At 32.1% G+C, this 57,671-nt stretch carries 37 protein-coding genes (1 of these 37 running past the window's edge); 17 read left to right on the plus strand and 20 right to left on the minus strand.

Annotated elements, in window-relative coordinates:
* Positions 1–442: 442 nt before the first annotated feature.
* From Q0998_RS16315 to Q0998_RS16325, 3 genes are read right to left on the minus strand one after another with little or no spacing between them, the layout of a single operon-like run.
* Entirely contained in the window at positions 443–1,237 is a 795-nt protein-coding gene (locus tag Q0998_RS16315; protein WP_299671765.1) for a pentapeptide repeat-containing protein, read from the minus strand.
* 59 nt (positions 1,238–1,296) lie between these two features.
* On the minus strand, positions 1,297–2,619 hold the full coding sequence (locus Q0998_RS16320) for a HAMP domain-containing sensor histidine kinase (RefSeq protein ID WP_299671767.1): 1,323 nt from the start codon (positions 2,617–2,619) through the stop codon (positions 1,297–1,299).
* Positions 2,620–3,990, minus strand: coding sequence for a sigma-54 dependent transcriptional regulator (locus tag Q0998_RS16325; protein WP_299671769.1), 1,371 nt, complete (start codon positions 3,988–3,990; stop codon positions 2,620–2,622).
* Between the two features lie 161 nt (positions 3,991–4,151).
* Between Q0998_RS16325 and Q0998_RS16330 the strand changes: the two genes are divergently transcribed.
* The 6 genes from Q0998_RS16330 to Q0998_RS16355 all read left to right on the plus strand — a co-directional run bounded on the left by Q0998_RS16330 (position 4,152) and on the right by Q0998_RS16355 (position 14,346).
* A complete protein-coding gene (locus Q0998_RS16330) occupies positions 4,152–5,405 on the plus strand; it encodes an HlyD family efflux transporter periplasmic adaptor subunit (RefSeq protein ID WP_299671771.1) in 1,254 nt (417 codons plus the stop codon).
* 55 nt (positions 5,406–5,460) lie between these two features.
* A complete protein-coding gene (locus Q0998_RS16335) occupies positions 5,461–6,171 on the plus strand; it encodes an ABC transporter ATP-binding protein (RefSeq protein ID WP_299671773.1) in 711 nt (236 codons plus the stop codon).
* A gap of 98 nt (positions 6,172–6,269) precedes the next feature.
* Positions 6,270–8,684 (plus strand): ABC transporter permease, encoded by a 2,415-nt coding sequence (locus Q0998_RS16340; protein WP_299671775.1) that lies wholly within the window; start codon positions 6,270–6,272, stop codon positions 8,682–8,684.
* A 2-nt stretch (positions 8,685–8,686) separates the two neighbouring features.
* Positions 8,687–11,083 (plus strand): ABC transporter permease, encoded by a 2,397-nt coding sequence (locus tag Q0998_RS16345; RefSeq protein WP_299671777.1) that lies wholly within the window; start codon positions 8,687–8,689, stop codon positions 11,081–11,083.
* A gap of 2 nt (positions 11,084–11,085) precedes the next feature.
* Complete coding sequence (locus Q0998_RS16350) at positions 11,086–13,497, plus strand: ABC transporter permease (RefSeq protein WP_299671779.1); 2,412 nt, start codon at positions 11,086–11,088, stop codon at positions 13,495–13,497.
* Positions 13,498–13,602: 105 nt separating this feature from the next.
* Complete coding sequence (locus Q0998_RS16355; protein ID WP_299671781.1) at positions 13,603–14,346, plus strand: head GIN domain-containing protein; 744 nt, start codon at positions 13,603–13,605, stop codon at positions 14,344–14,346.
* Between the two features lie 237 nt (positions 14,347–14,583).
* Here the strand turns inward: Q0998_RS16355 and Q0998_RS16360 are convergent, their stop codons facing one another.
* Positions 14,584–15,387, minus strand: a complete 804-nt coding sequence (locus Q0998_RS16360; protein WP_299671782.1) for a helix-turn-helix domain-containing protein — start codon at positions 15,385–15,387, stop codon at positions 14,584–14,586.
* Positions 15,388–15,728: 341 nt separating this feature from the next.
* Here Q0998_RS16360 and Q0998_RS16365 point away from each other — a divergent pair, with 341 nt between their 5' ends.
* Genes Q0998_RS16365 through Q0998_RS16375 form a run of 3 tightly spaced genes read left to right on the plus strand, consistent with a single transcriptional unit; the run spans position 15,729 to position 18,626 of the window.
* On the plus strand, positions 15,729–16,958 hold the full coding sequence (locus tag Q0998_RS16365; RefSeq protein WP_299671784.1) for a hypothetical protein: 1,230 nt from the start codon (positions 15,729–15,731) through the stop codon (positions 16,956–16,958).
* A gap of 1 nt (position 16,959) precedes the next feature.
* Positions 16,960–17,958: a histidine kinase gene (locus Q0998_RS16370; RefSeq protein ID WP_299671786.1), complete on the plus strand. Its 999-nt coding sequence runs from the start codon at positions 16,960–16,962 to the stop codon at positions 17,956–17,958.
* Positions 17,955–18,626 (plus strand): LytTR family DNA-binding domain-containing protein, encoded by a 672-nt coding sequence (locus Q0998_RS16375; protein ID WP_299671788.1) that lies wholly within the window; start codon positions 17,955–17,957, stop codon positions 18,624–18,626. Before Q0998_RS16370 ends, Q0998_RS16375 begins: the two co-directional genes overlap by 4 nt.
* Positions 18,627–18,728: 102 nt before the next feature.
* Here the strand turns inward: Q0998_RS16375 and purL are convergent, their stop codons facing one another.
* The 3 genes from purL to Q0998_RS16390 form a co-directional block, all read right to left on the minus strand.
* Entirely contained in the window at positions 18,729–22,463 is a 3,735-nt protein-coding gene (gene purL / locus Q0998_RS16380) for a phosphoribosylformylglycinamidine synthase (protein WP_299671789.1), read from the minus strand.
* 156 nt (positions 22,464–22,619) lie between these two features.
* On the minus strand, positions 22,620–24,797 hold the full coding sequence (locus Q0998_RS16385) for an endonuclease (RefSeq protein WP_299671791.1): 2,178 nt from the start codon (positions 24,795–24,797) through the stop codon (positions 22,620–22,622).
* 8 nt (positions 24,798–24,805) lie between these two features.
* Positions 24,806–26,023 carry a methyltransferase domain-containing protein gene (locus Q0998_RS16390; RefSeq protein ID WP_299671793.1) on the minus strand — a complete coding sequence of 406 codons (1,218 nt, stop codon included), beginning with the start codon at positions 26,021–26,023 and terminating at the stop codon, positions 24,806–24,808.
* Positions 26,024–27,003: 980 nt separating this feature from the next.
* Between Q0998_RS16390 and Q0998_RS16395 the strand changes: the two genes are divergently transcribed.
* Positions 27,004–27,804 (plus strand): hypothetical protein, encoded by an 801-nt coding sequence (locus Q0998_RS16395; RefSeq protein WP_299671795.1) that lies wholly within the window; start codon positions 27,004–27,006, stop codon positions 27,802–27,804.
* 109 nt (positions 27,805–27,913) lie between these two features.
* On the opposite strand, the gene Q0998_RS16400 is transcribed toward Q0998_RS16395, so the two are convergent.
* Entirely contained in the window at positions 27,914–29,959 is a 2,046-nt protein-coding gene (locus Q0998_RS16400) for a hypothetical protein (RefSeq protein ID WP_299671797.1), read from the minus strand.
* Positions 29,960–30,337: 378 nt separating this feature from the next.
* Between Q0998_RS16400 and Q0998_RS16405 the strand changes: the two genes are divergently transcribed.
* The 6 genes from Q0998_RS16405 (at position 30,338) to Q0998_RS16430 (ending at position 41,010) form a co-directional block, all read left to right on the plus strand.
* On the plus strand, positions 30,338–32,338 hold the full coding sequence (locus tag Q0998_RS16405; RefSeq protein WP_299671799.1) for a sensor histidine kinase: 2,001 nt from the start codon (positions 30,338–30,340) through the stop codon (positions 32,336–32,338).
* On the plus strand, positions 32,335–32,961 hold the full coding sequence (locus Q0998_RS16410; RefSeq protein ID WP_299671801.1) for a response regulator transcription factor: 627 nt from the start codon (positions 32,335–32,337) through the stop codon (positions 32,959–32,961). Before Q0998_RS16405 ends, Q0998_RS16410 begins: the two co-directional genes overlap by 4 nt.
* A gap of 45 nt (positions 32,962–33,006) precedes the next feature.
* Positions 33,007–33,231, plus strand: a complete 225-nt coding sequence (locus tag Q0998_RS16415; protein WP_299671803.1) for a LuxR C-terminal-related transcriptional regulator — start codon at positions 33,007–33,009, stop codon at positions 33,229–33,231.
* Between the two features lie 68 nt (positions 33,232–33,299).
* Complete coding sequence (locus tag Q0998_RS16420; protein WP_299671805.1) at positions 33,300–38,084, plus strand: choice-of-anchor Q domain-containing protein; 4,785 nt, start codon at positions 33,300–33,302, stop codon at positions 38,082–38,084.
* 29 nt (positions 38,085–38,113) lie between these two features.
* The gene (locus Q0998_RS16425) at positions 38,114–38,302 is read left to right on the plus strand and encodes a hypothetical protein (RefSeq protein WP_299671841.1); all 189 of its coding nucleotides are present in this window, start codon (positions 38,114–38,116) and stop codon (positions 38,300–38,302) included.
* 152 nt (positions 38,303–38,454) lie between these two features.
* Entirely contained in the window at positions 38,455–41,010 is a 2,556-nt protein-coding gene (locus tag Q0998_RS16430; protein WP_299671807.1) for a DUF559 domain-containing protein, read from the plus strand.
* 13 nt (positions 41,011–41,023) lie between these two features.
* On the opposite strand, the gene Q0998_RS16435 is transcribed toward Q0998_RS16430, so the two are convergent.
* From Q0998_RS16435 to Q0998_RS16465, 7 genes are all read right to left on the minus strand, one after another.
* Positions 41,024–41,815: an anti-sigma factor gene (locus Q0998_RS16435; RefSeq protein ID WP_299671809.1), complete on the minus strand. Its 792-nt coding sequence runs from the start codon at positions 41,813–41,815 to the stop codon at positions 41,024–41,026.
* Positions 41,816–41,818: 3 nt separating this feature from the next.
* Entirely contained in the window at positions 41,819–42,352 is a 534-nt protein-coding gene (locus tag Q0998_RS16440) for a sigma-70 family RNA polymerase sigma factor (RefSeq protein ID WP_299671811.1), read from the minus strand.
* Between the two features lie 70 nt (positions 42,353–42,422).
* The gene (locus Q0998_RS16445) at positions 42,423–43,502 is read right to left on the minus strand and encodes a 3'-5' exonuclease (RefSeq protein WP_299671812.1); all 1,080 of its coding nucleotides are present in this window, start codon (positions 43,500–43,502) and stop codon (positions 42,423–42,425) included.
* A 26-nt stretch (positions 43,503–43,528) separates the two neighbouring features.
* Complete coding sequence (locus tag Q0998_RS16450) at positions 43,529–44,197, minus strand: YggS family pyridoxal phosphate-dependent enzyme (protein WP_299671814.1); 669 nt, start codon at positions 44,195–44,197, stop codon at positions 43,529–43,531.
* Between the two features lie 132 nt (positions 44,198–44,329).
* Positions 44,330–45,283 (minus strand): D-2-hydroxyacid dehydrogenase, encoded by a 954-nt coding sequence (locus Q0998_RS16455; RefSeq protein WP_299671816.1) that lies wholly within the window; start codon positions 45,281–45,283, stop codon positions 44,330–44,332.
* Between the two features lie 168 nt (positions 45,284–45,451).
* Positions 45,452–46,519, minus strand: a complete 1,068-nt coding sequence (gene serC, locus Q0998_RS16460; RefSeq protein ID WP_299671818.1) for a 3-phosphoserine/phosphohydroxythreonine transaminase — start codon at positions 46,517–46,519, stop codon at positions 45,452–45,454.
* Positions 46,520–46,647: 128 nt separating this feature from the next.
* Positions 46,648–47,709, minus strand: coding sequence for an acyl-CoA reductase (locus Q0998_RS16465; RefSeq protein WP_299671820.1), 1,062 nt, complete (start codon positions 47,707–47,709; stop codon positions 46,648–46,650).
* A gap of 69 nt (positions 47,710–47,778) precedes the next feature.
* On the opposite strand from Q0998_RS16465, the gene Q0998_RS16470 reads away from it, so the two are divergent.
* Positions 47,779–48,129, plus strand: coding sequence for a 4Fe-4S dicluster domain-containing protein (locus tag Q0998_RS16470; RefSeq protein ID WP_299671821.1), 351 nt, complete (start codon positions 47,779–47,781; stop codon positions 48,127–48,129).
* Positions 48,130–48,210: 81 nt separating this feature from the next.
* On the opposite strand, the gene Q0998_RS16475 is transcribed toward Q0998_RS16470, so the two are convergent.
* The 5 genes from Q0998_RS16475 to Q0998_RS16495 all read right to left on the minus strand — a co-directional run.
* Positions 48,211–49,509, minus strand: coding sequence for a T9SS type A sorting domain-containing protein (locus Q0998_RS16475; RefSeq protein WP_299671823.1), 1,299 nt, complete (start codon positions 49,507–49,509; stop codon positions 48,211–48,213).
* Between the two features lie 9 nt (positions 49,510–49,518).
* On the minus strand, positions 49,519–50,715 hold the full coding sequence (locus Q0998_RS16480) for a T9SS type A sorting domain-containing protein (RefSeq protein WP_299671825.1): 1,197 nt from the start codon (positions 50,713–50,715) through the stop codon (positions 49,519–49,521).
* A gap of 9 nt (positions 50,716–50,724) precedes the next feature.
* On the minus strand, positions 50,725–52,305 hold the full coding sequence (lnt, locus tag Q0998_RS16485; RefSeq protein WP_299671827.1) for an apolipoprotein N-acyltransferase: 1,581 nt from the start codon (positions 52,303–52,305) through the stop codon (positions 50,725–50,727).
* A gap of 93 nt (positions 52,306–52,398) precedes the next feature.
* Positions 52,399–55,683: a reprolysin-like metallopeptidase gene (locus Q0998_RS16490; RefSeq protein WP_299671829.1), complete on the minus strand. Its 3,285-nt coding sequence runs from the start codon at positions 55,681–55,683 to the stop codon at positions 52,399–52,401.
* Positions 55,684–55,944: 261 nt separating this feature from the next.
* Positions 55,945–57,671 carry the 3' portion of a hypothetical protein gene (locus Q0998_RS16495; RefSeq protein WP_299671831.1) on the minus strand. The gene runs 337 nt beyond the window's last position, so 1,727 of the gene's 2,064 nt are visible here — the last part of the coding sequence; its start codon lies beyond the right edge, outside the window; its stop codon occupies positions 55,945–55,947.

Here is a 57,671-nt window from a genome sequence, read left to right on the forward strand (position 1 = left end):
CTTTCTCCTTTTTATTAATATCTATCTAATATAAATACTTTAATCCATATCCTTTTGCAAACATAGGATGACAAACTTAATTGACATCACGCTGTACCCATAATAAATTTACATCATTCCAAAATCTGGATCATTTTTTAGGATTCCGAACTTACATTTTGGAATGTAGCTATATCAAAATGTACAAAAGGTTTATGGAATAAAATCTAAAATGAATTCAATAAAAAAGGTTAGCGAAATGGCCAACCTTTTAATTTATAAATCAACTTAGAGGTGATTTCTGGGAGGACTCTAATCTAATGGAAACGATTAAAATGTAACTAGCTTCTTTAAAGAATAAAGAAGCTAGCTGTAATCTGGTCTTGGTTAGCCCCTAATCTAACCGTTTTCCATTATGGTGCAATTTACTGCAAAGGTTTTAATTGCATATAGGTATTAATACCTAATTTTTGTCAATTAAGTGCTTACTAAAGCTTTTTCCGTTGATTTTGGTGTATTTCGAATCAATTTCATAGCCAACTTCCATGTTTGAAATGTTAAAATCGCCAGATACTTTCATATACTTTATGTTTAAATCTTCTTCAAATTTTGCATTTTCAAAAGAAACACCATCATAAAAATTGGTATATTTAAAGGTAGCAGCATCTTTGAATATGGCATTAGAAAAACTTACATTTCTACTAAATTTTGCATATTTAAACGTAGCGATTTCATCAAAAACTGCTTTTGAAAAATTAATATCTTTATCAAACTTTGCATATTTAAACGTGCTATCATCATTAAAGGTAGTTCCAGAAAAATCTGCATTTCTTTTGAATCTAGAGTATTTAAACATGGCTTTGCGTTCGAAATTACAATTTTTAAAGATGGCTATATCATCAAAACTTGCGGTAAATGTATAACCAGAATCTTCATCTGGAATGTATGCCAAAACATCATTCTTAAAAGTACAATTGATAAATGAGACTTTAACATCAATCATTTTCTTAACTTCGTTAGAAGAATTTCCAGAACTCCAGTTAAACCAACTGTTTTTTTTCTTTCTTGGCAACTTTTCTAAGGCTTCGTCCATATAGGTAAAGTCTAAAACGCCAACGATGGTTGCATTTTTGTAAGAAATAGATTTTCCTTCTTTGATATCTTTCATAATATCAGATGCTTCCACTTTTTGTTGAGCAAAATTAATGGTTGCTGATAAAAAAAGACAAAAGCTTAAAAGTGTAATTTTATTTTTCATTTTTTTGAGTTTTAAAGTGTTTTATTAAATGACCACTCAAAAATTAAAATGTGACAGTTTTATAAAAGAAAAGTAATTGTAAAAGAGGTTTTACCTTTTTTTGAATTGAAATTGATAACACCTTTATGCGCTTCCATAATACTTTTGGTAAGCGTTAAACCAATACCAGAACCATTTTTTCTTGTTGTAAAATAAGGGACAAAAATGTTTTCTTTAATTTCATCTGAAATACCCATTCCGTTATCAGTAATTTCTAAATGCAAGCGATTGTTCTCTTTTACAACAGAAATTTGTATGGTAGGATTTTTTACACCTTCTAATGCATACATACAATTAGAAATTAAGTTGATGAGAATTTGCTCTATTTGTTGCTTGTCTGCAAGAATGGCATGTGATGTATCATTCTTAAAAATTAAATGAATGCTTTTGTCAATAAAGTCTTGTTTAAATAAACTTAAAGTAGTTTGAATTGTTTTTGTTAACTCGATTTCTTTTTTATTTGGCATTGGTAATTCTGCCAGTTTTCGATAACTATCTACAAAAGAAGTTAAATGTTGCGAGCGTCTTTTAATAATACGTAAACCTTGCGAAAGTTCTTCAATCGTATCTTCATCTGTATGTTCTTCTTGTAATAATGAACTTAAATTCTCTGCCAAACTACTAATTGGTGTAATGGTATTGATAATTTCATGAGACATTACATTCATCAATTTATACCAAGCTTCTTTTTCTTTCTTTTCTATTAATTGTTGAATGGTCTCTAAAGAAACAACCAAATATTCGGAATCATTTGTTTGGGTAACGGCTGTTTTTAGGAAAAAATTTTCTTTCTGCTCATTAATTTTTAAGGATATTGTATTTCTAATTTCTTTCCAATCGATTATAAAATTAGAGAGTTCTCCTATTTTAGTTTGTAACAGATTCCAGTTATAAAACTTCGGAATTTTTAAAAAATTCACAAATGCTTTATTAATCTGAAATACAGAAATTTCTCCAGTAGCATCTTTCTTCAAAATTAAAATTCCAATTCCTAAACTTTCAATAATATTGGTAAAAATTAATTGTTCAGATGATTTTAAAAGGCTTTGTTTTCTATGTTTTTCTAGTAATAGCGCCGTTTTATTATGTAGCGGATTCTTTCTTTTTTCAGCTGAAATGGTATTTGAATAATCATCAAATAATAAGCAATCAATCGATTTTTCAATGTCTGTAAACCCTTTTTTAATGTATTCAGTAAAAAGAAAAAATTGAAATAAGAGGAACAACGAAAATCCGATGGTATTTACAATAAAGCCTTTTTTAAAGCTGTAAATAATAACAACACCATTTACAATCAATAATAACAAACGAATGATAACTTGAATATACTGTGATTTTCCCATTTAGATTTGATGTTTCTCTAATCTTCTATACAAAGCGGCTCTTGTTAAACCTAAATCTTTGGCAGCTTTAGAAATATTACCTTGATGTTTTTGAATTGCTTGCTGAATGAGTAGTTTTTCAGTTTCCTCTAAGTTCAAACTCTCTGTTAAATTTATAGCTATTTTTTTTGTGGAAAAATGCAAATCTGAAATTTCTATAACGGTATTATCTGTAATAATTACCGCGCGTTCTACAATATGCTCTATTTCTCTAATGTTTCCTGGCCAATGATAATTTTCCATGGCTTTTAAGGCTTCAGCGGTAAAATTGGTGATTTTCTTTCGATATTTTTGAGTTAGTTTTTCTAAAAAATGAGTGGCTAATAGTTTTACATCATCTGTTCTGTTGCGAAGTGGTGGCAAATTCAGTTCAATGGTGTTAATTCTAAATAATAAATCTTGTCTAAAAGTTTGTTCCTCTACCATTTGATGAATCGGCGCGTTTGTAGCGCAGATAATTCGTGCATCTATTTCTCTTTCTTTTCCTTCGCCTAAACGCGTTACTTTTCTGTTCTGAATAACCGTTAACAATTTAGACTGCAAATGCAAGGGTAAATTTCCAATTTCATCTAAAAAAATAGTACCACCTTTGGCCAATTCAAATCTTCCCAATGTGTCTTTGTGTGCATCTGTAAATGCTCCTTTAACATAGCCAAACAATTCACTTTCAAACAAGTTTTCGTTTAAAGAACCTAAATCTACATGTATAAAAGGATGATTTTTTCGAGTCGATTGCAAATGAATTTCTTTGGCAAACACAAATTTTCCAGTTCCGTTTTCTCCTAAAATTAAAACATTTGCATCCGTTGGAGCAACTTTTCTCACCAAGTTCATGGCAGATTGCATCGCAGAAGAGTTTCCAATAATATGTTCTGTTTTCTGATGAAATTCTTTGTCTTGGTGTTCTTGTATGGTTTCTAGTTGCGTATTTTTTCGTTTCGAACGTGCCAATTCTACGCCCGCATTTACTGCTGCATACAGCTTTTCGGTTGTCCAAGGTTTTAAAATAAAATCGGTTGCTCCCTTTTTTATGGCATCAACAGCTAAATTGACACTCCCAAAAGCAGTCATTAAAAGAATGGTTGTTTCTGGACTAATTTCTTTAATGTTTTTCAGCCAATACAAACCTTCTTTTCCGTCTTCGAAACCAATTCTGTAATTCATATCTAACAAAACCACATCAATGGTGTTTTTTGTGATATGAGAATTGATATTCTTCGGATTATTCTCCGTAATAATTTTAGAAAAATATTTTTTCAAGCTAATTCTTGCCGAAAATAAAATATCATCATCATCATCTACAATTAAAATGGTCGCTTCCTTTTTTCTCATCCTACATAATTAGTCATTTGTTTGAATATGAACAAGAATATGTTCATTTTTGAACACTTTAAATAATTACTTATTTTTTAAATGACTGAATGTAAGTGTTTTAATTTTTATTTCTTGATGGCATATTTGTGGCATAAACATATTCAAACTAACAGTAAATTATGGACAAGCAAATTAAACCTAAAAATAAAAAAACTCAAAAAATGTTACTATGGGGAATTCCAGCAGTTTTTTTATTGGTGATTATTTTAATGAATGCCACTAGAAAAAAACAAGTCAACTTACAAAAAGATAGCATTAGTATTCGTGAAGTTATAAAAGGCGATTTTGAAGATGTTATTTTATTTAACAGCACAGTAGAGCCTAAAACATCTGTTTTGGTCAATGTAATACAAGGTGGGGCTGTTTCTGAAATTTTTGTGGAAAGTGGACAAACCATCAAAAAAGGAACACCACTTTTAAAAGTCTACAACCCCAATGCAGAATTGAATTATTTGACACAAGAAACTGCAATGGTAGAGCAAATTAACAATTTAAGAAACTTGCGTGTAAACATAAAAAATCAGCAATTAAGTTTAGATCAGCAGTTGTTAAGTATCAATAATGATTTTAGAAATGCCAAAAGACAGTACAAATTAGATTCTACTTTATATAAAAAAGAAGTGATTGCAAATAACGATTATCAAAAAACACAACAAGAATTTAAATTCCAGAAAGAGAGAAGTGGAGTGATTAAAGAAAGTGTTTTTAACGAGAAAAAAAGTAGAGATAATCAATTATCAAGAATAAATACTTCTTTATCGAATATGGAAAAGAGTTTACAATTGTTATATAAAAACAAAGAAAACTTTGTAGTAAAAGCGCCAGTAGATGGTTTATTATCTTCTTTTAATCCTATTTTGGGTGAAAGCTATACACAAGGTCAACCTATTGGAAAAATGGATGTTTTAGATGGTTATAAACTGGTTGCAAATGTAGATGAATATTATATTTCTAAACTAAAACAAGGTATTTCTGGAACCGTTTCCGTAAACGCTAAAAATTATAAAGTACAAGTTTCTAAGATTTTTTCAGAAATTGTTGGCGGACAATTTAAATTAGAACTCAATTTTAAACAAGATTCACTTTCTAATGATGTAAAAAGAGGCATGTCTTTAAAAACGAAAGTGTTTTTATCAGGTAAAACAGAAGCGATCTTATTATCTAAAGGTTTGTTTTATCAAAGTACCAATGGTGCTTGGGTTTTTGTCTTAAATGAGGAAAATAAAGCCGTAAAAAGAAGTATTAAAATTGGTAGAGAAAATCCTTTTTATTACGAAGTTTTAGAAGGATTAAAAGTAGGAGACAAGGTGATTACTTCAAGTTATGATGATTATAAAAATGTAGAGGAGATTAATGTTCAGTCTAGAATCTAGACCTCTAGAATCTAGACTCCAGAAAAAAAATAAACAACAATTTAAAATATACAAAATGATTAAAATAACAGAATTAGTAAAAATTTACAGAACAGAAGAAGTAGAAACAACAGCTTTAAACAAATTAAGTTTAGAAGTTAAAAAAGGTGAATTTGTGTCCATTATGGGCGCATCTGGTTGTGGGAAATCGACCTTATTAAACATCATTGGTTTGTTAGACGCACCAAATGACGGAAGTTATCTTTTTGACGGAACTGAAGTAGCCACTTTTAACGAAAAACAACGTGCAGGTTTGCGAAAAGCAAATATCGGATTTGTGTTTCAGAATTTTAATTTGATTGATGAATTAACGGTTTATGAAAATGTAGAGTTGCCATTGATTTATAACAACGTTAAAGCATCAGAAAGAAAACAACGAGTTACCGAGATTTTAGATCGCATTGGAATTGCACACAGAGCAAAACATTTTCCGTTGCAATTGTCTGGTGGTCAGCAACAAAGAGTTGCCGTTGCAAGAGCTTTGGTTACCAATCCTAAATTAATCTTAGCAGATGAGCCTACTGGAAATTTAGATAGTAAAAGTGGAAATGATGTGATGGAATTATTGACAGAATTACACGCAACAGGAGCCACAATTATAATGGTAACACACTCGTCTTATGACGCGCAATTTTCTTCGAGAATTGTAACTTTAAAAGACGGAGAAATCATATCAGAAAAAACCAACGAGCATAAAGTGGATGTTTTAGTTGAAAAAAACTCCTAAAAACGAGGTTTTTATAGCAATTGAATTTGTCATTCCTGTGAACCCTGCCTTCGGCAGGTAGGAACGGGAATCTAAATCCATCAAAAAAAAGTAAAATTATGTTACAAATATGGTTTAAAATATTTTTTAGAAATAGCAAGAAAAATTGGCTAAATGCGTTGATAAATATTAGCGGATTAACATTGGGTTTGGCTGGTTTATTGATTATTTTATTATATCTAAATGAAGAAAACAGTTACAATCAATGGAACCCGAATAAAGATGATGTTTATAGAGTAAATATAAAACAACCAAAGTCTGGAGATGTTTGGACTTCGGTAAATGCTGGAATGTATTTAACGTATCCGAAAGAAATTCCAGAAGTTACGGAAGCTGTAATGGTGGGTTTACATTATAGGAGTAGGGTTTTGCAATTTAAAGATGCATTTGAATTTACTGATAAATTAATTTTTACAGAGCCACAATTTTTTGACTTTTTTCCTTTCAAAATTTTAGAAGGTTCCCCAGAAAAATTTGCAGAAACAAGAACGAATATTGCATTATCAAAAGCGTATGCAGAGCGTCTTTTTAAAGGTGAAAAAGCCGTAGGAAACTTGGTTAAAATTAATGGTAAAGATTACGCAGTAACTTGTGTGTATGAAATGCCTAAAAACGCGCATCATGAGCCAGAATTGCTAATGCAATTTTCTGAAGCTTTTGAAGTGAATTGGGGAAACCATAACAACGAGTTATTTTGTAGAATTACAGAAGGTTCAGATTTGGCGATTGTACAGCCAAAAATGAATCAAATTATTAGAAATGCCTATAAACCCTATGCTGGTGAAGCTGGTGTAACCATAGAAGAATTTGACGAACGTTATGGAATACCAACAGTACTTTTAGATAAATTAGACACTATTTACTTACACAGTTCTGCAAAAAGAGCAGGGCCAAGTGGCACAGGAAATTATCAATTATTGATGGTTTTACTAGGCTTATCAATTTTATTAATTGTGATTTCTTGTGTGAATTTCATCAACTTATCTGTGGCATCTGCAATTCAAAGAGCAAAAGAAGTTGGTGTAAAAAAAACCTTAGGTTTATCAAAAAAGCAATTGCTTTTTCAATATGTATTTGAAATTGTTTTACAGGGAATTATTTCATTCGTTTTAGCACTAGTAATTGTTGAATTGGCATTGCCATTTTTTAATCAATTTGTTGGAAAAGAAATTTCAATTTTACATACAAACTCCTTAATAACGTTATTTTTTGTAGCTATTTTAATATCGATTTTTGTTGGAAGTATTCCTGCAATTTACCTTTCAAATTTTAAAGCGATAGAAGTTTTAAAAGGAAGTGTTTCTAAAAGTAAAAAAGGAAATTTGGCAAGAAATATCATGTTGGGGCTTCAATTTTTAATATCTGGATTTTTTATTATCAGTATGTTAATTGTTGGAAATCAGATGAATTTTATGATGCAAAAAGAGCTGGGTTTCGATAAAGAACAAGTTCTTTCTGTAGAAGTATTTAGTATTGAAAGTGAATATAAAAAGTTCTTATTAACACAACAAGTTTTAACTCAAAGTAAAAATATAACAGCTGTTACCGCAAGTATGTTTGTACCAGGAGATGGTTTTGTAAATGGTACATCTTTAAATCATAAAAAGAATGATATCGGTTTTAACGCTGCCTCTAATTTAGTAGATTATAACTACATTGATTTTGCCAAAATTGAAATTCTAAAAGGACGAGATTTTTCTAAAGACATTGCATCAGATTCTATAAATAAGCTAATTATAAATGAAACAGCGGCTAAAATGTTGGGCATCGCTAAAAACCCAATTGGTGAAATTGTAGATGTAGGTTGGTCTGATAATGATACTAATTTTGAAGTAATTGGCGTAATTCAAGATTATCATTTTGAAGGCTTTGATACCAAAATTGCACCCATGTTTTTAGGATTGTGGAATACTTTCGAATTCGCAAAAACATGGATGCCGGCCATTCAGTTTAAAATAAAAGGAACTAATATTGACCAAACGATAGCAGAAATAGAAACTTTTTGGAAACAAAATGTAGATGCTAAATACCCTTTTTCCTATCAATTTTTAGATAAGAATTTTGCGAAAACGTATGATAAATACCAGAAACAGCAAACGCTATTTTTAATCTTATCGATTTTGGTAATTTTAATTTCTCTTTTGGGCTTATTTGCTCTGGCAACATTAACCATTCAGCAACGTTTAAAAGAAGTTGCAATTCGCAAAACTCTAGGAGCATCTGTAAAAGAAATCATGTTTCAGTTACTAAGAAACTTCTTAAAAGTTGTGGTGGTTTCTTCAGTAATACTTGTTCCTATTGCTTACTTCTTTATGGAAAACTGGTTAGAAAATTTTGTGTATAGAATAGATATGCCAATATTTCCTTATGTGTTAACTCCAATGATTTTAATCCTTTTAGTTTTTGTAGTTGTTGGATTAAAAGCTTTTAACGCAACAAAAATAGATTTGATAAAATATTTAAAATTCGAATAATTATGTTAAAAACTTGGTTTAAAATATTCTTTAGAAATAGTAAGAAAAATTGGTTAAATATTATCATCAATGTAAGTGGTTTGTCTTTAGGACTGGTTGGTTTAATATTGGTATTACTTTATTTTAACGAAGAAAATTCTTATGACCAATGGAATCCTTACAAAGATGAAGTATATAAAGTAGGTCATGCATTTTCTGACGGACAATTGTTTGATGATAGCACACATCCAGAAGGCTCTAAATCTGCAGAGATTATTCCAGAAATTACAGATTATTTAAGAATGCCATCTTGGTATGGTAGTGATTTATTAAAATTTGATACTAAGTCAGTTTACACAAAGAAAATAGTATCAAGTTCTCCCAACTTTTTTGAGTTTTTTCCACACAAAATTATAGAAGGGAATTCAAAAAACATATTGGCTTCTAAAAGTGCAATTGTAATTTCTGATCACATTAGAAAACAGCTTTTTGGGAAGAATACAGCATTAGGGAAATCGATAAAAATTGGGTTGAAAGATTATATCGTCTCTGGTGTCTTTAACTTACAAGAATCTTCTACGCTTGCGCCCCAAGTAATTATGAATAGAAGAATTAATAATAGTTTAAAAAATAATTGGGGTGCATTTTCTAATCATACTTACTACAAAATAAAGAAAGGTGTTAATATCAAAGAAATCGAAAATAAAATACAACAAGTTTTTGTTGATAATTACTATAAGAAAGAAGCATCAGAAAATGGAGTAACGGTTGAAGCATTTATTGATAACCAAGGATCTGTTCCTTTTCTAGAAAAACTAAATGGATTTAGATTGCATTCTAAAGGAGATACAGGTCCGTTGGAAGGGAAGGGGAATTATCTTTTTTTGATGATAATGTTAACATTATCTATTTTGATTATTGTTATTTCTAGTATTAATTTCATCAATTTATCGATTGCTTCTGGAAGTCAAAGAGCAAAAGAAGTGGGTGTTAAGAAAGTATTAGGAATCACCGCTAAAAGATTAAAACTCCAATTTGTATTAGAAATTGTTGTTCAATGTGCAATCTCATTATTATTAGCGCTCTTAATTTCGGAATTGATACTGCCTTTTTTTAATGATTATTTGAATACCAGCTTGAGTTTGAGAAATATAAAATTAGTATTTCAAATCTCTTTACTAACACTTTTTATTGCGCTTTTCATTGGCGTTTTATTTGCATTGTACATGTCTAACTTTAAAATAATTCAAGTTTTAAAAGGAAATTTCTCTAGAAATAAAAGTATGGTATTTCTTAGAAATCTAATGTTAGGTGTACAATTTGTTATTTCTGGTTTTTTTATCATCGGAGGCTTGGTTGTTTCGTATCAAGTACAATATATGAATTCTAAAGAATTAGGCTTTAACGGAGATCAAGTTTTGGTGGTAGATTTTGCGAATGATGCAAATAAATGGAAGCGATATCAATTGGTGAAAAATTTTTTTGAAAAAGATCCTAATATTTTAAAAATATCTACAAGTCTAGAAACTCCAGGAACTGATGAAGATTTTTCTAATGATATAATTTACAAAGAGAATCGAGTAGATACCAAATTTATACCAGTAGATTATGGACATTTCGAAATGTTATCGCTTCAAATGAAATTAGGAAGAACTTTTTCTAAACAATTTTCATCTGACTCAATTACAGGAATTATTCTGAATGAAACCGCTGTAAGTAGGTTGAATTTAGAAGAGCCATTAGATAAATCGATACAAGTTTTTGGTAAAAAGTTTAAAGTAATCGGTGTTGTAAAAGATTACCACATAAATGGATTTGATAAAAAAATAAAGCCCATCTTTTACCTACACTTTAATGCAATAAATTGGTTAAAATTCAATCTAAGAACAGCTCAATTTAAATTGAAACCAGAAAATATGGAAAAAACAATTGCTAAAATAGAACGCTTTTGGAACACAGAAATAGAGGTTGGTTTTCCATTTTCATATCATTTTGTAGATAAACAGTTTCAAAAAACCTATGAAAAATACAAACAGCAACAAACACTATCTACCATATTAACTATTGTTGTAATTATTGTTGCACTACTTGGGTTATTTGCACTGGCAACTCTAACAATACAGCAACGGTTAAAAGAAGTTGCCATTCGTAAAACTTTGGGTGCATCTGTAAAAGAAATCATACATCAGCTTGTAAAAAGTTTTATAAAAATTGTCTTAGTTGCATCTTTATTTTTAATACCTATTGCATACTATTTATTACAAAATTGGTTAGACAATTTTATCTACAGAATAAAAATGCCATGGCTTCCTTATTTAATAGCACCCATTATATTGATGTTTTTAGTGCTTATTGTTGTGGGCTTAAAAGCCTATAACGCAACAAAAATAGATTTGATAAAATATTTAAAATTCGAATAATTATGTTAAAAACGTGGTTTAAAATATTTTATAGAAATAGTAAGAAAAATTGGTTAAATATCGTGGTTAATATTGCAGGTTTAACGCTTGGTTTTGCGGGGCTTCTATTGGTTCTATTATATTTGAATGATGAACAAAGTTACAATCTAGAAAACCCAAATGTGAATGAAATCTATAGAGTTATTCATAAAATGACTGATGGTATTTGGGATAACAGCACAGATCCTGAAGGAGCAAAGTATACAGAAGAGATCCCAGAAGTAACTAATTTTTATTTAAGCAATGGTTGGTTAGAAAGTTCCGTGATTAAATTTAATGGAAAAGAGCTATATGCTGAAGATATATTGGAAGGAAGTGCTGATTTTTTTATCTTTTTTCCGTTTCAAATTATAGAAGGAAGTGCTCAAACCTTTCAAGAGGCAAGAAACCATTTAGCAATATCAGAAAAACAAGCAAAGATTTTATTTGGTAAAGAGCCTGCAATTGGTAAAACACTTGAATTTTATAACAGAACATTTATAATTACCACTGTTTATAAAATAATTGGAAAGCATTATTTTATGCCAAGTATGGTGATTCAATTCAAAAAAGTACCAGATGGACATTGGGGTAATTTTTCTAATAACTTATTTGTAAAAACACATAAAGAATCAATTTTAGACAATCTAAATAAAAAAGCAAATGATGTTTGGTATAAAAATGCTACAGTGCCGCAAGCAAAAAAAGAAGGTGTTTCTACTGAAGAATTTTTTAAAAAATATGGAACAACTGTTATTTTTGAACCTTTAAAAGACATCCGTTTAAAAACAATCGCAGAACAAGCAGGTCCCGAGGGAAAAGGAAATTACCAATTGATTATGGTCATGTTATCACTATCAATTTTATTAATAATTATTTCTTGTGTTAATTTTATCAATTTATCAATTGCTTCTGCAACACAAAGAGCAAAAGAAGTTGGCGTAAAAAAAACATTGGGACTTTCTAAAGGTTCGCTAACAAAACAGTTTACTTTAGAAATTGTGCTCCAAGTATGTATTGCTTTTTTACTAGCATTACTATTAGTTGAACTTGTTTTACCTTCATTTAATAATTTTATGGATAAAGAAATTTCTATTCTTAATTTAAAATTATTAATAAAAGTTGCTGTGATAGCATGTATAATAGCGCTTGTGGTTGGTTTTATTCCCGCTATTTATGTCTCTAAATTTAAAGCTGTAGAAGTTCTAAAAGGAAATATTTCAAGAAGTAAAAAAGGTGTTTTTGCAAGAAATATAATGTTGGGGCTTCAATTTCTAATTTCTGGATTTTTTTTAATAGGCTCTATAATTATTTACCATCAAGTAGATTATATGATGCATAAAGATCTTGGCTTTAATGGAAGTCAAGTTGTGATTGTACCCATCAATACCTATAAAAATAGATACAAAAAATACGAATTGGCCAAAAAAGAATTGATAAAGCATCCAAATATAGATGTGGTAACCAGTAACTCTTTCATCATTGGTGGCGGAAGTTCCATGTCAACAAATGTTGAGTATAAAGAACTTACGCAACAAACATTCGTAGATGCGGTAGATTTTGATTATTTACAAACAATGGATATTAAATTGCTGAAAGGAAGGTTTTTTCAAGAAAGTATAGCATCAGACACCATAAATAATGTTATTATAAACGAAACTTTAGCAAAAATATTTAATATTTATGATGATCCTATTGGAAAACAAATAACTCCTGGGTATTATGGCAAAGATAAAGTTCCTATACAATTAAATGTTATTGGTATGATAAAAGATTATCATGCGTATGGTTTAGATAGTAAAATTGTACCTACAATAACCACTCACTGGAACACATATTCTTTTTTAAAAAATAATTTTTGGTGGATGCAGTTTAAAATTAAGCCAAAAAAACCTCAAGAAACATTAAACTTTATTGAAAATTATTGGAAAGAAAATATTGAACAAGGCTATCCTTTTAGATCACAATTTTTAGACAAACGATTTGCAAGAACTTATAAAAAATATCAAAAACAACAAACCCTATTTTTTATTTTAACTTCTATTGTAATCATTATTTCTCTGTTGGGTTTATTTGCTTTGGCAACCTTAACCATTCAACAACGCTTAAAAGAAGTGGCTATTCGTAAAACATTGGGCGCATCTGTTAAAGAAATTATGTTTCAGTTAATGAAAATTTTTTTAAAGATTACGTTCATAGCCTCTGTAATTTTAATGCCGATTGCATATTACTTTATGGAAAACTGGCTAGAAAATTTTGTATATCGAATAGACATGCCAATGATTCCTTTTCTCTTAACACCTATAATATTAAGTATTTTAGTCTTTATTGTAGTGGGTTTAAAAGCGTATAATGCTACAAAAATAGATTTGATTAAATATTTAAAATTTGAGTAAGTTATTCAAAATAGTCACAAATCAAACATCATCGAGTCTTTTCTATAGCAATAGAAAAATTGAAACGAAGTCTAACAAATAAAACCGAACGCTAAAATAGAAATTATGAAATATAAAATAGGTATTTTTTTTACAGCTTTGCTATTTATAATAAATAGTTTAAACGCACAAAAAACCATAAAGTTTGAAGAAAATTTTAACAAAATTATTGTAAGTCCGCATATAGAAACGGTCTTTAAAAAAGGAACAACACCGAGTATTGTGATCGAAGAGATATCTGTTCCTAAAGAAAAGTTTTTATACGAAATAGAAAACGGAACATTGCAAGTCTACTTAGAAGGAGCAAAAACCTACACCAAAAATAAAAAAGTAGTAATCAGAAATCAAGAAAGAAAAGTCCCATTGTATAAAAATCGAGTGGTAAAATTAACGATTACGTATACAGATGTCGATACATTTTCTTTAAGAGGAGAAGAGAAAATTACCTTTCAAACCCCATTAATTCAAGAAAATTGCACCTTGCGTATGTACGGAAAACCTGAAGTGCTTATCAATACTATTAAAGTAGATCGTTTCAATGTTTCGATCTATGGTGATAGTTTTTTAAATATTGAAAAAGGCACGATTCAAAAGCAAAAAATAACCGCTTATGGTGCCAGTAAGATAATGGCATCTGATGTTATTTCAAAAGAAACAAAGCTAACCGCTTATGGCAATGGAACCTTTCAATTAAATGTATCTGAAAGAATAAAAGTATCCTCTTATGGTGAAGCAACTGTTTTGTACAAAGGAACTGCCAAATTGAAAAAAGGAATTGTTATTGGTGATGCTACGATAAAAAGAATGTAATATTTCTATAGAAATTTTGGCTTAAAGAACTCAGAAGGGAAATACTTTTTGTGTTTATTTTTTATAAAAAATAATTTTCAACTTTACTAATAATTTATGTAAGACTGAAAATGTAAAAAGACCAAATAATTAAATTTGGTCTTTTTAAACTTCATAGCAAATATTATAATCAATAAAATTATAATATTATAAAGATACTGTAGTCTTAAATGAAAAGGTTGTAAAAAACGTAAAACTTTATTCTGTTAAGTATTCTTCTAATAATGGGTAATCTTGTTTAAAAAATGATTTAAGATCTTGATTCATAAACAATTTAAAATCTTTTGAAAAATGAGAAGAATCATAATAATTATATTTATAAATTAAATCTTTTAACTCAATTTCATCAGAGAAGTATTTTTTCATTAAATTCTGAAAACGAAATTGTCTTATATACCTTCCTGGAGTTAGACCTACTATTTTTTTAAACTGTATTTCTAATGTTTTTTGAGAAATTGAAATTTCATCCATAATGTTTAAGACACTCAATAAACCCTCTTTTTCTCTAATTAAGCAAATTGCATGATCAATTTGTTTTGTGTTTTTATCAATATGCAGTGGTGCATTCAAAAAAAATGAATTTAAATTACAAATTAATTCTTTAGGACCTTTAGAGTTTTCAAAAATTGGTAAAAGCTTATTATAAAAAGTATTATTAATTTTTTTTAACGGTGCATGTGTATTTAATAATTCAGAAACATCAATATTCAATAACTTATGAAGGGCTGTAGGATGCAAATTAGCACCAATTGAATTTGTCTTAGAATGGGTTGAAAAATTGTAAGATCTAAAGTATTGACCAGTAATAATAAGACCTTTTAGACATGTTTCATGATCATCAACTACAACATTTTGCGAGCCAGATCCAATATAAAATAGATGTGTTAATCCAATAGGTAAAACGACAGATTTGAATGGGATGTCTTTTTCGTCAAAAGAAAGATAGAAGTATTCTTCAATTAAATCAGGAATTTTATTAGAGTCAAAACGTTTATGATTCATAGTTAACCAAAAGTAACTATGATATGATTGAAATAAATGTAAAAAAACGTAAATAATTATTTTTATCAAGAATTAGTAACCATTGTGGAGTTTGATTTTATTTCCAAAAACCCCAAAGGGTTTCAAACTCTTTGGGGGTATTCTACATTAACAAAAACAGAATAGCCCAACTGTCATAAAAAAGATGTCGCTAAAAACTTAAATCTAAAATATCCTATTAGAAATACAAAAGCATGAATTTTCAAGTTCATAGATTAATTACGGTACTTGATAGATAATAATTTTAAAACATATTAATATATTCAATATTTGTAGCATTATTCATCTTTAAAAAAAAAATTATGAAATACTGTATAGCGCTATTGGCTTTATTTTTTTGGATAAATGTTGGTTATTCTCAATCAAATAGTGAATACCTCTTTTCTTCAGAAATAGAAGCACTTTACAAGAAAGATACTACTGCGAAAAATTATCAACATTATGCTATAAATTTCACAAACATAGGAGACTATAAAAATACATTGCGATTAGAGGAAGAGTTTATTTTAAATTATAAAGGGTTAAATCATAAACAGGGAGTTCTCCATCCCAATTTTAAAAATTATAAACCTGTATCCGCAATAAAAGAAATTATAAAAGAAGCTGGAAAACATCAAATTGTAATTATTAATGAAGCTCATTATAGTGCTCAAAATAGAGTTTTTTCTCAATTGGTTTTAGAAAAATTGAAAGCAAAAGGGTTTAAAACTTTGTTTGTGGAAACTATTAAGCCTCCGAATAATAAAAAATTTGATGCTCTTTTAAATACTAGAAAATATCCGCTCCTCACAACAGGATACTACTTAAGAGACCCTCAATATGGTAATATGATTCGGAAAGCACTTCAGTTAAACTATAAGGTTTTGCCTTATGAATCTATACCGAACGATTCCATAAAAGATCCGATGAAAAGATGGTCTGCACGTGAAAAAGGACAAGCAAAGAATATTTTAAACTATTTAGAAAAACACCCTAAATCTAAAATAGTTATTCATTGTGGTTATGGTCATTTAGCAGAGAAAATGCACGAAGGTAATTTGGGAATGATGGGCGCAGTTTTAAAACAGCAATCAGGTTTAAACCCGTTTACAATAAAACAAACCACATGGTTAGAAACATTCTCTGAAAAAACGAAGAATCCTTATAGGAAACTTATTGATAAAAACCCTCCAACAGACATCAGTGTTTTTAAAAACACAGTAGGAGACTATTTTTCTCCAGACAAAGAAAATTACGATATTCAAGTGTATTTTCCGAAAACAAAATATATAAATGGACGGCCAGATTGGTTATTAATGATAAAAAACAGAAAAATAGTTAACATTCCTTATTCTAAAATTCAATTAGATTTTCCTTATTTAGTTTTTGCATATCATGCTAATGAAGGATTTGAAAATACAGTTGCAGCAGATATTGTAGAAATTAAAAATAAAGATGATAAAAAATCATTAGTTTTAGAGAATGGAAATTACCAATTAATTATAAAAAATCAACAAGGAAAGGTGCAAATACTATCAATAAATGTAGAGTAATATGACTATTAAGTTTGAAGATATTGTCAAAAAAGAAGTGTATCTACATCTTTTTTTTTGGTGCTTATATATTACATTTCCACTATTGAATTATGCTGGAGATTCATATGCCGTTTTACAATGGAAAACATCCAATAGCAATATTTTACTGACTATCGTTTTCGCCTATGTTTGTTATTATTACTTCTTTCCGTTAAAGAGTAAATTCAAAATAATTAGTATTACAATATTTACAATTGTAATGACAGTTTTAGGAACAATAGTATCTAAATTCTTGATCCTAAAAATGATTCATCAAATAGATACTTATTCTTTTTTGACACATAATTTAGCAACGTTAGGAGATTATTTTTTTATAGGAATATTGTTTTTGAGTTTCTATTATATTAAAAAGAATTACCAATTAGACCAAGAAAAAAAGATTGCAGAAATTAATAGTTTAAAAGTGCAAATAAATCCGCATTTCTTATTAAACACACTTAATAGTATCTATGCATTCAGTTTAGAGGGAAATAAAAAAGCACCAGAATTGATTTTGAAATTGTCAGATAATTTTAAATATGTCTTACATGAAGGGCAGAAGAATACCGTTTCTATCGCTGATGACTTATCACATATTAAAGATTTTATTGAAATAAATAGATTGCGTTGGGGAGAAAAAATTAATATTATTTTTACAAATAAAATTGAGAATAATCAACTACAAATTGCACCATTGCTATTAATTACATTTATTGAAAATGCGGTAAAATATACAAGTAAATTAAAAGGAAATTATCATAAAATTGAAATCGAATATATGGTGAAGAATAATAGGCTTATTTTTTCATGTAACAATTCATTTGATAAAAATTACAAGCTTACAACTGAGTGGGAGGAAAGCGGAGTTGGACTATCAAATATCCAAAAAAGACTCGATTTAATGTATAAGAATCAATACAACTTGCAGATTGGTAACACTCACGCAATTTTTAATGTCCATTTAAAATTAGAGTTATGATGAACTGTATTGTTTTAGAAGATGAAAAAAATGCTCAAAAAGTACTAGAATTGTATTTCAGAAAAACAAAATTCATTCATTGCCTTGGTTTTTTTGAATCGGGTTTAGATATTCCTATTTCTAAGCTTAAAAAAGCAGATGTTATTTTTCTAGACATAGAATTGCCTGAGTTAAATGGATTAGATTTTTTAAAAACGCTAGAAAATCCACCTAAAGTTATTGTCACCACTGCGTATCCAAATTTTGCAGTAGCTGCCTTTGAATTGGCGGTTGTAGATTATTTGGTAAAACCATTTTCTTATGAGCGTTTTATAAAATCTGTAAATCGAGTTCGAGAACAATTATCAGAAATGAATGATGAATTTATTTTTGTAAATGCGAATAAAACAATGCATAAATTAAAAGTAGATGAAATTTTATATATCAAATCTGAATTAGATTATGTGGCTATTGTAACCGATAAAGAAAAGCTATTAATTTTAGACAGTTTAAATACGTGGGAAGAAAAGATGAAATGTTATAATTTTATAAGAATTCACCGATCTTATCTTGTTAATAGCAAACAAATCCATAAAATAAGTAGTACTAAAGTTACCATCAGTAAAACGGAGATTCCAATCGGAATTACTTACAAAACAAAACTTGGAGAGAAGTTTCCTCTAAAATAAATGTATTTTAAAAACCGTTAGGTTCTATTGATTTTTATAAAGTTTATCCCTCAAAGGGTTAAAAAACCCTTTGAGGGATTGTTGTAATTAATGTTAAATGTGTTACTTTTTAGCTTTTATCCATTTTTTAGCATTCACAAAAGCTTCCAACCAAGGTGAAACTTCGTCTTTTCTTCCTTTAGGATAATTTGCCCAATTCCATTGAAATGTAGAACGCTCAATATGTGGCATGGTTACCAAATGTCTTCCTGTTTTGTCACTCAACATAGCTGTATTAAAATCAGATCCATTCGGATTGTTAGGATAGCCTTCATACCCGTATTTTGCAACAATATTGTAGTTTTCTTCTTTTTCTGGTAAACTAAATTTACCTTCTCCATGAGAAATCCAAACTCCTAATTCAGTTCCCGCTAATGAAGAAAGCATTACAGAATTATTCTTTTGAATTTTTACAGAAGTAAAAGAACTTTCGTGTTTTTTAGAATCGTTATGGACTAATTTTCCATGCACTTTATGCTCTGGATGTATCAAATCTAGCTCCATCCACAATTGTGCTCCGTTGCAAATTCCAACAGATAAGGTATCTTCTCTTTTAAAGAAGTTCTTTAACGCAGTATTTGCTTTTTCATTGTATTTAAAAGCACCAGCCCAACCTTTTGCAGAACCTAACACATCAGAATTAGAAAAACCACCAACCGCACCAATAAATTGAATGTCTTCTAAAGTTTCACGACCAGCAATTAAATCAGTCATGTGCACATCTTTTACATCAAAACCAGCCAAATACATTGCATTTGCCATTTCACGCTCAGAATTGGAACCTTTTTCACGGATGATGGCTGCTTTTGGTCTGTTTTTGTCACTTCGAGCGGAGTCGAGAAGTCCATCAAAACCTTTAGGGAAAGTATACTGTAAAGGTTGCTTTTTATAATTATCAAAACGATCTTTTGCCAAACCATTAGCAGTTTGTTTATCATCTAAAAGGAAAGAAGTTTTATACCAAACATCTCTCATTTCTACAACATCAAAAGAAAAATTGTCTTCATTATTTTTAATAGTTACCATTCCTGAATTGTTGGTAGTTCCTATGTTGAAAGCAACAATTCCTTTTTCTTTTAAAATTTCTTCTACAGAGGCATCTGCTTGAAAAACGATTCCTGCATTTTCTGAAAACAATACTTTTATGGAATCTTCTTCGTTTAATGCTGATATATCAAAATCGGCTCCTAAATTGATGTCTGCAAAACACATTTCTAATAAAGTCGTAATCAATCCACCAGAGGCAACATCGTGCCCAGCAACAATTTTATCGTCTTTTATTAATTTCTGAATGGTATTAAAAGTAGTTTTTACATATTTTGAATTGGTAACATCTGGTGCTTCATTACCAATAGCATTTAAAGTCTGATTGAAAGAACTTCCTCCTAATTTATATTCGTCTTGAGAAATATTAATATAATAGATATTTGTACCTTCCGAAAGTTCGGAAAATTGTAAAACAGGTTCTACAACATTGCTGATTTCATTACAATTTCCTGCAGCAGAAATAATAACGGTTCCAGGAGAAATTACTTCTTCATCAGCGTATTTTTGCTTCATAGAAAGCGAATCTTTCCCTGTGGGAACATTAATCCCTAAATCTATTGCAAATTCTGAAACTGCTTTTACAGCTTTGTATAAACGAGCATCTTCACCTTCATTTTTACAAGGCCACATCCAATTTGCAGAAAGCGAAACCGAAGCCAAATTATCTTTTAAAGGCGCCCAAATTATATTGGTCAACGCTTCTGTAATTGAATTTCTACTACCAGCTTCTGGGTGAATTAAACCAGAAATAGGCGAGTGTCCAATAGAAGTTGCAATTCCTTCTTTTCCGTTGTAATCTAAGGCCATCACACCAACATTATTCAATGGAATCTGTAAAGAACCCACACATTGTTGTTTGGCAACTTTACCACCAACACAACGGTCTACTTTATTTGTCAACCAATCTTTACATCCTACAGCTTCTAACTGTAAAACTTGTTCTAAATAGATTTTTAAATTTTTGGTTTTATATCGTGGATTTTTATAATTTCTAACAATCGTTGTATCTGTTAAAACTGTTTTTGGCGAAGAGCCAAACATATCTTCCAAGGCTAAATCCATTGGTTTATCACCTGTAGTTTTAGATTCGAAAGTAAAACGATTATTTCCTGTTACTTCACCAACCGTATACATTGGCGAACGTTCACGCGCTGCAATCTTTTGTAAAGTATCGATGTGTTTTTCTGCGATGACCAATCCCATTCTTTCTTGAGATTCGTTTCCGATAATTTCTTTTGCTGATAATGTTGGGTCGCCAATTGGTAATTTATCTAAATCTATTTTTCCACCAGTATCTTCTACCAATTCAGATAAACAATTTAAATGCCCGCCAGCGCCATGATCATGAATAGAAACAATAAAGTTCTCTTCACTTTCTACCATTCCACGCACCGCATTTGCAGCACGTTTTTGCATTTCTGGGTTGGAACGTTGTACTGCGTTTAATTCAATTCCTGATGCAAATTCTCCTGTATCAGAAGACGAAACTGCTGCGCCACCCATTCCAATTCTATAATTTTCTCCACCTAAAACAACAATTTTATCGCCTTCTTTTGGCGTATCTTTTAAAGCTTGTTCTGCTTTTCCATACCCAATTCCGCCAGCTTGCATAATTACTTTATCATAGCCTAATTTTCTTGGTTTTGCATCACTTGAAGCCGCATTTTCCTCGTGTTCAAAAGTCAATACAGAACCCGTAATTAAAGGTTGGCCAAATTTGTTACCAAAATCTGATGCACCGTTAGAAGCTTTTATTAAAATATCCATGGGTGTTTGATACAACCAATCTCTGGCTTCAAATTTATGTTCCCAATATCTGTCACTCTGAGCTCCGTCGAACGAGTCGGCTAATCTTGAATAGGAAGTCATGTACACGGCTGTTCCCGCTAAAGGCAAAGAACCTTTTCCACCAGCCAATCGATCTCTAATTTCACCTCCAGAACCTGTTGCAGCTCCGTTAAAAGGTTCTACAGTTGTTGGAAAATTATGTGTTTCTGCTTTTATAGAAATAACAGAATCAAAGTTTTCCGTTTGATAGAAATCGGGTTTGTCTGCGGTTTTAGGTGCAAATTGTTCCACATTTGGACCTTTGATAAAAGCAACATTGTCTTTGTAAGCAGAAACAATATCATTCGGATGTTCTTTAGACGTTTCTTTGATCATTTTGAATAGGGAAGAGGGTTGCTCTTCGCCGTCAATTACAAAAGTTCCGTTAAATATTTTATGCCTACAGTGTTCTGAATTGACTTGAGAAAAGCCAAATACTTCAGAATCTGTTAATTTTCTTCCTATTTTAACAGCTACACTTTCTAAATAGGCAACTTCTTCATCACTTAAAGACAAGCCTTCTTGGTTGTTGTATGCAGCAATATCATCAATATCTAAAATAGCTTCTGGTTTGATATCGATGGTAAAAGATTCTTGATCTAAACCATTGTATTTCTCAGAGATCATAGGATCGAAATCCGCAAAATCTTCATTAACTGTTGTGAATTCTTCAATTCTAATGATATCAGAAATCCCCATATTCTGAGTAATTTCAACGGCATTTGTACTCCAAGGTGTAATCATAGCAGCTCTTGGGCCCACAAAAAAAGCATCTAAAGACTCCTGTTCAATTTTAGGAGCTCCTGAAACCAGCTCAGGGTTAGAAAACAACCAAGTTAATTTTGCAATTGTTTTTTTAGTGATTTTTTTTGTTGTTTGAACGGCAAAGACCTTGCTGTCTATGTTTCCGAAGAAATGAATCATTTTGTAGTTTTTGTATATGGTTGTAAAAAGCAAATTTACTTTTTTTCATCAAAAATTATGACATTTATTTGATGGAATATTTAGAGTTATTCACGTGTTTATAAACCAAAAAAAAGCGATTCTGAATGAATCGCTTTGAAGTTTTTAAAAGAATGATTATTTTTTGATTAATTTCTTTGAGATAAAATTATTGTTTACAACAATTTTAACGATATAAATCCCTTTATTAAGATTCGAAATATCAAGCTCTTTGTTTGTGCTAGAGATTTGGTCTTTTATCATTAGTTTACCTAACACATTATAGATTTCTATTCTTGCCACTTTATCCGTTGAGAAAAGAACTGAATTCCCTTCTACTGGGTTTGGGAACATTTTAAAGTTATTGAAAAGTACATCATTTATACTTGCAGTTGTTGTTTCGTGAGAGCCAATACCATTAAAAGTGTTTTCAGGAAAAGAAGTCCATTCTCCTTGTTCATTATATGTTGTGGTTGGACCTGTAACGTCACTATTCCTTCTTAACGTTTTGTCTTTTGCAAAATCGCCGTTGCTTCCATTAAACTCTCCTACAATGTCTATTAAAACACCGTTTTTAAACAAGCCAACAGGGTCATCTCCATTAAAGCTTAAAGGTGCACCGTTATCTATACTAGCATTCGTTTTTAAGTCTGATTCTGCAACTAAAATGCTATTATCTGCTCCAGGATTTGTTATTACAAAAACGTCATTTGGCAATATACTCTTTACAGATCCGCTATCTAAGAAAAAAGCATCAGACCATGAGCTACCACCACTTGGATTTCTTCTTAAATCATATCCTGATAAATCAATTGTGCTTCCTGTAAGATTTACTATTTCTATAGCTTTGTTATTACCACCTTGTGGTTCTACATATTCTGAAATAAAAAGTTCAGAAGCTGCTCCAGTTCCGCCAGCAGAAGTTGTAGTATTAACAGTTGAAGATTCTACAGATTTATTTCCTGAAGTATCAACAGCGAGTACGTATGAAGTATAATTTGTTATTTTTTCTAACCCAGAGATAGTATAAGATAACGCTGTTACTGTTGCATTTAAATTTCCATCCAAATAAACTTCATAATTTTTAATCATATTATTGTCTGTAGAAGCACTCCAAGTAATTTTAAATGAGCTATCAGAAATATTACTTGTAGTAACATTAGTTGGAGCGGTTGGCGCTGTACTATCTTGAGAAGTTGTTCCGTTTACGGGTGTACTTTGGGTAGACTTATTATTCACCAAATCTTTTGCTAAAACAGTAATTGAATATGTAGTATTAGGATTTAATTCTGTTATAGTTGTGTTTGTATTAGAAGTAGTTTGTTTGGTTAATGTTCCATTTACAAAAATATCATAACCAGTTACAGCTTCATTATCCGTTGAAGCCATCCAAGTAACATCAAAAGATGTGAAATTTTGATTACTTATAGTCACATCGGAAGGAACAGAAGGTGCTTCAGTATCATTAGTAGTATAAATTCCCCAAGTATCTTGTGCTGAATCTCCCCCCCAAATTCTTGTGGCTAAAAAAGGATTGTCTATAAACGGATTTCTATTTCCCTGCGCGGCAGAATTAGCCGTATTTTCGTGATAGGTGTTTCTCACTTTTTCAAAATCAGACACAGGATCCTCAACATTCCAAACTAAAAATAAATCGATCATGTCATCTGGAGTATTGTCTGCACTACCAACTCCTACAGCTGTTGGTAAACAAACATTGCCATAACGTAAATACATATACATCATCATTCTTGCTACGTCACCTTTCCATTCATCTCCTGGATACCAAGCTGCAGTATTTGGACCGTCATTTCCATTATGAAAATCTAAGGTAGAAAATCCAGAAATTCCACTTCCTCTTCCAAATTTCCTGTTACTTCTTGATGAGTTTCTACTGGCATCAGAAGGTCTCAAATGGTGTGCATCTGCACCAGGACCAACAGTTCCTAAATTAGGGTTTCCTAAAGACCTAGCAAAAACGTGTTCTCTGTTCCAATTAGACTGACTTCCTCCATTATCATTAATGCCTCTTTCTCTATCGTTATCTAAAGATTGATCAGAACCGTTTTCATATCCATAAATAAGTAAAACTTCATTAGGATTAACTGGATTTACATCTGTAACTTTAGAAGCTATCCAAACATCAGGGGTGTAGGTTAAAAAATTTGTATGTGTATTTGCTATTTTAGTAGCAAGTGCATCTTTTAGAGCGATTCCAGTTAAATTTAAATCTACATCATTATAATAAGATTCTGCCTGTGAAAAGGTATAAGTAAATGATAGTAATAGAGATAAGGTAAATAATTTTTTAATCATAGTATTTTTTATTTTTTTCGTTCTAAAAGTGCCATATAAAATCCGTCAAAACCAGCAATATGGGCTAATACTTTTTTGTCTGATACAAAGGTAAACTCTTTTCCGGCTTCTGAGGTTAAGAAAATATGAACTTGATTTTGATTTTCTGAAGGTAATATAGAACAAGTTGCATACACCATTTTTCCTCCTGGTTTTACCATTTTAGAATAACTTTGTAGTATTTCTTGTTGTATTTTTTTAATATTGTCTATAAACGCGGGTTGTAATTTCCATTTAGAATCTGGATTTCTTCGAATGACACCCAAACCAGAACAAGGCGCATCTATTAAAACTCTATCTGCTTTGTCATACAATTTTTTAATGGGTTTTGTAGAATCTATAACACGCATTTCTATATTATGTGCTTTGTTTCTTTTGGCTCTTACTTTTAATTTACGAAGTTTACTTTCGTAAATATCCATTGCAATGATTTGCCCTTTGTTTTCCATTAGCGCAGCCAAATGCAAGGTTTTTCCTCCAGCCCCAGCGCAAGTATCCACCACTTTCATACCTGGTTTTACATCTAAATAGGCAGCTACTAGTTGAGATGAAGCGTCTTGTACTTCAAAAAAACCATTATGAAAAGCTTCTGTTTTAAAAACATTGGCTCTTTCTGGTAAAATTAAAGCATCTGGATGATTTGGTAAAAGTTCTGTATGTACCTCTTCTACTTTTAATTTCTTTTGCAGCATTTCTCTAGAAATGTTCAATGTATTTGTTCTTAAAATTACTTTTGCCTGCTCGTTTAAAGCGGCAATTTCTTTGGTCCATAGTTCTTCACCCAATTCTGAAACACACAATTCATCCATCCAATCTGGAATCGATTCTCTGTATTTTCTTGTTCTAGACAATTCAGCAAAACGCCCTTTTATTCTTCTTTCTGGTACGTGATCACCAACTTGGTTCCAATCTGGTAAAGCTATTCCTCTTAAGATACACCATACAGAAAATAAGCGCCAAATATTATCTCTATCATAAGGGACTTTTACTTCTGCAATTTCCGCATACAATCGGTTCCAGCGAACAATATCATAAATGGTTTCTGCAACAAATTTACGATCTCTTGCGCCCCAACGTTTGTCGCGTTTTAAAGCTTTCTCTACGGCTTTGTCTGCATACACACCTTCATTAAAGATGTCTCTAATACTATCTATAACTGCAAAAGTTAAGTTTCTGTGTAATCTCATTATTATTTTCTAATTGATTGCAAAGTTACGAAATAGAAATAGGTATAAAGTTCAAAAAGTATAAAGTTTAACTCTTTTATGAGTACTAAAGTAATGTTTGATTAACTTATGATGAAGTAACCTTGGCTTTGCTATGAAGTATCTATAGAGTTTATATTACTTATGCTTTGCTTTTTCTTTCATTTATGTACTTTTCCATTGCTGAAAAGTACCAAAAATCTAGTCTTGCATTTTCAACGGTCAATTATACTTTTACATTCTAAAAGAAAAAAACTCGCTTTGCTCAAACAGTTTTTCTTTTTACGAATGTTTCAAGTAATTGACACTCGTTTGCAAATGCTATGACCTTTTTAGGATTTCGTTTGAAAGATTATTTTTTATTTGAACATACTATACTTGCTAAATAAAACCACTAAGGTCTTTAAATACTTGCCATTACTTATTTTTTAAATTCTATCGTGAATTAAAATATGTCGGCTTTGATAGTTTTTTATTTTGTTTTCTCTTTCTTGTACTTTTCCATTGCTAATAAGTACCAAAAATCTAGTCTTGCATTTTCAACGGTCAATTGTACTTTTACATTCTAAAAGAAAAAAACTCGCTTTGCTCAAACAGTTTTTCTTTTTACGAATGTTTCAAGCAATTGACACTCGCCTGCAAATGCTATGATCTTTTTGGGATTTCGTTTGAATTATTATTTAGTTTTTTGATTTTGTAAAAAAATAATTGATAATATCTTACTATTAAGCGTTATTTTATGTTAAATTATTATATAAATGGGTTATTTTTTTTATTAAACTCATTAAAATGGCATATTATTTGATGATTTAATTTTGTTGATTCTTATCAATAACACTTATTTTTTCCTACACCCTTGATGTACTAAATGGCCATTTGGTAAATAGCGGCTCAATTTTTTGAGCTTATTTATTCATCTGATACTTATGCATATTAATTAAGTATCGCAAAACATTAATATTATGGCAAAACAGAAAGGTTTTATCAAGTTAAAAGGTTCGTTGGGAGGACTTACTTTTTATCAAAGTGACGGAAAAGATATCGTTAGAACTACTGGCGGTGTAGATAAAAGTAGAATTGAAAAAGATGCTGCTTTTAAGCGTACCCGTGAAAACATGAAGGAATTTGGCGCTTCTGCTACCGTTGGGAAGGCATTGCGACAAGGATTTGCATCTATTATTAAAAAAGCAAAGGATACTACTATTGTTGGTCGGATAACCGGTATTATGAAACGTATTAATACGTTAGGAACAGGAGTGAGAGGTGAACGTGCTTTTGAAATATTGACAAATAAAATTATTTTAGAAGGTTTTGAATTTAACAAAACGTTGCCTCTGGAGTCGGTATTTTATGCTCCATTTTCTGCACCAATATTAGATGCTAATAGGAGTGTGGCAACTTGGGTGGTTCCTGATTTTAATGCCAGTGACTACTTAAATCTGCCAGAAGGGGCTACCCATTTTAAATTGGTTTTGGCAACAACAGTTTTGAGTAATTATGTTTATAACACTAGTATTAAAAAATACGAACCTACTAATGTTGCTGAAAATGAAACTAATGGTTTTACTTACAGTGCTGAAATACCAATTACCGGTGAAGTTGGTAGTGATACTACTTTGATCGTTGATTTGGGATTTGCTGCAGCTTTGCCAGCAACTGTTGGAGTGGTTTCTGCTATTGGAATTGTATTTTATCAAGAGATTAATGGTTTGTTTTATGAACTGTCTAGTGGTAATGCCATTAAAATAATTACTATTGGTTAAGAAATTAAGGTTGTAGGAATATCTTAATGAGTGTGTAAAAGCAACCTTGTAATGAGGTTGCTTTTTGATGAAATTATTCTAATTTCCTTTATAAAAATTGTTTTTTATTTTAAAACAAATATTTGAATACTGATGGAATTAAATTAAAACCAAAAGAAAGTGATGTATACAATCCATTATTTGATTCTCTTATGGTATTGTTATCCACAATTCTATCTGTTTTACCAAATCGGTATCCTAAACCTAGGTTTAAATTTCTGATAGGCTCTATACCAATACCAAGATAGACGTTGTCAAAAAACGTTGCATTATCGTAGTCTAAAGAAATATCGATATGTGTTGTTTTAAGCCAGTTTGGATTGTTTATATCTAAATTCTGAGGTGTTATGTATGTAGAAAATGTAATTGATGGTTTAAAGTTCCAGTTATCTACTTTGGTTTCTTTGAGATTAGTATCATACTCATATTTGTAGTCGTTTGTATACAGGATACCAGCAGAAAGTGCAAAGCGATATAAACGACTTGTTGGAGGCAACTCATCACTTACTAAAAGTTCTTTTCTATATTTAATTTCATAACTCGGTTTTTTTTCTTTGCCTTCTTCTATTTTTTGTATGTAATTATCTATTACTAGTTGTTTGGCGTATAAATTTATAGTAGCTGCTTTGTTTGCAACAAAAGGTATTGGGTATTTTAAAATATATTCTGTGTAACCAGCTTCTGTTTGTGGGTTAATTTTAATAATTTTTTTTATTTCTTTAAAATCAACAATTTTAGTTAATGCTTCTTTTGTAAATTTCAAACTATCATTATGCGTTGAAAAATTCAAAAATGTGAAATTCTTATTTTGAAAAGAATCAATATATTTTATTGCTTTGTCTAATGCTATTTGTTTTTGTTTTCCACTTATGTTTGAATCTGTTGCGTTTTTAAGTAAGTCTTTTGGTTTTTCTATATTGATGTCTTCGGGTAAAAACATCCCTGCAATACTACTTAATAATGTGTCTTCACTTTCTCCTATAGTTTCTAATACTTTTACATTACTAGGTGATTCTATAAATACTGAATCATTTTGAGTAGAAGACATCGAAATTATAAAAGGATTTTTCTTGACATCTTCTTTATTGAGATTTACAATGTGGGCATATAATTCTGATTCTGTGGTTAAACGAGGTAGGTCTGTTGTAAACCGCCCTATATTATATTGTTTGTTTTTTGCGCTAATTTTAGTATCATCTTTCATATTATACACAATTTCTGATACCTTATTTTTTTTGTTAATAATAACACCTTGGTATAGTACCTTATAGCTATGTTCTTTTATAAAATTACTCTTCTCATTATTTTTTACAATATCTTTTACCAGTTCTGTTTTTATAGTTTCGTTGGTTTTTATGGTGTTCTTTATTTCTGTTTCTAATGTAACTTTTAATTGTTTAATTTGTCTGTTCTCATCTAAAATCTGTAGCTGTAGTGTGTTAATTTTTTTTCCAAGATTGTTTATGTATTGAGGTGTTTTTGGAGCGTGAGTAATCAAAGCTAATTTATCAATTAATTTTAGATATGTGTTTAATTCTTTTTCAAGTTTTTCTACTGTATAGTGTTTTAGAGTGTTTTTTTCTTTGTATTTTTTTAATTCTTCTGTCTTTGATTTTATTGATACTATATTGTCTTTATAGTTTTTTATAGTTGCATTTAACTGAGCATTATCTGCAGCAACTACGTAACTTGCTAAAGTTGAGTCGAGCTTTATTTTATAACTATTATTTAGAGCATTAAAGTCTAGATTACTTTTATCTTTCAATAACTCAGCAGTTTTATTATTTATTTTTATTAATTGATAATTAAGGTAAGAAAAATCTGTTTTGTTATTGATTTTAAAATTTCCATTTTTATAATCTTTACTACTAAATAATGTAGTTGATTCCATGATGTTTGTCTCATAATTGTATTCTTGACTCCACCTATAAATTAATTTATAATTTTTATATTCTTTATCTGTAATATTATCTATTTTAAAATAAATGTCTTCATTAGAAGTACTGTAATATTGTGTTATTTTTCCTTCTTTGTTAAAATGAACTGTGCTATTTTGACTACTAATTCTGGTTGCAGTTACTAAAAAAACTATTAATAAAAAGTATTTTTGATTCATGTCAGTTGATTTTAAGATGGTTAGAGCTTTAAAAGTACTATAAATATTTTTTTTGCAATTACCTACAAATAGGTATATTTTTAAAAACCTGTAATTAAAAAGACAAGAAATATAAAAAAGAAGCTGTCTAAAAAGCATTAAACTATATTATTTTGAGCATAGTTTAAAAATCTATATCATGGATAATGATACCATAAGATTTAAAAGTTAAAAGGTTCAGATAAAGTGTGTTAATTTTGCTGATTTTGATTAATATATTATCTTTCTCAAAAATTAATAGATCATTTTTACTTTCTAAATTGCTTATTTAAAAAATAATTTACTTCCATTCTATACTAAAAAATATTGTATTAGATGGTTTAATACTGACTTTGGTGTATGAGGTTTTTCTTAAAAAAAGTTATACTATTTTATATTGGGTTTTTAGTATGCAGTAGTTCATATTCCCAAAATACTTTAGAAAAAATAACCATTCTTAAACAAAAAATAGCGCAAGAGAATGTTGTGATTGATAGCGCCGTTTCAGCACAAATTTCAATATTTTTACCTGACTTAATACTACAAAAAGAATGGGATACTGCACTATTCTTTACAAATGCTTTAGGGAATTACTATACCTATAAAATTATTAACCATGTAAAAGCATATCAAATCTTAGATGATTTTTCTATGCATCTTACCAAATGTACCAACACAAAAGAAATTGCTGCTTTTTATATTGCGTATGCCGAAGCAGCTACCTATACAAAACGCTTAGAAAAATCGCTAGAAATTTTAGACAAAAGCTTTGTTTTTTTTAATAAACTACAGGATTCTACCTTATACGAATATGGATATGCCTATTTAAAAGCTGGCGAAAATGCAAGTAAATTAAATATGATGTCTGAGAGTGTTGCATATTTTGAAAAAGCTAAAGATATTTTTAAATCTCAAAAAGATACCCTAAATCTTCTATGGGCGAATAATGGTTTGAGTACCTTATATGGACGTAATGGGTTGTATGAAAAAGCAGCTGAAGAGCGCATTCCTATTTATAATTTGGGGAGTCTTATAAAAGAACATCAAGTAGTATCTATGGCACATTTACAGGCGGTGATTGATGCTATGAAACTTAATGAACCAGACAAACAGTTGCATCATATTAGAAAAGCGTTGAGTTTGAAGAATGAGAATGCTGATGTACAAGAAATTATAAACATTCTTACCACAAGTTTTGCGGTGATGATTTATGCCCAAGAAAAAAAAATAGATTCTTCTAATCTTTATGCAAGGCAATTGTTGCCCTATGTAGCTAAAGCAGAAAATAACCCTTTTATTAGCACCTATTCTAAACAAGCATTTGCATACAATGCCCTCGCAAATAGGCGTTATAAAGAAGCACAAAAAATTGGAAGTAACGTGCTAAATTCTTCTTATGCCACAAAAGATTTTAATAATGTAATACGAACGCATTTATTTTTAGCAACGGTTTTTGAAAAACAAAGAAAAATAGATTCTTCTTTATATCATCATAAGATATATAGCCGTTTGAATGATTCTTTACAAATTGAAATTTCTAAAAGAAAGTTTGCATTTGTGCAAACCCAATTTGATACAGAAAAAAAAGATTTGGCGTTGGCAGAAAAAGAGAAAGACATTCAATTTCTTTCGCAAGAGAACAAACTAAAAAGTCAACAATTAATTTTTGGTATTTTATCTGTATTGATCTTGTCTTTTTCTATTTATATGCTTCGTACTTCTCGTTTTAACAAAAAGAAATTACAACTTCATAAAACATTTGCCGCCAATTTGGTGGATAATTTAGAAACCGAAAGAAAACGCATTGCTACCGATTTGCACGACAATATTGGACAAAATTTATTATTACTAAAAAAAAGTTATCATTATACGGCAGCTAAAAATAACGAAACACTTCATTTAATTAATGAAACTATTAATGAAATTCGCAATGTATCTAGCAAATTACATCCTTTTCAATTTGAGCAATTAGGATTTATAAAGTCTTTGGAAAATATGATGGATGGATTTCAAAAAAATTCAACCGTATTTTATTCCTATACCATTGATGCCATTTCTGGAATATTGCCCAAAGAAAAAGAGTTGCTTATTTTTAGGATGCTCCAGGAAGCCATCACAAATGTAGAAAAACATGCCCATGCAACTGCTTGCAATTTAACCATTACCAAAGAAGCAAAAATTATTAGATTTGTTTTAAAAGATAATGGCAGAGGTTTTTTTGTTGGCCACGCACTCGAATCCTCTAGAAGCTTGGGGTTAAAAAGTTTGCGGGAAAGAGCACAATATCTAAATGCCATCTTAAACATTACCTCTCAACCCGCAACAGGAACTACCATCACTATTAAAATAAAAAAACAATGAGTGTAACTATTGTATTGGCAGATGACCATCCATTGTTATTAGCTGGGAATGAACAATTTTTAAAAAAGAAAGGATATCAGGTTCTAGCTACAACTACCAATGGCAATAGTGCGTACAACTCCATTTTAGAATACAAACCTCAACTGGCAATTTTAGACTTCGACATGCCTATTCAAAACGGATTAGAAGTCGCAAAAGCATGTATTCAAAATCAATTAGGGGTAAAAATTATTATTTTAACCCTTTACAAACAAGAAGCCATTGTTAAAGAAGTTGGAGAAACCATCCATGGTTATATTTTAAAAGACGATGAACTATCAGAATTAGAAAAATGCATACATATTGTCTTAAAAGGAAAATCCTACATTAGTAACAATTTGCAAGAAACCATTCATCTTTATAAGGTAACTAGTAACCAATACAATTTAACTGCTACAGAAATTAAAATACTATCGTATTTATCAAAAGATAAATCTTCTGCACAAATTGCAGCGCATTTGTACATTTCTAAACGAACGGTAGAAAAGCACAGAAGCAACATCATTCAAAAATTAGGCATTAAATCTTCACAAAATTCTCTCTTATTATGGGTGCAAAAAAATCCAGATTTTTTTAATACGTAGGTATACGTATTGTAGAAGATTATAGGTGTATTTATTTTTACAGCTATGAAATCTTCAACGAAGAACATACTATTAACAAATGTAGAATTAGAGATTTTGAGCTACATTAAACAAGGATTTTCTTCCTCTTATATTGCACAGGTTCGAAATTGTTCTGTAAGAACCATAGAAAAGCATCGCAGCAATATCATTACCAAATTAGAACTGCCATCTTCACAAAATGCCTTATTGTTTTGGGCCTTTAACAATTTAAATACTACAGATACGTAGGTCTACGTATTTTATACAGCACAATTTCGAAATATTTTTGTCTTCAGCAATCTTAAATATTTTTTGTTATGAATAAAATGCCCCATTTTCTAAGTTATATACTTTTCTTTTTGCTAACGCTAACTAATTCTGCACAATCTAGAATTTATGTGAATGCTAGTGCCGCATCAGGTGGAGATGGTACTAGTTGGGCAACGGCTTATAATTCATTACAAAGTGCACTAATTGTTGCAAATACTGAAATTTGGATCGCATCGGGCACGTACAAACCTGATGTTTCAGATGAAAACATTCGATTTACGATTCCTTCAAATACAACACTATTAGGCGGTTTTAATGGTTCAGAAACCTTAGCTAGTCAAAGAGACTGGAATGCCAATCCTACTATTTTAAGTGGTGATTTAAATAATTCTAATGCAGCAGATGCTGGCGATAGCCATACCATTATGCTTATACAGAATAATAATGTTGTGTTGGATGGTTTGATTTTCGAACATGGCTATGCAGACAATGTCAGTATATCGTTTGGTGTCGATGGTGGCGCAATGTATGCCACAAATAGTTTTCAAATTCAGAACAGTATTTTTAGAAATAACTATGCACAAGATACAGGTGGTGCCATAGCTATTACAGGGGTGTCCTCAAGTTTAGAGAACGTTTTATTTTATGGAAATACGAGTGGGTTGCGTGGTGGTGCGGTCTACATGACCAATAATGATGGAATTCTATTGACAACTAATGCTACTTTTTACAATAATACCTCTACAGAAGGAGGCGGTTTGGAAGTCCGTCGAGGTACAGGTTTAATTTACAACAGTATTTTTACGGGAAATTCAGGATCACCAGCCAATATGAGCTTTTCACTTTCTGGAACAGGTGTGATTTACAATAGTCTTCTAGACGGAACTATGCCTACTGGTTTATTAGATGGTGGAGCTAATCTTTTCAATACAGACCCGTTATTTATAGATGCAGCCAGTGCCAATTTCACCTTGGCAGCACTTTCTCCAGCAATCGATAGTGGTAACAACAATTATGTGAACCAAACAAAAGACCTGGGTGGTAATGACAGAATCATTCCAAAAAATAGCGACACTGCCATTGTAGATATGGGGGCTTATGAGACCTTAAACCCATGTTTGCCCTTTACAGACAATAGAATCTATGTAAATGCGGCAGCCACAGGAAGCAATGATGGCAGTAGTTGGGCAAATGCGTTTACAGATTTGCAAGATGCTTTATCAGTATCTAATTGTGTATATGAAATTTGGGTAGCAGCGGGCACTTACATACCTCATGTTTCAGATAGTCAAATTCGTTTTGTAACCGCAGAAAACACAAAACTGTTGGGTGGTTTTAACGGTACCGAAACCCTAGCTAGCCAAAGAGATTGGAATGTGAACCCCACCATTCTTAGTGGAGATTTAGACAATTCTGGAACTCATAATATAGGAGATAGTACTTTTATCATAAACTCTTCTGGAGATAATACAACCTTTGATGGACTTATTATAGAATTTGGGTATTCACTTAGATCATCACCTGCAGCAGGCATCTACAATACCGCAGACAACATTCAAATAAAAAACTGTGTTTTCAGGAATAATTTTTGTTTTAATGGCAGTAGTGGTGTTTTTAATTATGGAGGAACAAATATTGATATTGTAAATTCTGTCTTTCACGATAATTTTGGACTTTTCGGTGTTGCCATACAATCGAGAGGCTCAGGGATAGAAGTACCCGATGTTATAAATGTTACCAATTGTACCATAACTAAAAATTCTGCAGATAGTGGTTTAAGTATACATGTATATGGCCAAACGATTATAAATGTATATAATACTATTTTTGACGATAATTATAATTCTTCCTCAACTTCAGAAGAAGTTGTAGATGTGAATGAGAGAGTGAATGTATATCATTCAATTACCAGCTCTTCAACATCTAATATGAGTTGTTCAAATGGTAATATTATCAATCAATCTGCGCAATTTGTGGATTCAGATACTCATGATTATCGCTTACAATCAAACTCGCCAGCCATAGATAGTGGAGATAATTCTTATATTTCTGAACCGCTCGATTTTTTAAAAAACCCAAGAATTATAGCTGCGGTAAGTGATGGAAGCCCGACAGTAGATATGGGTGCCGTTGAAAATACTATTGTTGGTTTAAGCCCATACGTGCCAATCAATGGAATCGTTTATGTAAACGCATCCGCTACAGGAAACAATAGGGGTGAGAGTTGGGCAAATGCTTTTACCACTTTACAAGAAGCGTTATTGCAAGTTTCAGCCTGTATAGACGAAATTTGGGTTGCTAAGGGTACTTACAAACCAGATACTTCAGATGAAAACATTCCATTTTTAATTTCTAAGAAGATAACATTATTAGGAGGGTTTAACGGTACAGAAACTTTAGCTAGCCAAAGAGATTGGTACGCCAACTCAACAATTTTAAGTGGCGATTTAAACAATTCAGATACAGCAGATGCCGGAGATAGCCATACCATTATCCTCGTTCAAAACAATGATGTGGTTATTGATGGATTTATCTTCGAACATGGGTATGCCGACGATAATAGTGTGCTTTATGGTCAACATGGAGGAGCTATGTATGTTACAGGAAGTGTCGATATGCAGAATTGCATCTTTAGAAACAATTATGCCTTGAATGTAGGAGGTGCCGTTACAACCACAGGCTTGCAGATGCGTTTGGAGAACACCCTGTTTTATAATAATACAGGTAACGAACTTGGTGGTGGAATTTATGTAAATAACGATGCGGGTACAATAGATATTGTAAACGCTACTTTTTGGGGCAACACATCTGCAGAAGGAGGTGGTATTGATGTAAGACGCGGTACCGCCAATATCTATAATAGTATTTTTGCAGGGAATTCAGGCACGCTCAATAACATTAGCTTTTCGCTCTCGGGCACAGGAACTTTGTATAATAGCCTTTTAGATGGTGTTTTACCTGCTGGTTTAACAGACGGTGGAGGCAATCTATTAAATACAGCTCCTTTATTTAGCGATTCTAGTTCCAATGATTTTACATTGAGTAAAAATTCACCCGCTATAAACAGTGGAGGTAATTTTGAATCATTAACCCAAGATTTAGCGGGTAATTCAAGAATTATTAGTAGTGCTATAGATATGGGAGCTTATGAATTTGATGCTTTTGCAACTACTTGGCTAGGAACTGTCAGCAGTGATTGGAACGATGTTGCGAATTGGAGCAATGGTCTTCCTGACAGCATTACAAATGCCTTTTTTACGTTTGAAGCTTTTGGTGATGTTGAAATCACTGCTCAGAATGCCATGGTGAAAGACCTTGTTGTAAACAATGCGTACATTCAAATAAGACCTACAGGCGCATTGCATATAAGTGGAGATTTGTATATGGACGATAATGGTGGAGAAGGATCTGGTGAGGGCACCATTAAAATATATTCTGATGCAACCCAGACGGGTGCCTTGTTGTTGGAAGGAGAAAGCAGGGAAATGGAAAATCTATCCTACGAACAATACCTAACTACTTCTGCCAACCCAACCGATCCAGAAGGCTGGCATCTGATAGCTGTGCCTTTTGAGAATGAGTACCTGATTAATTTGGCGTATTCGGTTATCACCAATGGAAATAAATATGCGATTGCCACCTATGACAATAGCCTGACCGATAACCGATACGAGTATTTTACAGATAGTTCTGGCAACAATGATATTGTGACCGCAGGAAAATTTGATGCTGGAAAAGGATATTCAGTAAAAAAGGCTACAGACGGCACAGTTGATTATTCTGGGGACTTGCGTACAGATAACGTGGTTTTCATGCTTACTGACAATGCTTCAGGAGGTGGTAATAAATGGAATTTGATAGGAAATCCTTTTATGGCGCCGCTTTCTTTGAACGATCAGGCAGATGCTACAAATAATTTTTTAAGGGTGAATGCGACAAAGCTAAATCCTGCAAGAGTAGCTATATATAAATGGAATTCAACAATTACCTCCTATGAAATCTATAATCAAGCTACCGCAGGTGCTAGCTATATTTCCGTAGGAGAAGGGTTCTTTGTAGAAGCTGCAACGGGTGGCGGTACAATTGAATTCACAGAAGCTATGCAAACATTGCAGACCAATGCTGCACTTTCTAAATCTGCAAACAGCATCCCAGAGATTTACCTTTCTATTTCAGATGGAAGTGCTACAAAGAAAACACAGGTAAAATATTTGGCAGGCACTACTACTGGTTTAGATGTTGGGTATGATGCAGGTACTTTTTCTGGCACTTCTAGCACATTTGGTGTGTTTACACATTTAGTTTCAGACAGTGAAGGAGTCGATTTTGGGTTGCAGTGTCTTCCAAATAATGATTTTGAAAGTATGGTCATTCCAGTAGGTATAAAAGCTGCGGCACAAACAAAAATTACCATTACTGCGAATGTGTTGAACTTACCCACTGGAGTTGAAGTATATTTAGAAGATAAAGTCACCCATACCTTTACCAATTTAAATCAAGAAGAGTATTCGTTTACCAGCCCTTTAGCACTCGACGGCATAGGTCGGTTCTTTCTCCACACAAGCTCAAAAGCCTTGTCTGTAGCTACTGATTTTGTTGTTAGCAACATCAGCATGTATCAAACTTCCCCAGAAAATCTGAGAATTGTAGGTATTCCGAATGGAATCACAACACTAGCATTGTTTGATGTGTTGGGGAAACAAATCTTAGAAAACAGTTTTGAAGCAAAAGGGGTACATGATGTAGCTCTTCCATATTTAAAAACAGGTGTGTACATCATCCGTTTACAAACAACACAAGGTATAAAAAGCAAAAAAATTATTGTCAACTAATTTGAAAAAAAGGCTAAAAGCGAGAAATGATGAAAAATAAACATATAAAATCTACAGAAAAAAATAAAGAAATCAGCCGTAAAGAAGCTATTCACAAGATTAGTAATTACGGGAAGTATGCAGCATTAACTGCATTAGGAACCTATTTGATCTTGAATCCACAAAAGGCACAAGCGCAAAGTGTTGCTCCTGAAGGTGTAGGAGATGGTTTTTTTTAATAAAGTTATAAAAATTTATGTATTAAATTATTAAATAATCAAGTCATTACTAAAACTTCAATACTTACTATTGAAGTTTTTTTTATTTACACAACACTAATATTTTCAATCTCATATGAATTGGTTAATTTTGTGATACAGATATTTTAAAAGTGAATTTAGACCATCCAATAACGTATATCAAAGGAGTTAGTGTACAAAAAGCAGCGCTTTTGTATGCAGAATTGGGTATCAAAACATGTAATGATTTCCTCCACTTTTTTCCTTTTCGATATATCGATAAAACACAATTTTACGCAATAAAAGATTTACAACCTAGTTCTTCGGAAGTTCAAATTGTGGGTAAGATTACCAGTGTAAAATTGGTTGCTCAAAAAAGGGGAAGTCGTTTAGTAGCAGTGTTCCAAGATGCTACAGGAACGATGGAGTTGGTTTGGTTTAAAGGGCAAAAATGGATTAAAGATTCGCTAAAAATAAATGAACCTTATGTGGTGTATGGGAAACTGAATCACTACAATGGTAGTTTTAGTATTCCACATCCAGAAATGGAATTGGTAACAGGGTACAAGAAGAAATTGCAAACCAAAATGCAGCCAGTATATCCTTCCACAGAAAAATTAGCAAATTCTGGGGTTTCTAATAAGTTGATACGAACCTATATGCAGCAATTGTTGCAACAATTTTATGACGGAATTCAAGAAAGTTTGTCACAAGAAATTATTGCAGATTTTCAACTGATGAAAAAAAGAGATGCCTTATTGAATCTTCATTTCCCGAAAAGTCAAGAACATCTAGCCAAAGCAGAAAATAGATTAAAATTTGAAGAATTATTCTTTATTCAACTGCAATTATTGCGAAAGAAACTCATCAACAAGACAAAAATAAAAGGATTTATATTTGAGAATGTAGGTGCTGTTTTTAATGAGTTTTATAGTGATAAATTACCCTTCGACTTAACAAATGCACAAAAAAGAGTTTTAAAAGAAATAAGAAAAGATGTTGCTTCTGGTGCACATATGAATCGACTCTTACAAGGTGATGTTGGTTCTGGAAAAACAATTGTTGCACTTCTAGCAATGCTTTTAGCGATTGATAATGGTTTTCAAGCCACGATTATGGCACCTACAGAAATATTGGCAAGACAACATTATATTGCTGTTTCCCAATTGTTAGAAGGAATGGACATTTCAGTAGATATTTTAACGGGTTCTGTTAGAACGAAAAAAAGAAGAGAAATTCACGCGAATTTAGAAGATGGAAGTTTACATATTTTAGTGGGCACGCATGCTTTGCTAGAGGATAAAGTGCGGTTTAAAAATCTAGGAATTGCCATTATTGATGAGCAACATCGTTTTGGTGTTGCGCAACGTTCAAAATTGTGGGCGAAAGGAGGCCCACCTCAATCCTCCCAAAGGGAGGAAGTCCAAACTGTACGCAAAAAATATATGACTGCTCGTCCTTCGACTTACAAATTGATGAAAGCGTTGCAAAAGGATAGAAAACAGCAAACAACACCTGCAGAGCAAATTCTTTGGGAGCAATTAAAAACTAAAAAATTAGCGCATAAATTTAGAAGACAACATATAGTAGATGAATTTATTGTTGATTTTATTTCTATCGAAAAAAAGTTAATTATTGAAGTCGATGGCAAATATCACAATACAAAAGAACAGCAAGAAGCCGACGAGTTAAGAATAAAAATTTTACAAGAATTAGGGTTCAAAGTCATTCGTTTTACAAACGAAGAAGTAATAGGAAATATAGATGAAACCGTAATAAAGATCATACAAGAATTAGAGAGAGTAGAAAAACATAGCAGTGAGAGTTCCCTCCATTCGGAAGGGTTAGGGTGGGCACCACCACACATTTTAGTAATGACGGCAACGCCCATTCCTAGAACATTGGCCATGTCTGTGTATGGCGATTTAGATATTTCTGTGATTGATGAATTACCTCCAGGAAGAAAGGAAGTAAAAACGGTACATCGTTTTGATAGCAACAGGTTGGCTGTTTTTAAATTTATGAAAGATGAAATTGCAAAAGGAAGACAGGTATATATAGTGTATCCGCTAATTGAAGAATCTGAAGCCATGGACTATAAAGATTTAATGGATGGCTATGAAAGTGTTTCCAGAGAGTTTCCTCCGCCAGAATATCAAATTAGTATTGTGCATGGAAAAATGAAACCTGCAGATAAAGAGTTTGAAATGCAACGTTTTGTAAAGGGGGAAACACAAATTATGGTTGCCACAACGGTCATTGAAGTAGGTGTAAATGTACCCAATGCAAGTGTAATGGTTATTGAAAGTGCAGAACGTTTTGGATTATCTCAATTGCATCAATTAAGAGGAAGAGTGGGTAGAGGTGCAGATCAAAGTTATTGTATTTTATTATCTAGTTACAAATTATCAGCAGAAGCAAAAACCCGTTTAAAAACCATGGTAGCAACTACAGATGGTTTTAAAATAGCTGAGGTAGATTTAAAATTACGTGGTCCAGGAAATATTATGGGAACGCAACAAAGTGGTGTTTTAGATCTAAAAATAGCCGATATTGTAAAAGATTCTAAAATTTTAGTTGCTGCAAGAAATACCGCAATTTCACTTTTGCAAGAAGATAGTAATTTGTCTAAAGAAGAGAATTTACCCATTAAAAATGCCTATACAAAACTGAGTAAAACTTCAAAAATTTGGAGTAATATTAGTTAATTTTTTTCTAATTTTATGGAGTAGAAGCTACAGCACCCAAAGTATATAATTGTTCCATAGTAGGAGATGCACTACCACCTGCAGGTTCTAAAGTAATTCCAAAAGCTTCAGATGCGTTTGTATTCTCAATCGTAAAAATCTTATTAGTATCTGCTGTAAAAGTATCGATAGTTCCTAAACTGGTAGGTGTTAAAGGACTCATTTTTAAAGACCATACTTGATATACTTTCCCTTTTGGTGGTTCTGGTAGCCCTTTGGCATCTAAGTAAATACTATTGGTTTTCTGATCCCAATAAACTTTTGCATACGAATTAGGAGCAACTTTTTGTCCTGCTAAAGGAACAGCAATAATGTCCTTATCTCTAAAAACAGTAATTAATTTTTTTGCTGCGACTAAATTGTTAGAGGCATCTTCAATTTGTTGTTCTAATTGTAATTTTTCTGTGGCAATTTGTTCTTTTAGTTGATTGTTTTGAGAAATAGACCAAATGAATGCGCTACCAATAAGAATGGAAGCAGCCCAACCTGTATATTGTAGCCAATTAGATTTCGGTTCTCCAATAGCAAGTACTTTAGTTTGTTTCCTTTCTATTGCTTTTTTTATGGGTATAAATACATACGCAGCGTTTTTTGTAGCAGCAGCGGCAGTCAATTTTACAATAGCTTTTTCTATTGATAAAACTTCAGCTAATAATTCAGGGTTTTCTTGAATTGCAGCATGCACATCCTCATTCTCTTTTTCTGAGAGTGAACCTGCAACGTACAGTTCTAAAATTCCTGATGCTATGTATTCTTTTGTATTCATTTTTTAAACTCTGAGCATTGTTCTTAACTCAGTAATACAATTTCTATTTCTTGTTTTAATGGTACCTAAAGGAATGTCTAATTCTTCTGAGGCTTCTTTTTGCGTAAATCCCTTAAAGTATAATAACTCAATTACAGATTTACATGTATCCCCTAATTTTTTAACAAATTCTCTAAGACCTATGGTATCTGTAGTATTCTCTAAACTACTATTTGTTTCTAGTATATCTACGAAAAAATCTGAGTTCAGGTTTTGCTTAGCTTGCTTATATTTTTTAGAACGTGTATAATCAATCGCAGCATTTCTAGCGATGTTTAAGATCCACGTAAAAAAACGCCCTTTCTTTGATGAGTAAGAATCTGATTTATTCCATGCTTTTATAAATACGTCTTGCGTAATTTCTTGCGCAACAGCATCATTTTTTACAATTGTATTTACAACGCCAGATATACTCTTACAATACATATTGTATAAGTTTTCATAGGCTTTTACATCTTTTTGTTGAAATTGTAAAACTAAGAGGTCTGTCTTTTCCATTAACGGCTAATATATCAAATAATTTATTGAAATAGAAGGTATTTGTATCTAAATAGATTTCACAATAAATTTACAACCTCACAATTTTTTGAACATTATTTTTATTTAAGTAGTTTTTTACAATGGTTTTTGCCAATTCTTTGTCTTCAATGGGCGTTAAAATAGATTTTAGTATGTCTATGCTGTTCTCTTGATGTGCTAAATTTGTATAACCATACCCAAAAACTTCTTTGTTTTCTATAAGAATAATTGCGTGTTCTTCAATTTCTCTTCCTTTTTCGACAATTATAAAATCGTCGATATTAAAATCTTGATATGTGAGCTTTCTTTTTTTGTTAAAATTATATTTTGGTGTTAACGCTTCTAATTCAATGTAATATTTTAGACGCGTAAAAAGATCATTTCCAGTTTTCTCGTACGTAATTGAAGTGGCTCTATTTTGAATTTTAATGGCTCTTTTTGACAGTTTTAAAAACAATTTATTTACTTCTGCCTTTACATTTTTTCCACGCCCAATAAAAATTACTTTTCCTTCAGCACCGTGAATGTAAAACAATCCTGCTTCTTTTGGTACGGCATCTATTAATTTTTGAATCCGCTCTTTTTCAACCCTTTTATCATGATATTTTACAGAAGTTTGAATGATGTTTTTATTGATATCTTTCTCTAGCAGTAATTTAAACAATTGTACCGTTACTAGTGCATCTCCAGAAGCTCTATGCCTATTTGTCATGGGGATTCCTAAGGCTCTTGTAAGTTTGCCTAAGCTGTATGAAGGTTGGTCTAAAATAAGTTTTTGACTGAGTTCTACAGTACAAAGTGTATTCCGGTTAAAATCGTATCCTAATCTGTCAAATTCTGTGCTTAAAATTCTATAGTCGAAAGTGGTATTATGCGCCACCAAAGTACAATTTTCGGTAATTTCTATAATTCTTTTTGCGACCTCATAAAACTTCGGAGCATTTTGTAACATTTTACTGTTAATTCCTGTAAGTTTTACTACAAATTTTTGAATTTCTCTTTCTGGATTTACCAGACTAATAAATTGATCAACAACAGCATGTCCGTCGAATTTGTAGATGGCAATTTCTGTAATGCCTTCTTCATTAAATTTACCACCCGTTGTTTCAATGTCTAATATTGCGTACAAATTTCTTTTCTTATCTGGGAAAATTACTAATTATAATTTCTACTACCAAAGATAGCGCTTCCAACTCTAATCATAGTACTTCCATTTTCTATGGCTAAAGGGTAATCTCCACTCATTCCCATCGATAAAATTTCTAGATGGCAATTTTCAGTATCAGATTTTAGTTTTTGGGTATCAAAAAAGTTTTTTAATGCTGAAAACTCTTCATTTAATTGCGCTGTATTGTCTGTAAATGTTGCCATTCCCATAAAACCCACAATTCGAATATTTTCTAATGCAACCAGTTCTGATGATGATAAAATAGCTGCTATATCTTCGAAGGAAAGTCCGAATTTTGTTTCTTCTTTGGCAATTTTCGCCTGTAACAAACAAGCAATCACTCTGTCATGCTTTTTCGCTTGCTTATCGATTTCCTTTAAAGTTGAAAATTTATCAACCCCGTGAATTAAATCTACAAAATGCGCCATATATTTTACCTTATTACTTTGTAAATGACCAATCATTTGCCATTTGATATCTTTCGGTAAAGCATCATATTTGTCAACCATTTCCTGAATTTTATTTTCACCAAAAACACGCTGACCAGCATCGTATGCTTCTTGTAAATCAGCCACAGGTTTGGTTTTAGAAACCGCAACTAAGGTTACGTGTTCAGGAAGGGAATTTTTAATTTTTGATAGGTTTTCTTTGATCATTTATGAGTTTAAAATTCAAGGTTCAAGGTTCAAGGTTCAAAGTTAGATTTCTCTTCCGAAATTTCGGAAGTTTAAAAAAGCTCATTTCGAAATGAAATTTGTTAAGTTTTTCTATTTAACGAAAATTAATAACTAATTCTTCAACAAAGCTATAATCTGACTCGCTAATTCTGTACCAATTCTGTCTTGTGCTTCTTTTGTAGCAGCACCAATATGTGGGGTTAAAGAAATATCAGGATTCATTAATAGTTGAACAGCGGGCGTTGGTTCTGTTTCAAAAACATCTAAACCTGCAAATTGCACTTTTCCTTCTTCAATGGCGGTTACCAAATCAACTTCATGCAGAATACCACCTCTTGCGGTATTTATAATTCCAACACCATCTTTCATTTTATCAATATCAACTTTAGAAATGATATAATCTTGTTGTGTAGGAACATGTAAGGTAATAAAATCTGCTTCTTTTAAAAGTTCCTCTTTAGAAACCGTATCGATGTTAATGGTAATTTTCTGTCCGTTAAAAAAATCTACAGTAATGGGTGCATTTGTTATGATTTCATCTGTTGCAATCACATGCATTCCTAAACCCAAACCGATTTTTGCAACTTCTTGACCAATTTTTCCAAAACCAATAATCCCTAGTGTTTTTCCTCTTAATTCTATGCCTTCAGAATAGGCTTTTTTCAATTCTTTAAAACGAGAATCTCCTTCTAAGGGCATTTCTCTATTCGAAGAGTGAAGAAATCTCGCCATTCCGAATAAATGTGCAAAAACCAATTCTGCTACAGAACTAGAAGAGGCTGCAGGCGTATTAATTACGTGTAAACCATTTTCTTCAGCATATGCTACATCGATATTATCCATACCAACGCCGCCACGGCCAATTAATTTTAAACTGGGGCAAGCTTCTATAAGTTCTTGTCTTACTTGTGTTGCACTTCTTACTAAAATGGCATCTATAGAATTTTCATTGATATAATTTTCTAATTGATTTTGTGCTACTTTTGTAGTGATTACTTCAAAACCTCCTTTTTCTAAAGCATCTATTCCGCTTTGAGAAACTCCGTCATTTGCTAATATTTTCATTATCCTATCCCTAACCCTTTCCAAAGGAAAGGGAACTCTTATGGGTTTTATTTATTATTAATACTATTTTTTTTCTATTCTTTTAAGTTTATTTAACCACAACAGTTCCTTCCCCTTGGGAAGGTTAGGATGGGATTAACCACAACATTTCCTTCCCTTTGGAAAGAATTAAAGATGGGACTTTTCTAATGTTTGCATTACATCTACCAAAACTTGTACGCTGTATAAGGGCAAAGCATTGTACATACTTGCTCTATAACCACCAACACTTCTATGACCATTTAAACCGTTAATTCCTGCTGCTGTCCACATTTTATCAAAAGTTTTTTTTAGAGAATCATCAGTTAAATTAAAGGTGGCATTCATGGTACTTCTATCTTCTTTGGCTACGATTCCTTTAAAAAGCGGATTCCGATCAATTTCATCGTATAAAAGTGCTGCTTTTTTAGTATTTACTTCTTCTATAAATTGAATACCTCCTAAATCTTTCAACCATTGCATTGTTAGCATAGAAACATATACAGGAAAAACTGCAGGCGTATTAAACATGCTGTCTTTTTCTATATGTGTTTGATAACTTAGCATCGAAGGAATGTGTCTTTCTACTTTTCCTAGAATTTCTTCTTTTACAACCACTAAGGTGGTTCCTGCAGGACCCATGTTTTTTTGCGCCCCAGCATAAATCAAATCGAATTTTTCGAAATCTAACTGACGAGAAAAAATATCTGAACTCATATCACAAATCAAAGGAACATCGGTTTTTGGAAATTCTTTTATCTGAGTTCCTGCAACTGTATTGTTACTAGTACAGTGAAAATAATCTGCATCTGCTGGAATGGTAAAACCTTTAGGAATGTAAGCATAGCCTTTGTCTTTAGAAGAACCTACTTCAATCACTTCTCCGAATGCTTTGGCTTCTTTAATGGCTTTGTCAGACCAGGTTCCTGTGTTTAAATAGGCTGCTTTTTTATGCAATAAGTTATAAGCTACCATTAAAAATTCTAAACTAGCTCCACCATGTAAAAACAAGGCTTTGTATCCTTTGTTTTCAAGACCTAATAATTCTAAAGCCAAAGATCTTGCTTTGTCCATCACAGCAACAAAAGACTTACTTCTATGAGAAATTTCTATCAAAGATAAATCGTCGTTATTAAAATTAAGAATGGCATCTGATGCTTTTTGTAAAACTTCTTGCGGCAGAATACAAGGTCCTGCACTAAAATTATGTTTTTTCATACTTTTTAAGTTCAAAATTTAAAGTTTAATATTCAAAGTTCTCTGTGGAATCTTTGTATATTAATTTGTTTTTGAGATATTTTGTTAAATTTTTGCGCCCTTTGCAAAAAAACTTTGCGCCTCTGCATTTAAATTTCCGATAAAAACGCTAAGGTATTCACTCCATCTGCATAATCCCATAACTGCGGATTTTGAGTTTCGCCAAAAGCAATTTCATTTTCTAGAAAATCTTTGGCAACCACACACTGAATTTTTTCTTTATCTTGATGTAATTTTATCTTTAAATCGATTTCATTGTCATAATATTCATAAAAAATAGTGGCGATAGGTGAGGAGTAACTCTCATCTTCCTTAATCATTAAAAAACCATTTTCTAACAAATCGAATTCGCTCATTAAATAAACCGCCTTATTATAATCGTAATTATTTGCATATTTTGCATTGTTGATCATGTCTTTTTTGACAAACATTCCGTTGAAAAAAGCATTGAAATCGTAGTTTTTTGGAACATATAATTTCGAAACACTTCTGCAACCCAATCCAAAATAGGTAAACACATCATCAGCTAAACGTTCTAAATCTTGGTCTGTTACTTTGTCTGTGATGACTGCCACAGAATTTCTGCTTTTTCTGATGATATTTGGTTTGTTCTTAAAATAATACTCAAAATAACGCGCAGTATTGTTACTTCCCGTCGCAATTACAGCATCAAAATTTTCTAACCTTTGTTCTGTAAACGTGATTTTACCTTTAAAGGAAGCTTCTACATATTCTAAGTACTTCGCTAAAAAAGGCAACAAATGCTTATCACCCGAAGATTGTTTTACCAAAACGGAATGTCCTGAAATTAAAACCGATAAAAAATCATGAAAACCCACCAAAGGTACATTGCCAGCCATTATAATGGCGACTGTTTTTGGCGATTGAATAAGTATATCGTTTTTAGCAATCCATTTTTCTAAATTACTTTGGGTTAAAGATGTAGCCCAACTTTCAAAAGAAAACAATAAGTTTTCTTTTGTAAACCAAGAGTTATTTTCACGAGCAAGTTTTAATTGATGTTTAAAACCGTCGAAAAAAAGTTCATTATGTTCAATATTTTCCTTTTTTTCAGTCCTTTCTTGTGAAAACTGACTTAAAAAAGCCCCTAATTTTGCAAATGCAGTAATTCTACTTTGAATACTATTCATTTATTTTGGTTCTAAATAATTTTGGCGTTATTTTTGCAATTGCAAAGGTACAAAACAGAAAAGAAAATTATGGCAATTATAATAACAGATGAATGTATAAATTGTGGGGCTTGTGAACCAGAATGTCCAAATACTGCAATTTATGAAGGTGCAGACGATTGGAAATATTCAGATGGTACAGATTTAAAAGGAAATGTAGTATTGCCAAATGGTAAAGCTGCAAATGCTGATGAAGACCAAGAGCCCGTTTCTGATGAAATTTATTACATTGTTGCAGATAAGTGTACAGAATGTAAAGGTTTTCATGAAGAGCCACAATGTGCTGCAGTTTGTCCTGTAGATTGCTGTGTACCAGATGACGACAATGTAGAGACAGAGGAAGAGTTGTTAGCAAAACAAAAATTTATGCACGACAGTTAGAGTTATAAAAGATACTAAAATAGAAAATCCCAAGCAAAATGCTTGGGATTTTTTGTTTTAACAGAATACTGAATAGTACTTTTATTTGATTTGAATTTTACCATTTGTAAAAATAGCTCCTTTTTTGTCATGTACTTTATAAAAATACAAACCACTTGCAAGGTTTTCTGGAACCCTTGTTTGGTATTGATGGTTATTTGATTCAGAAAAATGAAGCGTGTTTACTTTTTGACCGTTGATTGTATAAACATCAATAATATACTCATTTAAAGAAAATTCTGATGCAATAGTCAATGTTTGTCCAGAAGCTATTGGATTTGGAAACATTTTTACATTGGCAATTTTACTCTTATGAACAGATGCCGTTTTTCCACTTATTTTTTGATACATCATATTATTTAAAGTAACTTCTCCTTCTTCCAAAGCGTCATCAATAGCAGCTCTTACATAATGCCCTTTTTTACTATAGAAAATTACTTCTTCTCTAATATTTAAAGCAAGTGTATCTCCGCCTTTAAATTCACGTTCTTCCTCTCTATAAATCAACTTAATAGCATCTACATCACCATCATCAAAGGTTTTTAAAGTCCCCTGTCCGATAACTCTATAATAATCTGTATACTGTAAAGAATCTAATTCTTCCCCTTCTGGTGCATCATTAATAAATGTAACAACCCCTTCATATTCCTCTTCAAGCTTTAAAGGTATTGGAGATTGTGTTCCATAGTAATCAATCGCAATTCTTTCTTCAAAATCTCCATCATCATCTTCATCATCTTCATCAATTTCTCCGTAGCCATATAAAAACAAATCGAATTCATTCAGGCTAAAAATTTCATAGATATCTAAAACTTTAGAATAAACTGCATGTGTTGCATCATCAGGAAAATCTTCTAAAACACCAGAAGATTCTGGGGTTACGTGCATGATATCTAATGTAGTTGCATTTAAGTCTTTTAAATTAGGAAGCACCCAAGTTTCGTTCTCTCCAGAATCGATATTCCCAATATCCATCGTAAGAGAAGCAGCTTCATATAATAAAGCTATTCTTGATTTTTCTAAAGACAAATGATCTAAAAAATCTTGGTAGGTGATCTCTAAAATATCGGCTTGTTTAGAAGAACGTTCTGCAGTTTTATAGGCTAGCGCATTTTTAAAACTTTGTAGTGATACATAGTCTGAAAAACCTGTTTGTTTAGAAGTACTACTTTTATTAGAACTTTCTGAACGACAAGCACCACGAAAAGTTCTTTTAAATTTTTGCTGAATTTTAGCATTTGTTCTGGTATCATAACATTGTTGTGAGTGACCCGCTTTAACACTTTGAAAGCTTGAAAGAGCAAAAATAAGCACCATGACTAAAATGTAATTATGCTTCATATTTTTAATTTATTGAATTTGAATTTTGCCATTTGTTAAAACAGCTCCTTTTTTATTGTGTACTTTATAAAAATACAAACCACTTGCAAGATTTTCTGGAACCCTTGTTTGGTATTGATGGTTATTTGATTCAGAAAAATGAAGCGCGTTTACTTTTTGACCGTTGATTGTATAGACATCAATAATATACTCATTTAAAGAAAATTCTGATTCAATAGTCAATGTTTGTCCAGAAGCAATTGGATTTGGAAACATTTTTACATGGGCAATTTTACTATTATTAACGGATGCTGTTTTTCCACTAATTTTTTGATAATTGATGTTGTTTAACGTCACTTCACCTTCGCTGTTTCTTGCATCTGTAATACCTGCTCTAATGTAGTGTCCTCTTTTGCTGTAAAAAACAATTTCATCTCTAGTAGCAAAAGAAACTTCTGCACCATCTTTAAATTCTCTTGTTTCTTCTGTATAAATTAATTTAAGAGCTTCTGCATCACCATCGTCAAAGGTTTTTAAAGTTCCTTGTCCAATAACATCGTAAAAATCGGTGTATTGTATCGAATCTAATTCTGCTCCTTCTGGTGCATCATTGATAAACGTAACAACGCCTTCATAACTTTCTCCTATTTTTAAGGGTACTGGAGATTGTGTTCCGTAATAATCTATTGCAATACGTTCCTCTACATCTCCATCATCGTCCTCATCGTCTTCGTCGATTTCTCCATAACCATATAAAAATAAATCAAATTCATTTAAGCTAAAGATTTCGTAAATATCTGTAGCCTCCGCATAAACAGCATGGGTGGCATCTTCTGGGAAACCTTCTAAAACTCCCGAAGATTCTGGAGTTACATGTGTTAGGTCCACTATCCTTGCGTTCATGTCTACCAAATTAGGCAATTCCCAAATTTCGTTAGTTCCAGCATCGATATTTCCAATGTTCATCGTAAGCGCACTTTCAAGCAACAATGCAGTTCTTGATTTTTCTAAAGACAAATGGTCTGAAAAATCTTGTTGTGTAATTTCAATATCATTTATTCTTTTATAAGCAACGGTTGTTTTAGAAGAACGATAGGTTCTTGTAAAGTTTTTATAATTTCTAGCACTTGTTCTTGTATCATCACAGACAGCAGGAGATGCGCTCACACTTTGTAAGGTTGATAAGGCACAGGTAAGTGCTGCTAAGAAAATGTAATTTTTTTTCATGTTTTTGATTTATTTTAAAAGTTTAAAAAATTTTTGTTCGTAAATTTGAAATAATAATAGGGTTAAAAAAACAGTTAAGATGAGTATTGGAAAGTAGTTGGGTTTGTCTGCATAAAGCGTTACTTCATCCGAAGCCTTTAATTTTGAACTTATAATTTGTAAAGATCCTTTTTTAGAAACCTCATACAATCTGCCCATTTGATCTATAAAGCCTGTTGAACCAACATTTGCAGCACGTGCCGTTTGTTTTCTATTTTCTATAGAGCGCATGCGAGTTACATTGGTCATAAAACTCATAAAACCTACTTTGCCATACCAGCCTTCTGCCGCTAAATGTGCATAAAATTCGGCGCCATTTCTAGACAATGCTGCCCAGTGTTCTGGATACCATTGCTCATAACACAAAGAAACCCCTAAAAGAAATGCTTTCTTATTTTTGGTAGTGAATTGTAAAGGTACAGATTTTTCTCCTTTTTTATAAAATCTTGTATCGTATTTTTTATAGGGAAAACTTTTAATTTTCTCTAATAAAGAATGATATGGAATGGCTTCTTGGCCTGGTGTTAAAACCGTTTTATGATGAAATTTTATTTCTTTTACTTGATGGGAAATCAACGCCCCTGAAACATAATTTCTTTTATCTTGTTTATTTAAAGTATCAGAAATACCTCTAGCGCCAGTTAATAAGGCAGCTTTCCAATCTGTGGTAGCTTCAAAAAGCAATTCACTTAAATTGCTTTGTTGCATGGTAAAAGGCAAACCCGTTTCTGGCCAAATATATAAATCGCTGGTTTTTCCTTTTTCTTGGTTGGTAAAAGCAATTTTATCTGTTCTGTGCAATGTTTCTTCTACCAAACGGAAACTATTATCCGAATTATTTAAAAATCGTGCTGAATATTGTGTGGGAACAATGGTAACATCTATAGACTTTCCTTTGAATTCATTATATTTCGAATAGGAAATTGCTGCATAAAGTAATGGGATGCCCAACATCAAAAGAACAATAAAACCGACTTTTTTATAGAACCAGCTACTTTTTAAATTGTAGTTTACAGATTGGTAGGCTTTAAAAATAAATACATTCAATAATAACAACCAAAAAGAAACGCCCCACATTCCTGTAATATCTATGTATTGAATTAACCAAATATTACCACTTTGCGAATAAGCAGAGAGGTGGGTTCCCATGGTAAATTCTAGGCTTAGATAGGTCCATTCCCACAGCATCCAAATAAATGGAAACAGCCACAATGCTTTGTTAAAACCAATTCTTTTTTGAATAGGAAAAAAGATTAGAAACGGAATAAAAAACCAAAACTCTTCTAAAAAGAAAATGACAGCAATCTGTAATTTAGCCTGTGGAAAATTGAATAACCAACCCGCCGCAAAACAGCCAAAGATCACCATAGCCGTATAACTGCCTAACATGCTTTTCCAAAACTTATGTTGGTTTTTTTCTAGAAAAATAAATAAGGGTACAAAGGCAACCCATGCTAAGAAAGAAAGGTTTAGATTTTCAAATATAGGCCATGACAACCCATATAGCAGTCCGCTAAGAGCCCATAAAGGGATTTTTTTAAGAATACTCAATATAATCTATTTTATGCGAAAGTAATTATAAACATTGAGATTGCTCCCACCCGAAACGGGTAGTTTCTTAAAATTAAGTTTTTATTGATAAAGTTATTGAAATAGTAATTTTTTTATAGCCTGAATCTCACCATTTTGAATCCTTAAAAAGTAAAACCCAGTAGGAATGTTTTTAAAATTGAGTTCTTGGTTAAAAATAATACTGGCATGAGCATAATTTTTTGTTGCTATCAATTGACCATGAATTGTAAACAATTTTATTGAAATAGGATTTTGATTTTGTTTTTTAAAAGTTAACTGAATTTTACCATTTGACGGATTGGGATAGAGTTTAAATTTTTCAAAAGCAACCGTTTCAAAAGATGCTGTTGCCCTGTTTTCTTTTACCTGTATTGTATAATCTTCTGTTTCTCCCCATTCGGTCTTGTGCATGGTGTCACATGCACCCTCTCCAGCACCATTTTCTGGATCATCATATTCAATTACAACCCGCATTCTTGTATTTCCAAGAACTGCATCTTCAGGAATGCTAATGTCATAGATAGCTGTTGCAAGGTCTTCTGTTTTTACACCTAAATCATACCGCTCTGTATACATATCAAAGACTAGATCTTGGTTCCAATCAATAAAAACAAAACAGCGATCTTGAAAACCACCGGTATCTAAACTTATTTGTAGTTGGTATATATCTCCTTGTTTTACGGTTGTAGAAATTGTGGTAAAGTCTTCATATCCGTCAATTTTATCATTTTCTGAACTGTTGTTTATCGTGTTAAATGTAACATTGGTAATGTGTTCAGAGCCACCTGCATCGTGCGTAAAAGTAGAAGTGCAATATTGCGGAATTAGGGTTCTAAAACTCGAAATATTAGAATACATACCTTCACCACAGTCATTTTTAGATTTTACTCTCCAATAATAATCCGTATTGATGGTCAAAGCTGTTTTAAATGTATATGAGTTTGTTGTGGGATTTGTTTGTAAAACAAATGAAGCAAAACCAGGGTCACTAGCTACTTCGAGTTGATACAAAGTGGCGTTTGAATCGGTTGACCATAATAGGGTAGGAGCTGTATTAATATCGACACTTGCATTACTTGGTTTTGTCAAGGTAAGATTAGTGAAGGTGTCATCAAAAACAGCAAAATCGACTGTGCTATTTTGTGTAACAGATGCTGACGCCCCTAGAATTGTTGCTTTGTATTTTTGAGCATACAACTCATTGAGTCCTTTAATTGTTAAAATTACACGACCACTTTTATTTATTTGAGCTGGCAAAAAAGAGGCTGTTGTTCCTTCGGGTAAATCTGCAGCACTAAACGTTACCATTTCCTCAAAACCATTGATAAAATCAGCGTTTAATGTAAAGCTAACCGAATCTTCTGTACTGCTACAGACAGCTTCTAAATCGGCACCATTCGACAGAATAAAAGTAGGTGCTGTAGCATTTATCGCAAAATTAGTTGTGTTTACATTGTAAAAGATATGATCAATAGCTTCTATGAGTATTCTAGCATTGGTTGTTGGTAGGTTTGGAATGGTAACCGTATGCATTCCGTCATTGGGCGTACTTTCTGCTAAAATAAAAGGGAACGTCACACCCCCATCTGTGGATAATTTTATACGAACATTTTTACAATTGATAGGTGCTTGATTGGTTGTTGAAACCTCCCAGGTTATACTTTGTTGTGAACCGGTATCCCAGAGAACCGCAGTCTTGGGTGCTGTTACCACAAAAGGAGCTGCCTCTGTGACTGTTATTTTTATCTTGTCGCTGGCAGTTGCACCTCCGTTGATATAATTATCTCTTACCGTAAAAGCAATGTTAAGTTCTCTTGCAACCGTAGGAACGACTTCCCATACACTCCCTATAGTGCCAGCAATTACCGTTTGAAATTCAGGAAAATATCTTTCGGAAGAAACTTTAGAGGGCAAAGATCTAAATAATGGTCCGTTTTCATTGGTAGAAACAGGAGGCATGGTGGCAATCTTATGATCTATTTGTTCCCAATTGTAGGTGAGACTTTCCATTCCATCAGCATCGGTTGCAGTTCCTTTTAATACAAAAGGAGTTCCTTTGGGAATGCTCACATCAAATCCTGCATTGGCAGTGGGTCTGTTATTGTTTGTATTTATACGTATTCCACAAGTGGCAGTATTTCGAAGTGTGCTTTGAATCTGAGTGATGTTTACGGAATGAAAATGCCCATCGCTATTGCCTTGTACATTCGGAGCACAGATACCTGCATAGCCCATAATTGTAGAGCCACTTCCTGGTTCAACAGCGGTTTCTCTGGTTCTATTGCACTTATTATTTTGCGTATGGGTAGCGCCAAATTGATGCCCAATTTCATGTGCCACATAATCAATATTATAAGGATCTCCAATAGGTTCAGCACGCCCAGTTACGCCTCTTCCTTTTAAACCTGTAAGGCAAACCACTCCCAAACCAGCAATACCGTCTCCACTAAGACTAAAAAGATGGCCAAGATCATAGTTATCATTTCCTATAAAATTGTTAGAAATAGTTTGCGATTCATTGATCATTTTATCAGGGTCGCCTTCTGTAATGCCATCGGTTTCTTTGTCTAAAAAAATAATTGCATCATTATTGTCAACCAATATCATTTTGATCCCCAAATCTTTTTCAAAAACTGAATTTACTCTTGTAATAGAAGTATTCATCGCAGATAAAACAGCGGCTTTTTTTTCTTTTTCTGTTGCCGTTTCTAAAACTCCTTGTCTGTTTAAATGAAACTGTGCATACTCACCAGAACAGGCCAAAGCCAATCGAAATATTTTTAAGTTTTCTGTAGACGTATTTTTTAGGACAGATTTTTTTGATGGTCGCTTTTCTTTTTTTAAATCGTCTATATGACATTGAAAATTAGTATCACTTGAAATTAAATCTGTTTTTTTATAGGCGATATAGGTTTTATTATTTTTTGTAAAAGGATCAATATATAATGTATTTTGTTTCCCTGAGGTAATTAGTAGGTGTATTCCGTCAGTGCCTATACTTATTTTAGCAATTGCTGTGAGATCTTCAATACCTTGCGCAGTGTATGATTTTATATTCGGAAATTTCTTAGTCAATCCATCTTCAAAATTAGAGGTTTCTATTACTTTGAATTTAGAAACTTTTCCTGTTGCATTTGGTAAGAATATGATTGCGGATTCTTCTTTTGAACTTGAATGTAACTGGGTAGTAAAACTTTTTAAATTCAAAGAAAAGAGTTGTTGTTTTACAGGTAAATTTTTTCTTAGATACAGTTCCGTTTTGTTTTGCTGAGCATCAGATGCTAGTTTTTTCCAATAGTTCTGAGCATTTGAAATTGTGGATATCAATAAGAACAACAATAGGGTCTTCTTTTTCATTTGCTATTTTAAATACTTTTTTCAATCATTTCATTGCAAATATAGGGGTACTCTAGGTTTTATTACCTACCCACATCGGGTGGTTTTCAATTATATTTTAGAATTCTTATTTTTTTAATTTTAAGTATGATCACTTCTTAAATATAAACTGACATAAAACCATCAATTTTACGAGTAAAAAAAACCAGTGAATTTAAATTCACTGGTTTTAATATAAGTTACTATTCGTCAATTCATAATAGAAAGGCTCTAAAGTATTATTTACTCTCCATAAAACTCAACAGATATAGAGCTACTTGTGCTCCCCCAAGAGTGAGCAAGCGTTGTACCAGACCACTGATATAGATTTGTAGAAAACTTTTCTCCTGCTGTTACAGCAATTAATGTACTGATGTATGAATAACCGTACAATGAGTTAAATTTATTTCGTTGATTGTATCCAAAATTTCCTAAAATATTATGATTTCCATTTTTAACAATAGTTAATTGCGATAAACTTGTAGTAGAAACACTTTGATAAATAATTCCACATTTTATTCTTATATAGTCCACTCCTGTGGGTATTGTAATCTCTGTATTATCTGTTCCACCTAAACTATTCTGATAATTTTCTCTGACCTCTAACCACTTTACAAAAGTAGATGTTGCATCTGGAACTTCAACATCAGCAGGACTTGGACTAGATTTTACTGTTGCTCTCACAACACCTAAAAGTCTTGGAGCATCTAATCCTTTTGGTCCTGCTGGCCCAGTTTCTCCAACATCTCCTTTGAGTCCTTGAATTCCTTGTATTCCCGTTTCCCCTTTGGCACCAGCGTCTCCTTTGAGACCTTGAATTCCTTGGGTTCCCGTTTCCCCTTTGTCACCAGTATCTCCTTTGAGTCCTTGAATTCCTTGTATTCCCGTTTCCCCTTTGTCACCAGTATCTCCTTTAAGACCTTGAATTCCTTGGGTTCCTGTTTCCCCTTTGGCACCAGTATCTCCTTTTAGCCCTTGAATTCCTTGGGTTCCTGTTTCACCTTTGGCACCAGTATCTCCTTTGAGTCCTTGAATTCCTTGTATTCCCGTTTCCCCTTTGGCACCAGCGTCTCCTTTGAGACCTTGAATTCCTTGGGTTCCCGTTTCACCTTTTTCACCAACATCTCCTTTGAGACCCTGAATTCCTTGTATTCCCGTTTCACCTTTTTCACCAACATCTCCTTTGATTCCTTGAATTCCTTGCGTTCCCGTTTCACCTTTTTCACCAACATCTCCTTTGAGTCCTTGAATTCCTTGAGTTCCCGTTTCACCTTTTTCACCAACATCTCCTTTGAGTCCTTGAATTCCTTGTATTCCCGTTTCACCTTTGTCACCAACATCTCCTTTGAGACCTTGAATTCCTTGAGTTCCCGTTTCACCTTTGTCACCAGCATCTCCTTTGATTCCTTGAATTCCTTGCGTTCCCGTTTCACCTTTGTCACCAGTATCTCCTTTGATTCCTTGAATTCCTTGAGTTCCCGTTTCACCTTTGGCACCAGTATCTCCTTTGAGACCTTGAATTCCTTGTATTCCCGTTTCACCTTTTTCACCAACATCTCCTTTGAGTCCTTGAATTCCTTGAGTTCCCGTTTCACCTTTGTCACCAACATCTCCTTTTAATCCCTGAATTCCTTGAGTTCCCGTTTCACCTTTGTCACCAACATCTCCTTTGAAACCTTGAATTCCTTGAGTTCCCGTTTCACCTTTGTCACCAGCATCTCCTTTGATTCCTTGAATTCCTTGCGTTCCCGTTTCACCTTTGTCACCAGTATCTCCTTTGATTCCTTGAATTCCTTGAGTTCCCGTTTCACCTTTGGCACCAGTATCTCCTTTGAGACCTTGAATTCCTTGTATTCCCGTTTCACCTTTTTCACCAGCGTCTCCTTTTGGTCCTGGTAATGAACTACCACTTGTTTTGGCATACAAAGCATACGGAACACTTAAGAATTGGCTTGTTCCAGTAATAGTGT

The organism is uncultured Polaribacter sp., assembly GCF_947501385.1.
Classification (GTDB): Bacteria; Bacteroidota; Bacteroidia; order Flavobacteriales; family Flavobacteriaceae; genus Polaribacter.

Excerpts from the sequence above, each read along its gene's own strand:
- Q0998_RS16315 (WP_299671765.1), bottom strand. The coding sequence starts at position 1,237 with ATGAAAAATAAAATTACACTTTTAAGCTTTTGTCTTTTTTTATCAGCA.
- Q0998_RS16320 (WP_299671767.1), bottom strand. The coding sequence starts at position 2,619 with ATGGGAAAATCACAGTATATTCAAGTTATCATTCGTTTGTTATTATTG.
- Q0998_RS16325 (WP_299671769.1), bottom strand. The coding sequence starts at position 3,990 with ATGAGAAAAAAGGAAGCGACCATTTTAATTGTAGATGATGATGATGAT.
- Q0998_RS16330 (WP_299671771.1), top strand. The coding sequence starts at position 4,152 with ATGGACAAGCAAATTAAACCTAAAAATAAAAAAACTCAAAAAATGTTA.
- Q0998_RS16335 (WP_299671773.1), top strand. The coding sequence starts at position 5,461 with ATGATTAAAATAACAGAATTAGTAAAAATTTACAGAACAGAAGAAGTA.
- Q0998_RS16340 (WP_299671775.1), top strand. The coding sequence starts at position 6,270 with ATGTTACAAATATGGTTTAAAATATTTTTTAGAAATAGCAAGAAAAAT.
- Q0998_RS16345 (WP_299671777.1), top strand. The coding sequence starts at position 8,687 with ATGTTAAAAACTTGGTTTAAAATATTCTTTAGAAATAGTAAGAAAAAT.
- Q0998_RS16350 (WP_299671779.1), top strand. The coding sequence starts at position 11,086 with ATGTTAAAAACGTGGTTTAAAATATTTTATAGAAATAGTAAGAAAAAT.
- Q0998_RS16355 (WP_299671781.1), top strand. The coding sequence starts at position 13,603 with ATGAAATATAAAATAGGTATTTTTTTTACAGCTTTGCTATTTATAATA.
- Q0998_RS16360 (WP_299671782.1), bottom strand. The coding sequence starts at position 15,387 with ATGAATCATAAACGTTTTGACTCTAATAAAATTCCTGATTTAATTGAA.
- Q0998_RS16365 (WP_299671784.1), top strand. The coding sequence starts at position 15,729 with ATGAAATACTGTATAGCGCTATTGGCTTTATTTTTTTGGATAAATGTT.
- Q0998_RS16370 (WP_299671786.1), top strand. The coding sequence starts at position 16,960 with ATGACTATTAAGTTTGAAGATATTGTCAAAAAAGAAGTGTATCTACAT.
- Q0998_RS16375 (WP_299671788.1), top strand. The coding sequence starts at position 17,955 with ATGATGAACTGTATTGTTTTAGAAGATGAAAAAAATGCTCAAAAAGTA.
- purL (WP_299671789.1), bottom strand. The coding sequence starts at position 22,463 with ATGATTCATTTCTTCGGAAACATAGACAGCAAGGTCTTTGCCGTTCAA.
- Q0998_RS16385 (WP_299671791.1), bottom strand. The coding sequence starts at position 24,797 with ATGATTAAAAAATTATTTACCTTATCTCTATTACTATCATTTACTTAT.
- Q0998_RS16390 (WP_299671793.1), bottom strand. The coding sequence starts at position 26,023 with ATGAGATTACACAGAAACTTAACTTTTGCAGTTATAGATAGTATTAGA.
- Q0998_RS16395 (WP_299671795.1), top strand. The coding sequence starts at position 27,004 with ATGGCAAAACAGAAAGGTTTTATCAAGTTAAAAGGTTCGTTGGGAGGA.
- Q0998_RS16400 (WP_299671797.1), bottom strand. The coding sequence starts at position 29,959 with ATGAATCAAAAATACTTTTTATTAATAGTTTTTTTAGTAACTGCAACC.
- Q0998_RS16405 (WP_299671799.1), top strand. The coding sequence starts at position 30,338 with ATGAGGTTTTTCTTAAAAAAAGTTATACTATTTTATATTGGGTTTTTA.
- Q0998_RS16410 (WP_299671801.1), top strand. The coding sequence starts at position 32,335 with ATGAGTGTAACTATTGTATTGGCAGATGACCATCCATTGTTATTAGCT.
- Q0998_RS16415 (WP_299671803.1), top strand. The coding sequence starts at position 33,007 with ATGAAATCTTCAACGAAGAACATACTATTAACAAATGTAGAATTAGAG.
- Q0998_RS16420 (WP_299671805.1), top strand. The coding sequence starts at position 33,300 with ATGAATAAAATGCCCCATTTTCTAAGTTATATACTTTTCTTTTTGCTA.
- Q0998_RS16425 (WP_299671841.1), top strand. The coding sequence starts at position 38,114 with ATGAAAAATAAACATATAAAATCTACAGAAAAAAATAAAGAAATCAGC.
- Q0998_RS16435 (WP_299671809.1), bottom strand. The coding sequence starts at position 41,815 with ATGAATACAAAAGAATACATAGCATCAGGAATTTTAGAACTGTACGTT.
- Q0998_RS16440 (WP_299671811.1), bottom strand. The coding sequence starts at position 42,352 with ATGGAAAAGACAGACCTCTTAGTTTTACAATTTCAACAAAAAGATGTA.
- Q0998_RS16450 (WP_299671814.1), bottom strand. The coding sequence starts at position 44,197 with ATGATCAAAGAAAACCTATCAAAAATTAAAAATTCCCTTCCTGAACAC.
- Q0998_RS16455 (WP_299671816.1), bottom strand. The coding sequence starts at position 45,283 with ATGAAAATATTAGCAAATGACGGAGTTTCTCAAAGCGGAATAGATGCT.
- serC (WP_299671818.1), bottom strand. The coding sequence starts at position 46,519 with ATGAAAAAACATAATTTTAGTGCAGGACCTTGTATTCTGCCGCAAGAA.
- Q0998_RS16465 (WP_299671820.1), bottom strand. The coding sequence starts at position 47,709 with ATGAATAGTATTCAAAGTAGAATTACTGCATTTGCAAAATTAGGGGCT.
- Q0998_RS16470 (WP_299671821.1), top strand. The coding sequence starts at position 47,779 with ATGGCAATTATAATAACAGATGAATGTATAAATTGTGGGGCTTGTGAA.
- Q0998_RS16475 (WP_299671823.1), bottom strand. The coding sequence starts at position 49,509 with ATGAAGCATAATTACATTTTAGTCATGGTGCTTATTTTTGCTCTTTCA.
- Q0998_RS16480 (WP_299671825.1), bottom strand. The coding sequence starts at position 50,715 with ATGAAAAAAAATTACATTTTCTTAGCAGCACTTACCTGTGCCTTATCA.
- Q0998_RS16490 (WP_299671829.1), bottom strand. The coding sequence starts at position 55,683 with ATGAAAAAGAAGACCCTATTGTTGTTCTTATTGATATCCACAATTTCA.